57 protein-coding genes, 2 tRNA genes, 3 rRNA genes and 1 pseudogene are annotated in these 57671 nt (G+C 51.6%); 11 read left to right on the top strand and 52 right to left on the bottom strand.

Going from position 1 to position 57671, the window contains the following annotated elements:
* Positions 1-27: 27 nt before the first annotated feature.
* The 7 genes from DXB92_RS02855 to DXB92_RS02825 all read left to right on the top strand — a co-directional run bounded on the left by DXB92_RS02855 (position 28) and on the right by DXB92_RS02825 (position 5111).
* Positions 28-684: a DUF308 domain-containing protein gene (locus DXB92_RS02855; protein ID WP_040646756.1), complete on the top strand. Its 657-nt coding sequence runs from the start codon at positions 28-30 to the stop codon at positions 682-684.
* A 16-nt stretch (positions 685-700) separates the two neighbouring features.
* Positions 701-1477, top strand: coding sequence for a histidinol-phosphatase (locus DXB92_RS02850; RefSeq protein WP_242823484.1), 777 nt, complete (start codon positions 701-703; stop codon positions 1475-1477).
* Positions 1478-1642: 165 nt separating this feature from the next.
* On the top strand, positions 1643-1843 hold the full coding sequence (gene thiS / locus DXB92_RS02845; RefSeq protein ID WP_117732280.1) for a sulfur carrier protein ThiS: 201 nt from the start codon (positions 1643-1645) through the stop codon (positions 1841-1843).
* 39 nt (positions 1844-1882) lie between these two features.
* Positions 1883-2662: a thiazole synthase gene (locus tag DXB92_RS02840; protein WP_117732278.1), complete on the top strand. Its 780-nt coding sequence runs from the start codon at positions 1883-1885 to the stop codon at positions 2660-2662.
* Between the two features lie 12 nt (positions 2663-2674).
* Positions 2675-3841 (top strand): 2-iminoacetate synthase ThiH, encoded by a 1167-nt coding sequence (gene thiH, locus DXB92_RS02835; RefSeq protein ID WP_117732277.1) that lies wholly within the window; start codon positions 2675-2677, stop codon positions 3839-3841.
* The gene (locus DXB92_RS02830) at positions 3838-4428 is read left to right on the top strand and encodes a thiamine phosphate synthase (RefSeq protein WP_117732275.1); all 591 of its coding nucleotides are present in this window, start codon (positions 3838-3840) and stop codon (positions 4426-4428) included. The genes thiH and DXB92_RS02830 overlap by 4 nt, the downstream gene beginning before the upstream one ends.
* A complete protein-coding gene (locus DXB92_RS02825) occupies positions 4425-5111 on the top strand; it encodes a DUF6198 family protein (protein ID WP_117732273.1) in 687 nt (228 codons plus the stop codon). The genes DXB92_RS02830 and DXB92_RS02825 overlap by 4 nt, the downstream gene beginning before the upstream one ends.
* Positions 5112-5226: 115 nt before the next feature.
* Here the strand turns inward: DXB92_RS02825 and clpX are convergent, their stop codons facing one another.
* The 19 genes and pseudogenes from clpX to DXB92_RS02730 form a co-directional block, all read right to left on the bottom strand.
* Positions 5227-6516, bottom strand: coding sequence for an ATP-dependent Clp protease ATP-binding subunit ClpX (clpX, locus tag DXB92_RS02820; protein WP_021681056.1), 1290 nt, complete (start codon positions 6514-6516; stop codon positions 5227-5229).
* 14 nt (positions 6517-6530) lie between these two features.
* Positions 6531-7121, bottom strand: coding sequence for an ATP-dependent Clp endopeptidase proteolytic subunit ClpP (clpP, locus tag DXB92_RS02815; protein WP_040646749.1), 591 nt, complete (start codon positions 7119-7121; stop codon positions 6531-6533).
* Positions 7122-7241: 120 nt separating this feature from the next.
* Positions 7242-8579: a trigger factor gene (gene tig, locus DXB92_RS02810; RefSeq protein WP_040646748.1), complete on the bottom strand. Its 1338-nt coding sequence runs from the start codon at positions 8577-8579 to the stop codon at positions 7242-7244.
* Positions 8580-8748: 169 nt separating this feature from the next.
* The gene (locus DXB92_RS02805; RefSeq protein ID WP_117732272.1) at positions 8749-9441 is read right to left on the bottom strand and encodes a metallophosphoesterase; all 693 of its coding nucleotides are present in this window, start codon (positions 9439-9441) and stop codon (positions 8749-8751) included.
* An 11-nt stretch (positions 9442-9452) separates the two neighbouring features.
* Complete coding sequence (gene thrC / locus DXB92_RS02800; protein WP_021681052.1) at positions 9453-10952, bottom strand: threonine synthase; 1500 nt, start codon at positions 10950-10952, stop codon at positions 9453-9455.
* A gap of 32 nt (positions 10953-10984) precedes the next feature.
* Positions 10985-11368, bottom strand: a complete 384-nt coding sequence (locus DXB92_RS02795; RefSeq protein ID WP_021681051.1) for a YraN family protein — start codon at positions 11366-11368, stop codon at positions 10985-10987.
* Positions 11349-11999 (bottom strand): ribonuclease HII, encoded by a 651-nt coding sequence (gene rnhB / locus DXB92_RS02790; RefSeq protein ID WP_117732268.1) that lies wholly within the window; start codon positions 11997-11999, stop codon positions 11349-11351. The genes DXB92_RS02795 and rnhB overlap by 20 nt, the downstream gene beginning before the upstream one ends.
* Positions 11999-12886, bottom strand: a complete 888-nt coding sequence (gene ylqF, locus DXB92_RS02785) for a ribosome biogenesis GTPase YlqF (RefSeq protein WP_040646747.1) — start codon at positions 12884-12886, stop codon at positions 11999-12001. Before ylqF ends, rnhB begins: the two co-directional genes overlap by 1 nt.
* Before the next feature lie 201 nt (positions 12887-13087).
* Positions 13088-13729 (bottom strand): signal peptidase I, encoded by a 642-nt coding sequence (lepB, locus tag DXB92_RS02780; protein ID WP_117732495.1) that lies wholly within the window; start codon positions 13727-13729, stop codon positions 13088-13090.
* Between the two features lie 176 nt (positions 13730-13905).
* Complete coding sequence (gene rplS / locus DXB92_RS02775) at positions 13906-14250, bottom strand: 50S ribosomal protein L19 (RefSeq protein WP_021681046.1); 345 nt, start codon at positions 14248-14250, stop codon at positions 13906-13908.
* 285 nt (positions 14251-14535) lie between these two features.
* The gene (locus tag DXB92_RS02770) at positions 14536-15195 is read right to left on the bottom strand and encodes a TIGR03936 family radical SAM-associated protein (protein ID WP_181976871.1); all 660 of its coding nucleotides are present in this window, start codon (positions 15193-15195) and stop codon (positions 14536-14538) included.
* Complete coding sequence (locus DXB92_RS02765) at positions 15192-17042, bottom strand: TIGR03960 family B12-binding radical SAM protein (RefSeq protein ID WP_117732491.1); 1851 nt, start codon at positions 17040-17042, stop codon at positions 15192-15194. The genes DXB92_RS02770 and DXB92_RS02765 overlap by 4 nt, the downstream gene beginning before the upstream one ends.
* Before the next feature lie 66 nt (positions 17043-17108).
* Positions 17109-17857, bottom strand: a pseudogene (locus DXB92_RS02760) (DUF5131 family protein).
* A 194-nt stretch (positions 17858-18051) separates the two neighbouring features.
* Positions 18052-18972: an NAD(+) diphosphatase gene (gene nudC, locus DXB92_RS02755; protein WP_117732266.1), complete on the bottom strand. Its 921-nt coding sequence runs from the start codon at positions 18970-18972 to the stop codon at positions 18052-18054.
* A gap of 193 nt (positions 18973-19165) precedes the next feature.
* Positions 19166-19696, bottom strand: a complete 531-nt coding sequence (locus DXB92_RS02750) for a hypothetical protein (RefSeq protein ID WP_117732264.1) — start codon at positions 19694-19696, stop codon at positions 19166-19168.
* A 152-nt stretch (positions 19697-19848) separates the two neighbouring features.
* Positions 19849-20514: a sigma-70 family RNA polymerase sigma factor gene (locus DXB92_RS02745; protein WP_021682490.1), complete on the bottom strand. Its 666-nt coding sequence runs from the start codon at positions 20512-20514 to the stop codon at positions 19849-19851.
* Entirely contained in the window at positions 20499-20945 is a 447-nt protein-coding gene (spoIIAB, locus tag DXB92_RS02740; protein WP_021682491.1) for an anti-sigma F factor, read from the bottom strand. Before spoIIAB ends, DXB92_RS02745 begins: the two co-directional genes overlap by 16 nt.
* Entirely contained in the window at positions 20942-21304 is a 363-nt protein-coding gene (locus DXB92_RS02735; protein WP_117732262.1) for an anti-sigma factor antagonist, read from the bottom strand. The genes spoIIAB and DXB92_RS02735 overlap by 4 nt, the downstream gene beginning before the upstream one ends.
* Before the next feature lie 185 nt (positions 21305-21489).
* Positions 21490-22290 (bottom strand): sigma-70 family RNA polymerase sigma factor, encoded by an 801-nt coding sequence (locus tag DXB92_RS02730; RefSeq protein WP_181976870.1) that lies wholly within the window; start codon positions 22288-22290, stop codon positions 21490-21492.
* 577 nt (positions 22291-22867) lie between these two features.
* Here DXB92_RS02730 and DXB92_RS02725 point away from each other — a divergent pair.
* Positions 22868-23425 (top strand): CarD family transcriptional regulator, encoded by a 558-nt coding sequence (locus DXB92_RS02725; protein ID WP_169726004.1) that lies wholly within the window; start codon positions 22868-22870, stop codon positions 23423-23425.
* Positions 23426-23777: 352 nt separating this feature from the next.
* Here DXB92_RS02725 and DXB92_RS02720 read toward each other — a convergent pair whose 3' ends face one another.
* From DXB92_RS02720 to DXB92_RS02620, 21 genes are all read right to left on the bottom strand, one after another.
* Positions 23778-24191 (bottom strand): CBS domain-containing protein, encoded by a 414-nt coding sequence (locus tag DXB92_RS02720; protein WP_040647739.1) that lies wholly within the window; start codon positions 24189-24191, stop codon positions 23778-23780.
* 69 nt (positions 24192-24260) lie between these two features.
* Positions 24261-24376, bottom strand: a 5S ribosomal RNA gene (gene rrf, locus DXB92_RS02715).
* Between the two features lie 61 nt (positions 24377-24437).
* Positions 24438-27252: ribosomal RNA gene (locus tag DXB92_RS02710) — 23S ribosomal RNA — on the bottom strand.
* Between the two features lie 359 nt (positions 27253-27611).
* A tRNA-Ile gene (locus tag DXB92_RS02705) sits at positions 27612-27688 on the bottom strand.
* Positions 27689-27691: 3 nt separating this feature from the next.
* A tRNA-Ala gene (locus DXB92_RS02700) sits at positions 27692-27767 on the bottom strand.
* Positions 27768-27910: 143 nt separating this feature from the next.
* Positions 27911-29419: ribosomal RNA gene (locus DXB92_RS02695) — 16S ribosomal RNA — on the bottom strand.
* The 16S, 23S and 5S rRNA genes sit together here with 2 tRNA genes alongside, the layout of an rRNA operon.
* A 620-nt stretch (positions 29420-30039) precedes the next feature.
* The gene (locus DXB92_RS02690; protein ID WP_040647924.1) at positions 30040-30354 is read right to left on the bottom strand and encodes a hypothetical protein; all 315 of its coding nucleotides are present in this window, start codon (positions 30352-30354) and stop codon (positions 30040-30042) included.
* Between the two features lie 148 nt (positions 30355-30502).
* Positions 30503-31408 carry an ornithine carbamoyltransferase gene (gene argF, locus DXB92_RS02685; protein WP_021682792.1) on the bottom strand — a complete coding sequence of 302 codons (906 nt, stop codon included), beginning with the start codon at positions 31406-31408 and terminating at the stop codon, positions 30503-30505.
* 97 nt (positions 31409-31505) lie between these two features.
* The gene (locus DXB92_RS02680; protein WP_117732258.1) at positions 31506-32672 is read right to left on the bottom strand and encodes an aspartate aminotransferase family protein; all 1167 of its coding nucleotides are present in this window, start codon (positions 32670-32672) and stop codon (positions 31506-31508) included.
* Between the two features lie 14 nt (positions 32673-32686).
* Positions 32687-33082: a hypothetical protein gene (locus DXB92_RS02675; protein ID WP_021682790.1), complete on the bottom strand. Its 396-nt coding sequence runs from the start codon at positions 33080-33082 to the stop codon at positions 32687-32689.
* Complete coding sequence (locus tag DXB92_RS02670) at positions 33079-33540, bottom strand: hypothetical protein (RefSeq protein ID WP_021682789.1); 462 nt, start codon at positions 33538-33540, stop codon at positions 33079-33081. The genes DXB92_RS02675 and DXB92_RS02670 overlap by 4 nt, the downstream gene beginning before the upstream one ends.
* A 21-nt stretch (positions 33541-33561) precedes the next feature.
* Positions 33562-34428, bottom strand: a complete 867-nt coding sequence (gene argB / locus DXB92_RS02665) for an acetylglutamate kinase (RefSeq protein WP_021682788.1) — start codon at positions 34426-34428, stop codon at positions 33562-33564.
* A 15-nt stretch (positions 34429-34443) separates the two neighbouring features.
* Entirely contained in the window at positions 34444-35700 is a 1257-nt protein-coding gene (gene argJ, locus DXB92_RS02660; protein ID WP_117732256.1) for a bifunctional glutamate N-acetyltransferase/amino-acid acetyltransferase ArgJ, read from the bottom strand.
* Positions 35701-35726: 26 nt separating this feature from the next.
* Positions 35727-36674 carry an N-acetyl-gamma-glutamyl-phosphate reductase gene (gene argC / locus DXB92_RS02655; protein WP_117732254.1) on the bottom strand — a complete coding sequence of 316 codons (948 nt, stop codon included), beginning with the start codon at positions 36672-36674 and terminating at the stop codon, positions 35727-35729.
* Positions 36675-36683: 9 nt separating this feature from the next.
* Positions 36684-37187 (bottom strand): hypothetical protein, encoded by a 504-nt coding sequence (locus DXB92_RS02650; RefSeq protein ID WP_040647921.1) that lies wholly within the window; start codon positions 37185-37187, stop codon positions 36684-36686.
* Between the two features lie 8 nt (positions 37188-37195).
* Complete coding sequence (locus tag DXB92_RS02645) at positions 37196-37378, bottom strand: hypothetical protein (protein WP_021682784.1); 183 nt, start codon at positions 37376-37378, stop codon at positions 37196-37198.
* The gene (gene argH / locus DXB92_RS02640) at positions 37375-38751 is read right to left on the bottom strand and encodes an argininosuccinate lyase (protein WP_021682783.1); all 1377 of its coding nucleotides are present in this window, start codon (positions 38749-38751) and stop codon (positions 37375-37377) included. The genes DXB92_RS02645 and argH overlap by 4 nt, the downstream gene beginning before the upstream one ends.
* Positions 38752-39069: 318 nt before the next feature.
* A complete protein-coding gene (locus tag DXB92_RS02635) occupies positions 39070-40308 on the bottom strand; it encodes an argininosuccinate synthase (RefSeq protein ID WP_040647919.1) in 1239 nt (412 codons plus the stop codon).
* Positions 40309-40588: 280 nt separating this feature from the next.
* Entirely contained in the window at positions 40589-41113 is a 525-nt protein-coding gene (locus DXB92_RS02630; RefSeq protein ID WP_040647918.1) for a hypothetical protein, read from the bottom strand.
* Positions 41114-41497: 384 nt separating this feature from the next.
* Positions 41498-42268, bottom strand: a complete 771-nt coding sequence (gene spo0A, locus DXB92_RS02625) for a sporulation transcription factor Spo0A (RefSeq protein WP_021682778.1) — start codon at positions 42266-42268, stop codon at positions 41498-41500.
* Between the two features lie 212 nt (positions 42269-42480).
* Positions 42481-43041, bottom strand: a complete 561-nt coding sequence (locus tag DXB92_RS02620; RefSeq protein ID WP_117732252.1) for a hypothetical protein — start codon at positions 43039-43041, stop codon at positions 42481-42483.
* 390 nt (positions 43042-43431) lie between these two features.
* Here DXB92_RS02620 and spoIVB point away from each other — a divergent pair, with 390 nt between their 5' ends.
* Positions 43432-44640 (top strand): SpoIVB peptidase, encoded by a 1209-nt coding sequence (gene spoIVB, locus DXB92_RS02615; RefSeq protein ID WP_181976869.1) that lies wholly within the window; start codon positions 43432-43434, stop codon positions 44638-44640.
* A 90-nt stretch (positions 44641-44730) separates the two neighbouring features.
* On the opposite strand, the gene DXB92_RS02610 is transcribed toward spoIVB, so the two are convergent.
* The 7 genes from DXB92_RS02610 to DXB92_RS02580 all read right to left on the bottom strand — a co-directional run bounded on the left by DXB92_RS02610 (position 44731) and on the right by DXB92_RS02580 (position 49796).
* Positions 44731-44994, bottom strand: coding sequence for an HPr family phosphocarrier protein (locus tag DXB92_RS02610; protein WP_040647915.1), 264 nt, complete (start codon positions 44992-44994; stop codon positions 44731-44733).
* 356 nt (positions 44995-45350) lie between these two features.
* Positions 45351-46046, bottom strand: a complete 696-nt coding sequence (gene trmD / locus DXB92_RS02605; protein ID WP_117732248.1) for a tRNA (guanosine(37)-N1)-methyltransferase TrmD — start codon at positions 46044-46046, stop codon at positions 45351-45353.
* The gene (gene rimM / locus DXB92_RS02600) at positions 46036-46545 is read right to left on the bottom strand and encodes a ribosome maturation factor RimM (RefSeq protein WP_117732246.1); all 510 of its coding nucleotides are present in this window, start codon (positions 46543-46545) and stop codon (positions 46036-46038) included. Before rimM ends, trmD begins: the two co-directional genes overlap by 11 nt.
* Before the next feature lie 684 nt (positions 46546-47229).
* Positions 47230-47463, bottom strand: a complete 234-nt coding sequence (locus DXB92_RS02595; protein ID WP_021683525.1) for a KH domain-containing protein — start codon at positions 47461-47463, stop codon at positions 47230-47232.
* Between the two features lie 219 nt (positions 47464-47682).
* The gene (gene rpsP / locus DXB92_RS02590; protein WP_040648310.1) at positions 47683-47925 is read right to left on the bottom strand and encodes a 30S ribosomal protein S16; all 243 of its coding nucleotides are present in this window, start codon (positions 47923-47925) and stop codon (positions 47683-47685) included.
* A 70-nt stretch (positions 47926-47995) separates the two neighbouring features.
* Positions 47996-49411: a signal recognition particle protein gene (gene ffh, locus DXB92_RS02585; RefSeq protein WP_117732244.1), complete on the bottom strand. Its 1416-nt coding sequence runs from the start codon at positions 49409-49411 to the stop codon at positions 47996-47998.
* 25 nt (positions 49412-49436) lie between these two features.
* A complete protein-coding gene (locus DXB92_RS02580) occupies positions 49437-49796 on the bottom strand; it encodes a hypothetical protein (protein WP_051343882.1) in 360 nt (119 codons plus the stop codon).
* A gap of 294 nt (positions 49797-50090) precedes the next feature.
* Between DXB92_RS02580 and DXB92_RS13475 the strand changes: the two genes are divergently transcribed.
* Together DXB92_RS13475 and DXB92_RS02570 are read left to right on the top strand one after the other, a co-directional pair.
* Positions 50091-50729, top strand: a complete 639-nt coding sequence (locus DXB92_RS13475) for a hypothetical protein (RefSeq protein WP_181976868.1) — start codon at positions 50091-50093, stop codon at positions 50727-50729.
* A 124-nt stretch (positions 50730-50853) separates the two neighbouring features.
* Positions 50854-51270, top strand: coding sequence for a hypothetical protein (locus DXB92_RS02570; RefSeq protein WP_117732242.1), 417 nt, complete (start codon positions 50854-50856; stop codon positions 51268-51270).
* Positions 51271-51420: 150 nt separating this feature from the next.
* On the opposite strand, the gene DXB92_RS02565 is transcribed toward DXB92_RS02570, so the two are convergent.
* The 5 genes from DXB92_RS02565 to DXB92_RS02545 form a co-directional block, all read right to left on the bottom strand.
* Positions 51421-52926, bottom strand: a complete 1506-nt coding sequence (locus DXB92_RS02565) for a sodium-dependent transporter (protein ID WP_117732240.1) — start codon at positions 52924-52926, stop codon at positions 51421-51423.
* Positions 52927-53196: 270 nt separating this feature from the next.
* Positions 53197-54555: a hypothetical protein gene (locus DXB92_RS02560; protein WP_117732238.1), complete on the bottom strand. Its 1359-nt coding sequence runs from the start codon at positions 54553-54555 to the stop codon at positions 53197-53199.
* Positions 54533-55165: an RNA polymerase sigma factor gene (locus DXB92_RS02555; protein WP_117732236.1), complete on the bottom strand. Its 633-nt coding sequence runs from the start codon at positions 55163-55165 to the stop codon at positions 54533-54535. Before DXB92_RS02555 ends, DXB92_RS02560 begins: the two co-directional genes overlap by 23 nt.
* 268 nt (positions 55166-55433) lie before the next feature.
* Positions 55434-56936: a HAMP domain-containing sensor histidine kinase gene (locus DXB92_RS02550; RefSeq protein ID WP_242823523.1), complete on the bottom strand. Its 1503-nt coding sequence runs from the start codon at positions 56934-56936 to the stop codon at positions 55434-55436.
* Entirely contained in the window at positions 56896-57606 is a 711-nt protein-coding gene (locus DXB92_RS02545) for a response regulator transcription factor (protein ID WP_021683539.1), read from the bottom strand. Before DXB92_RS02545 ends, DXB92_RS02550 begins: the two co-directional genes overlap by 41 nt.
* Between the last annotated feature and the right edge of the window lie 65 nt (positions 57607-57671).

The raw sequence follows: 57671 nt of genomic DNA, 5'->3' as shown, positions 1-57671 counted from the left end.
TTCCCTGATGCGAAAGGAGTTTTACTGATGCAATCCAAAAAAACACCATTTTCCAAACGCATGTTCTATGTGATATTTCCCTTTGTGCTGCCGCTGTGCCTGATCGCACTGGGCATTCTGCTACAGGTCAACGAGAAACTGGTGAACGGTATCTTCACCACGCTGGGCATTCTCATTGCCGTGATCGGGTTGATCGAAGTGGTAGTGTATGCTTCCCGCCGCCAGTGTCAGCCCCCGCAGCCCGCTAAGACACTGACGACCGGCATCATTCTGCTGATTCTCGGTGCCCTGCTCATTATCCTGCCGTTTACCATCAACAAGCTGATCCCGATCATTCTGGGCATCTGCGTACTGTGCAACGGCATTTCCGGTATCGTCAACACAATGGAATTCCGCAAAGCGGACACCAACATTGTGGCTTCCATGCTCTTTGCAGTCACCAACTGCCTGCTGGGAATTTTCATTCTGATCTATGTGATCTTCATCAACCAGAACACCGGCTGGAACATCATTGGCATTCTGATGATTATCAGCGGCGTGCTGCGAATGATCAACGAAATCGTTGCACGGCTGGCTCCCAAGTACTCCGGCAACGTAGTGGAAACCAGCTTTACAAAAACCACTATCACTGATGCAGATACAGATGCCGCAGGAGAAGCCCCGCAGTCACCGGAAGAACAGTAAGGAGCGTATGCCATTCATGTTGAAAGCAAATTATCACACCCATACTGCCCGCTGCAAGCATGCATGGGGCGAAGACAAGGAGTATGTGGAACAGGCAATTCAGGCGGGCATGGAAGTGCTGGGATTTTCTGACCACTGTCCGTGGATCTTTCCGCCGGACTATGTTTCCCACACCCGCATGGAACCAAAAGAACTGGACGGCTACTTCACCTCGCTGGAAAACCTGAAGCGGGAATATGCCAAGGATATTACCATTTACATCGGCTTTGAGTCAGAATATATTCCGGAACTGATGGAAGAACAGGACCGGCTGCTGAAGGATTATCCCGTGGATTACATGCTGCTGGGAGAACACTTCACTGCCAGCGAAGTCACCGGTCCCTATACTGGTCATGAAACAAAATCCGAGGCGGATTTGCAGCGGTATGTAGACCTTGTCATTGAGGGCATGGAAACCGGAAAATATGCCTATGTGGCTCACCCCGACCTGATCCACTACATCGGCTCGGACGAGATCTACGAACGACACATGCTCCGGCTCTGCCAGTATCTGAAAGCACACGACATTCCGGTGGAGATCAACCTGCTGGGCGTTGTGGAACACCGGCACTACACCTCCGGCAGATTTCTCCGCATCGCACAGAAAGCGGGAAATTCTGCGATCATCGGCTGCGATGCCCACACGCCTGACCGGCTTTCCAACGTCGCATATATACAGAATTGTCTGGACTTGGCAAAAATGTATGACTTACCGGTTGTGGACTTTCTGCCGGATTTCATGGCAAAAGCGTAAAATTTCTACACAGCAGGAAAAAGCGTTGACTTTTCCTGCAAAATGTGCTATACTAAGGGTATTCGAAAAGAATATCATCACTGTAAAATGGGGCACACCACCGAAAAGGTGTGTGCCCTTTTTTTGTGCAATTTTATGGTAAAATGTAGAAAAGGAGTGTATGCCATGCAGGTAAACGGTGTTTCGATCCCTCTGGAAAAACCGCAGACATTACTGGAATTTCTGAACGAGAAGGGGTACAATCTCCACCGCATTGCCGTGGAACGCAACGAGAAAATCGAGGCAAAGGAAGACTATGCCACGATCATTCTCCAAGACAGCGACGTGATTGAAATCGTCAGCTTTATGGGCGGCGGTGCATGCTGACCGCAAATATGTGATGTTGTGATAGAAAGGAAGATTCTTATGGAAACGATCAAAAATGATACTTTTGTACTGGGTGGAAAGGAATTCCACTCCCGCTTTATTCTCGGCTCTGGCAAGTTCTCCCAGCAGCTGATCCGTGATGTCATGGAGTACGGCGGCAGCGAAATTGCCACCATTGCTCTGCGGCGTGCCAATGCCGACAGTCCGGAAAATATTCTGGATTACCTGCCGAAAAACCTGACACTGCTGCCCAACACTTCCGGTGCCAGAAACGCAGACGAAGCGGTTCGCATTGCCCATCTTTCCCGTGCACTGGGCTGCGGCGATTTTGTAAAAGTGGAAGTGATTCCCGATACGAAGTACCTGCTCCCCGACAATGCCGAAACCATTCGGGCAACAGAAATTTTGTCCAAAGAGGGCTTCCACGTATTGCCGTACATGTACCCTGACCTGATCGCGGCACGCCGTCTGGCAGATGCCGGAGCTGCTGCGATCATGCCGCTGGGTGCTCCTATTGGCAGCAACAAGGGACTGCGTACCAAGGACTTCATCCAAATCCTCATTGACGAGATCGACCTGCCGATCATTGTAGATGCCGGCATTGGTGCTCCTTCGCAGGCTTGCGAAGCTATGGAAATGGGTGCCGCTGCGGTCATGGCAAACACTGCTGTGGCAACCGCTGACAACTGCCCCATGATGGCACACGCGTTCAAGCTGGCAATTGAGGCTGGACGTGCGGCATATCTGGCAAAGCTGGGCCGAGTGCTGGAATCCGGTGCAGAGGCTTCCAGCCCGCTGACCGGCTTTTTACAGGATTAAGGAGGAATCGGAATGCGTAAGATTTATGACCCTATGGAATATCAGCCCAACATGCAGCAAATCGATTCTGACATTTTTGACCATGTGATCGCTGCCAGAACGGCATATCAGCCGGAACAGTATACAGCCAAGCAGGTGCAGGCGGCATTGCGAAAAGATGTGCTGTCTTTCGAGGATTTTGCGGCACTGCTCTCCCCTGCGGCACAGCCTTTTCTGGAACAAATGGCTCGGCGGGCAAAGGAAGAACGGGAAAAGCACTTCGGCAACAATGTGCTGCTGTTCACACCGCTGTACATCTCCAACTACTGCGAAAACCAGTGCGTTTACTGCGGCTTCAACTGCAAGAATCCCATTACCCGCTGCAAACTGAATGCAGCGGAAATTGAAGCGGAAATGGAGAACATCGCCAAGACTGGCATGCGGGAGGTACTGCTGCTCACCGGTGAAAGCCGTTCTGTTTCCGGTCCGGAATACATTGCGGAAGCTGTCCGCATTGCCAAGAAATATTTCTCCACGATCGGACTGGAAGTGTACCCCATGAATGCTGACGAATACGCGATGCTGCGGGAAGCAGGGGCAGATTTTGTCACCGTTTTTCAGGAAACCTACGACTTGCAGCGGTACGGTGAAATGCATGTTGCCGGTGCCAAGCGTTGTTTCCCCTACCGCGTCAATGCACAGGAACGTGCACTGATGGGCGGCATGCGTGGTGTCGGCTTCGGCGTACTGCTGGGGCTGGCGGATTTCCGCAAGGACATGTTCGCCGCCGGTGTGCATGCGGCACTGCTGCAAAAGAAGTATCCGCAGGGTGAAATGGCACTCTCTTTCCCGCGGCTGCGTCCCTATAAAAACCACGAGGAAACAAATCCCAACGACGTGCACGAAACACAGCTGCTGCAAATGATGCTGGCCTGCCGCATTTTCCTGCCCTTTGCCAGCTTCACCATTTCCACGCGGGAACGTGCCAACTTCCGTGACCATGTGCTGCCGCTGGCTGCCACCAAGATCTCCGCAGGGGTCAATGTGGGAATCGGCGGACACAACGATAAACATCAGCAGAAAGGCGATGCCCAGTTTGAGATCTCCGACCCCAGAAGTCTGGAGGAAATCCACAACGCCATTCTGGCACAGGGCATGCAGCCGGTCTATACCGACTACATCAACACCAATATCTTATGATGATCTGCGTTACCAATCGAAAACTCTGCCGCGGTGATTTTCTGGAACGAATCGAGCAGCTTGCCGCCGGCGGGGCTGATGCGATCTTACTGCGGGAAAAAGATTTGTCCGTTCCGGAATATGCAGCACTTGCCAAACAGTGTCTGGCGATTTGTCAGGCATATCATACGCCGCTGTGGCTGAACAGTTTCCGGGAAATCGCCGGAGCATTGCAGCTGCCGGTACAGCTGCCCATGCCGATTCTGCGTACTCTTACCAAATCCCAGAGAGCACAGCTTCCGGCGATCGGGGCTTCGGTACACAGTCCGGAAGAAGCGGTGCTTGCGGAAAAACTGGGGGCAAGCTGGCTGATTGCAGGACACATTTTTGCAACTGCCTGCAAGCCGGATCTGCCGCCGCGAGGGCTGGACTTTCTCCGGAATGTTTGCAGCAGTGTTTCTATTCCAGTTTATGCGATCGGCGGCATTACACCGGAACGGCTGCCTGCTATTACGCAAGCTGGTGCTGCCGGCTGCTGTGTGATGTCACAGATGATGCAGTGTCCGGACGTGCCAGCAGAATTTCAAAACTGGAGGAAACGGATTTGAAAGCAAAAACAATCAAAAGCCCTCTGTTGATTGACACGATACAACGCTATCTCTTATTCATTATCGGACTATTTTTCAGTGCCCTGGGAGTTGCCATTACCAAAAAAGGCGAACTGGGCGTTTCCCCGATCTCCTCGGCGGCGAATGTGATGAGCATTCGGCTGCCGCAGCTGTCGCTGGGGTACTGGCTGATTATTTGGAACTGTGTGCTGATTCTGGGGCAAATTTTACTGCTGCGGCGAAAATTCCAATGGATCCAGCTGCTGCAAGTGCCGCTGTCCTTTCTGTTTGGCTGGTTTACGGATTTCGGTGTCTGGCTGATTTCCTTTTTCACGCCGAAGCACTACGTGGTACAGATTTTGCTGGTACTGGCAGGAACTGTGGTTCTCGGATTCGGCATTACGCTGGCGGTCATTGCAAATGTGATTCTGAATTCCGGAGAGGCATTTGTCAAAGCGTTATCGGATACCATTCACAAGGAATTCGGCAATGTGAAAATCGCCTTTGACATCAGCTGTGTTGTGGTGGCAGTGATTCTCTCGTTCCTGTTTTTCCACAAGCTGGTGGGAACGCGGGAAGGTACAGTCATTGCAGCTTTCTGCACAGGGTTCGTAGTGAAATTCTTCAGCAAGTACATTACCGCACCGCTGGAGCGATTTTTGAAAAAGAATATCGGAGAATAAGCTGACATCTATATAAGCAAACGCCTGTCTGACCATTGAGATCAGACAGGCGTTTTCTGTTTATAAAAGATGTCACTCAATCTTGTTTGACAGAGCCGGCAGAAACCTCACCTTTTCAGATTCCCTGCGGAACATTGGTGATTTCCTTGCCGCTTGCATCATAAAATCTCGGCTTGGCAGTGCCCTTGACGCAGTCAGCATCTACTACGATTTTCTTGACATTCTCCACGGAAGGTGTGGTATACATGGTATCCATCAGCGTTCCCTCCATGATCGAACGCAGACCACGGGCACCAGTCTTTCTGGCAATTGCCTCTGCTGCAATCGCGTTCAGGGCATCGTCCGTCAGTTCCAGTTCAATGTCGTCGAAGTCGAACAGCTTCTGATACTGCTTGACCAGAGCGTTTTTCGGCTCAGTCAGGATTCGGATCAGGGCTTCTTCGTCCAGATCGTCCAGTGTGGTAATGACCGGCAGACGGCCAACCAGTTCCGGAACCAATCCGAACTTCATCAGATCCTGCGGTGTTACCTGACGGAAAATATTGACCAGATCTTTCTTCTGCTGCACAATGGGAGCATCAAAGCCCAGTGCTGCCGGAGCCATACGCTTCTGGATCAGCTTTTCCAGACCGTCGAACGCACCGCCGCAGATAAACAGGATATTGTGGGTATCCACGTGGATAAATTCCTGATTGGGGTGCTTTCTGCCGCCCTGCGGCGGCACGTTGGAAACGGTTCCCTCGATGATCTTCAGCAGAGCCTGCTGTACGCCCTCTCCGCTGACATCTCTGGTCAGAGAAACGTTTTCCGACTTTCTGGAGATCTTATCGATCTCGTCAATGTAGATGATACCACGTTCCGCAGCTTCCACATCGAAATCAGCAGCTTGCAGCAAACGCTGGAGCACGTTTTCCACATCGTCGCCTACGTAACCGGCTTCGGTAATGGTAGTAGCGTCTGCAATGGCAAACGGCACGTCCAGAATCTTTGCCAGCGTCTGTGCCAGATAAGTCTTCCCTACACCAGTGGGGCCCAGCAGCAGGACGTTGCTCTTTTGCAGTTCCACATCTCGTGCGGACTCGTCCTTGGACTGGTTGAGGATTCGCTTATAGTGGTTATACACCGACACTGCCAGCGTAATCTTTGCCAGATCCTGACCGACAACGTACTCGTCCAGCACCTTTTTGATCTCTGCCGGTTTCAGCAGGTGGATCTCTGCCGGCTTTTTGGAAGATTTCTTCTTATCCTTTGCGGAATCCGGCGTGCCGACGGGACCATAAAGCATTTCATAGCAATAAGTCACGCACTCACTACAGATATTTACATCTGCGGCGGAGATCATGCCTTCTACCAGATGCTCCGGCTTACCGCAAAAGTTGCATCGTTTTTCCTTTTTCTCGTCCATTTCAGCACCTCTTTTTATCTGTGTGCGATGACCTTATCGATCAGACCATATTCCTTTGCTTCCGGTGCATACATATAGTTATCGCGTTCGGTATCTCTTTCGATCACTTCCAGCGGCTTTCCGGTGTTTTCTGCCAGAATTTCGTTCATCTTCTTCCGAACCCGTACCAAATGGTCGGAAGCGATCTTAATATCGGTGCACTGACCGGACAGACCGCCGGAAATCAGCGGCTGGTGGATCATGATCTCGCTGTTCGGCAGAGCGATACGCTTTCCCTTTGCACCGGAAGACAGCAGGAATGCACCCATAGAAGCAGCCATACCGATGCAAATGGTAGAAACATCGCACTTGATATACTGCATGGTGTCGTAGATTGCCATGCCGGCAGTGATAGAACCGCCGGGGCTGTTGATGTACAGAGAAATATCCTTCTCATTGTCCTGTCCTTCCAGATACAGCAGCTGTGCAACTACCAGGCTGGCAGTTGCATCGTTGACCTGATCGGACAGCATGATGATACGATCATTCAGCAGGCGGGAAAAAATATCATAGGAACGTTCACCGCGGCTGGTCTGTTCTACAACGTAAGGTACTAAACTACTCATGTTCATCTTCCTTTCCAAATCGACACATTTCGAAAAATGTCCACATATTACAGAGGGCGAACTAAGTCGTTCGCCCGTCTGTTTTTTCACTTCTATTTCGGCAAAAATGCCAGTGTGTACTTATTCTTCCGTTGCTGCAGTTTCTTCTGCCGGAGCTTCTTCGGTTTCTTCCGGAGCGTCTGTTGCAACAGCTGCTTCCTTGACCAGTTCCATCGCCTTGGTTGCCAGCATGTCTTCCCGCAGGTCTTCCAGATAGATCCGCTTCTTGACATCTTCTGCAGTCAAGTTGTTTTCTTCTGCCAGACGATTTACTTCTGCTTCCAGATCTTCGTCAGAAACTTCCAGCTTTTCCAGTTCTGCAACCTTTTCCAGAGCCAGACGCAGCTTTACTTCGTTTTCTGCACGTTCCAGATAAGTTTCCTTCAGTGCGTCCTGTGTCATGCCAGTGTACTGGAGGTACAGATCCATAGAGATGCCCTGTGCCTTCAGCTGGTTTGCAAACTGGTTCATCAGGCTGTCTGCACGATGCTCAAACATGCAGTGCGGAATCGGATCGGTTACCTTTTCGATCAGCTTCAGGGTAACTGCATTTTCGAAAGAATTGGAAGCAGCGTTTTCTGCATTTTCTTCCAGCTTCTTGCGAACGTCAGCCTTCAGTTCGTCAACAGTATCGAAATCAGAAGTGTCCTTTACGAACTCATCGTCCAGTTCCGGAAGTTCTTCGTGAGAAATGCTGTTGATAGAGCAGTGGAATACAGCTTCCTTGCCTGCATATTCGTCCATCTGGTAATCTTCCGGGAAAGTTACGGTAACATCGAAGTTTTCGCCGATGTTGTGACCTGCAACCTGTTCCTCAAAGCCCGGAATGAACTGACCGCTGCCCAGCTTCAGCTGATAGTTTTCGCCCTTGCCGCCGTCGAATGCTTCGTCGCCGAAGAAGCCCTCAAAGTTCAGGTTTACTTCGTCGCCCATTTCCGCTGCACGGTCATCTACAGATACCACGCGTGCATTTCTCTGACGCATGGATTCGATCTGCTGATCTACGTCTTCGTCAGCGATTTCCTTGACAACCTTCGGAGCCTCGATGCCCTTATAGCCTTCCAGAGAGATCTCCGGCTTGGTAACGCAGATGACCTTCATGGTAACGCCGTCTTCCTTGCTGACAGCAGTTACTTCTACCTTCGGGGTATCTACCACATTCAGCTTGTTGTCCACGATCAGAGCCGGCAGTTCCATATTCAGCAGAGCGTTGATCGCATCTTCATAGAATACGTTTTCGCCATAAGTTCTCTCGCACATTTTCCGCGGCACCTTGCCCTTACGGAAGCCCGGCATAGAGATATTCTTCTTCTGACGCTGATAAGCAGCTTCTACTGCCTTTTCAAAGCTTTCTGCATCGATTTCAACGACCAGTTCGGTCATGTTTACATCTGTCTTGTTTGATGATTTCAGATTCATGTTTGAGTCCTCCAATAATGTATTGCAATTCCCTTGAAGCGTGCCCTCTGATGATCGGGGCTCACTCTGCATCAGGGTATCTTTTCATGCAAAATGCATACAAATTTATTATAGCATACTTGTCCTGTTTTGACCAGTATATTTTGAACACTTCTCCATTTTATACAATTCAGAGAATCTGTTCCGGCACAAATTGTAGATAATCACTAGAAATCATTCGCATTTCCGTGCCCTCATACATTCCCTGAAATGCATGGTTATGCCCGCTTTTTCCGTGCACATGACCATAATAGCACTTCCGGATCTGATACTTGTGCAGCACTTCCAGAATCTCGTAGTTCATCGACATTCCGTAGATCGGCGGATAGTGCAGGAACACAATGGGTTCCAGTCCTGCGTCCACAGCCGACTGAATGGAAACCTGAAGCCGCTGCACTTCTCTTGCCAGAATTTTGGCATCGGCAGCTTCTCCCTGCATGCTCACCCAGCCGCGGGTGCCGCAGATCCCATACTGTCCGAAAGCATAGTGGTTGTTGTGCAGGATATGCAGCGTATTGAATCCGTGTGCCGTGAAAAAGTCGTCCATTTTCTTTTTCGAAGCCCACCAGTAGTCGTGGTTGCCTTTCAGCAGGATCTTCTGCCCCGGCAGATTCTGCACAAATGCGAAGTCTGCCTCCGCCTGTGCCAGTGTCATGCCCCATGAGAAATCTCCTGCCAGCACAACAGTATCCTCCGGTGCGATCCGTTCCAGCCAGTTTTGTTCCAGCAGCTTCTGGTAATCCTTCCAGCCGCCGAAAATGTCCATGGGCTTGTCCGGTACACCAAAAGAGAGGTGCAGGTCACCTATGGTAAATAACCGCATGCAACCCCCGTTCAGGACAGGTGCAGTTCCTGCAATACGAACTGCTGCATTTCCGATTTATCAATGCTGCCCTCAAAACGGCGGGGCTTGGTCTTCAGTGCAGCCAGCGACTGCGGGATCTCCATTTTCGAAGCCTCATGTAGCAGCTCTACCATATCATATTCATCAACATCGTCTGCCGGCTTCTTGCCCAGTGCGTCCAGAACGCTTGCACTGAACTTGAACGGGCTTGCGGTAGATGCGATCAGAGTCTTGGTGGTATCGCCAGTTTCCTTGCGGTAGTCCTCGTATACCTTGACAGCAACCGCGGTGTGGGTATCGCAGGTATAGCCGTACTTCTTGTACAGTTCTGCAATCGTTGCCTTGGTTTCGGCATCGTCACAGAAGCCGCCGTAGAACTGTTCTGTCAGCTTTGCCTTTACCGCATCAGTTACCTCATAGGTACCCTGTTCTGCCAGAGCAGTGAACCATTCCCGAATCTGGGCATCATCTTCACCGGTCAGCAGGTACAGCAGACGCTCCAGATTGCTGGAAATCAGAATGTCCATAGACGGCGATGCGGTGGGATAGAACTGACGGTTCCGGTTGTATACGCCGGTGCGGATAAAGTCTGTCAGAACCTTATTGATATTGGACGCACAGATCAGCTTGCCGAGGGGCACGCCCATCATCTTGGCATAGTAAGCCGCCAGAATGTTACCGAAATTACCGGTCGGCACTACAACGTTCAGCAGGTCACCGTATGCGATCTGTCCGGATTCTGCCAGAGAAACATAAGAGGAAACATAGTACACGATCTGCGGTACCAGTCTGCCCCAGTTAATGGAGTTCGCACTGGAGAATGTCATACCGCCCTGTTCCAGTGCTTCCAGCACCTTGTGGTCGGTGAAGATCTTCTTGACACCACTCTGGCAGTCGTCGAAGTTGCCCTTTACGGCACAAACTGTAACATTCTCGCCTTCCTGTGTCACCATCTGACGCTTCTGCATGTCGCTGACACCTTCTACCGGATAGAAGACCATGATCTCGGTGCCCGGAACGTCCTTGAAGCCCTCCAGTGCAGCCTTACCGGTATCACCGGAAGTTGCTACCAGAATGACTACCTTCTTGTCCATGTGCAGCTTCTTCACAGCAGTTGTCAGGAAGTACGGCAGGATCTGCAGAGCCATATCCTTGAATGCACAAGTCGGACCATGCCACAGTTCCAGCATGTAGGTTCCCTCGAACAGGTGTGCGATCTCTGCAATGTTCTCGGTGTCAAATGCCTTGGTTGTGTAAGCACTCTCTGTGCAGTAACGCAGTTCGGCATCGGTGTAATCTGTCAGATACTTGGAAAACACAAATGCTGCCCGCTGTGCATAATTCATGCCAGCCAGCGATTTCAGTTCGTCCATAGAGATCGACGGAATGGTTTCCGGTACAAACAGACCGCCTTCTTCCGAAATTCCCTTTGCGATTGCAGCGGCACTCTCTACCCGAATGCTGCTGTTTCTGGTGCTCTTGTAAAACACTGTTACCACCCTTTTCCCGGCAGAATATCTGCCTAAAATATAAAATCACTGCCCGTCGTATCAAATGCGTTTTCCAGATAATCCACCGACAGGATCTGCTTTCCCTGCATCACCACGCAGGCAATATCAAACCGCGGCTGCAACTCTGTGGGGTGTTCTGCACACCACACGGCTGCTGTCTGGATCAAACGAGCCTGTTTTTTTGCTGTAACATCATCGAATCCGGAAGTCAGGCTGTTCGGCTTGCGGGTCTTTACCTCCACAAACGCCAGATACTCCCCGTTTTCCGCAATGATGTCGATCTCGCCGCCGCGGACGCAGAAATTCCGCCGGACAATGGAATAGCCCTGCTGTTCCAGCTGCCGGCAAACTGCGGTTTCCCCCAGACGGCCAATCTCAGTTGTTTTCATTTTCATGTTTCTGATATAACTTCCGCAAAAAACTGGGCCGATGTGCCGGACATGGTCCATACTGTAAGATTGCCTCACAGTGTGCCTTGGTGCCATAGCCCTTATGCTTCGCAAACCCATACTGCGGATATTGTTCATCTAATGCATACAGCGTCCGATCTCTGGACACCTTTGCCAGAATCGAAGCCGCCGCAATGGACGCCGACGTGGCATCTCCTTTGACTACGGTTTCCGCCGGCATTGCCAGCTGCGGCAGACGATTGCCGTCCACCAGTACCAGCTGCGGCTGTACCGAAAGTCCAGCCACTGCCCGCTGCATTGCCAGCATGGTGGCACCGAGAATGTTCAGTTTCTCGATCTCCGCCACAGTTGCAGATGCCACGCAGTACGCCAGACAAGCGGACTGCACCTCTGCAAAGAGAGATTCCCGCTTTTTTTCTGTCATCTTCTTGCTGTCATTCAGCCCTGCGATCAGTGGCTTGGAAGGATCCAGTATTACCGCCGCCGCATAGACATCTCCTGCGAGAGGACCTCTGCCAGCTTCATCGACACCGCAGAGCAGCAAGCCACTGCCCCGTTTTTCCGCGTCCCACGCGTACAGTTCCTCGGTGGACTTTTTCGGTGCAGCCTTTGCCATTACAGTGCCTCCTGTTCCGGCAGCTCCAGCGTGATTCTGCCCAGCTTGCCGCTGCGGAACTCGTCCAGCAGTGTGATCGCAGCACGCTCGGTGTTTACCTCGCCGCCGGAGATCAGCATGCCCCGTTTCCGTCCCAGCAGTTCCAGCATGGCAAAACCATCTTCCTGTATTGCCTGCAGGTCGGTCATGCGGTAGCGTTCTTCCAGTGCCTTGGGATAAGACACCGCTAACCGCTGCAGCAGCAGGCATGCCAGTGCTTCCAGATCCATGACATCGTCATTGATCGCACCGGTAAACGCCAGCTTCTGTGCCACAGTCTGGTCATCGAATTTCGGCCAGAGCACGCCCGGCATATCCAGCAGTTCCATGTTGCTGCCGATTTTCACCCACTGTTTGGTACGGGTCACGCCGGGACGGTCTTCCACCTTCGCCCGCTTGGACTGTGCCATGCGGTTGATAAAGGAGGACTTGCCCACATTCGGGATTCCCACCACCATTAAGCGAATGGGGGCACCGGTCATGCCGTGAGCCGCCCGCTTTTCCAGCAGTGCCGGCAGAAGCTGTTCCCGCACTGCCGGTGCAAAATTGGAAACGCCCTTTCCGCTGCGGCAGTCCATGCCAAGAGCCACAAAACCCTGTTTCCGGTAGGCTGCGATCCAGCGGGAAGTTGCTGACGGGTCTGCCATATCTGCCTTGTTCAGCAGCAACAGGCGTGGCTTGCTGCCCACCATGCTGTCCATTTCCGGATTGCGGCTGCTCTGCGGAACACGTGCGTCCAGAATTTCCACCACAGCATCTACCAGCGACAGATTCGCCGCGATCATACGCCGTGTTTTTGTCATATGTCCCGGAAACCATTGGATATTCCGCATCAGTTCTTCTGCCATGCCTGCCGCCTTTCCCGATGGAAACACTGCATAAAGCCCGCCTGGCGGCTTTGCACGCAATCTGCTTGCAGATTTTCCGTCATATTGCCCAGAAATCCCTTGTCATACATCAAGTATGCCTGCGGAATTTCTGTGCAATCTGCCAAAAAATCTGACTACGCATCTTACGCACAAGCTTTATTCAGTGTTTCCCTATTGCACTTACTTCATATTCTTATAAATACTGCCGAAATCGTCCGGTGAGATCCGGAAGATCGCCTTGCCAAGGATCGCATCCCGCGGCACGAAGCCAACGAACTGCGAACGGCTGTCAGTAGAATTGTTCCGGTTGTCACCCATGACGAAATAGTAGCCTTCCGGTACTGTGACCGGATAGCTGGCGAAGCCGTCTTCCTGATTGGCTGTCAGTTCCCGAATGTAGGGTTCATCCAGTACCTCACCGTCTACTGTCACTTCGCCGGTGGCAAAGTCAATGTTGATCTCCTGTCCGCCGGTGGCAATGATCCGCTTGATCAGTCGCTTTTCCTGCGGCAGACCGTTGCCCTCTACCAGATTGCCGTCTTCATCATACAAATAGGAATGTGTATTGTTGACAATGACAATATCTCCGTATTCCGGCGTATACAGCAGGTCAGACATCAGCAGACGATCCTTGTCGTGCAGGGTTTCCCGCATGGAATCTCCGTCTACTGTGACCGGACGCACTACATAGGCAAACAGCAGAATGACTACGAAAATCGAAACGAATACGGTTTCCAGTATCTCTGCCACATCGCTCAGAAAAGAACTTTTCTGCGGCTCCTGCTGCTGCTTTTCTTCCTTTTGTATTGTCTGTTGTTCCATTCCGCCGTTCTCCATTTCTAACCGCTGGTGCTTTCGCCAGCCGGTTGCAGTCTTCCGATAATAAAAAAAGGACAATACTGTCCCTTTTTTACTGCCGACAGGCAGGTGTCATGAAGCAAACGACGACACGCACACCGATTCTGCCCGTCTTTGCATTTTGTGCATGATTCTTTTGATTATCGAATCTGTTCCTTAACCTTAGCAGCCTTACCAACTCTGTCACGCAGGTAGTACAGCTTAGCTCTGCGAACCTTACCCTTACGGATAACCTCTACGCGGTCAACGACCGGAGAGTGCAGCGGGAATACACGTTCGATACCGCAGCCGTGAGCTACGCGGCGAACGGTAAAGGTTTCGCTGATGCCGCCGTGCTTCTTTGCGATAACGGTGCCTTCGAATACCTGAATACGGCTCTTGTCGCCTTCCTTGATTCTTACGTGTACCTTTACGGTATCGCCGACTGCAAATGCCGGTACTTCCTGCTTCAGGCTTGCGTCGCTGATTGTTTTCAATGCATCCATGGTTAAATCCTCCTAAAATTTGCGAACATTCATTCACGTGTTCCTTTGCCGCCGTTCAGCATTGGGCGGTGGAACGCTGCCGTATTTTCTCACAGCATCGTCAGCGGACTGTCCGATTTAATGTCGTTCTGCTGAGCCGCCGATTCCCATCGGACGCACAGCCGGCATTAACCTCACACGTTACCGTGCGGATCATCTGCACCGCGGCTTTTTCAGCCGAATTCGGCACAAATTTCAAATGCTTTTATATCATACCACATTTCCGCAGAAAAAGCAAGTGTTTTTTCAAAAAAATTTTTGTTTTTCTTCTGTGAGCAGTTCCGTCCGGCAGATTTCCGGAGAAGCCCACGTCTGTTCCGTCTGTTTTTTCCACGTTTCCAGCAGCAGCATGGGGTTCAGATTGGCAGTGCTCCCTGCCGGCAGGCAGAGCCGCAGTTCCAGTGCATCAGGCAACGACTCGGCACCGGTCACCTCCAGCATAGGCTTCAGGTCTACTTCTTTGGTGCCGCCTTTTTTGGTACGCTTTTCCGTGAGGATCTCCGGCTGTGCCGCAAACGCACAGAAAGAATCGTACAGTTCCCCGCTGCTTTCACTGGGAATCCGCACAGTGTAATTGGCGTATGCCAGCTTTTTGAATGCCAGCGTGCCTTTCCACGCTTCCAGAATCCGGATCCCCTCCGGCAGGACGGCGTTCAGCCGTTCCATGACCGCATCACAAGGCAGCTCCTCTGTCAGTTCCAAGTCCATTTGTTCCGCGGTGCTGAAAAATCCCAGCGGCAGCGTGGTGGCAAAGGAAGTCTGCATGTGCGGGTGAAAGCCCTCGGAATACGCCGCCGGCAGCTTTGCCCGACAGACGGCTCGCTGAAAGCAGCGGATCAGATCCAAGTGGGAAATATATCTGGCTCTGCCGGTTTTGGCAAAACGCATTCGAACGATGTTTTTCAAAAGCAAGCCCTCCCGATTCTCCGGTTTACGCCGCAGCCGGCACATTTGGCTCGGCAGTGGGGTGTGGTTTCTGAAGCATGTGCTGTCTGGTTTTCCCGCACAAAAAAGGATTTCTCCACCAGATAATCCAGATGATCCCACGGGAAGATCTCGTCATAGGCTCTGGTGCGGTTGGCGTAAAAGGAAGCGGATACGCCGCAGTCTGCCATTGCCTGCTCCCAGATCTCATAATGAAAGCACTCGCTCCAGCTGTCAAATTTGCTGCCCAGCTGCCATGCCCGTTCAATGACTGGTGCCAGCCGCCGGTCACCGCGGGCAAGCACCGCCTCCAGCAGGCTGATCTCGTAGGTGTGCCAGCTGACTTTGATCTTCTTCCGATGCCGCGGCTGGATACAACTTAAAAGGTGCTCCTGCCGTGCCAGCAGTTCCTCGCGGGAAACCTGCGGTTCAAACTCGAACGGTGTGAACGGCTTCGGCACAAAGGTGGCACAGCTGATGGAGATCTGTATGGTTTTGCCTTTGGAACGTTCCGGCGTATTATAATAGAGATCGATCAGCTTTTCCGCCAGATGCACAATGCCCTCTACGTCCTCCATGGTTTCTGTGGGCAGTCCCATCATGAAGTACAGCTTTACCGTAGCGAATCCGCCGGAAAAGGCAATGCCGGCAGTCCGCATCAGTTCTTCTTCGCTGACATTTTTGTTGATAACGTCCCGCAGCCGCTGGGTGCCTGCTTCCGGTGCGAAAGTCAGACTGCTTTTCCGCACGCCCTGAATCCGATCCATCAGTTCCTTGGAAAAGTTGTCCACCCGCAGAGAGGGCAGGGTGATGTTGATGCGGTTTTCGTCCAGATAGGGCAGCAGTTCGTTCAGCGTTTCTTCCAGCTGGCTGTGATCGCTGGTACTCAGAGAGGACAGGGACAGTTCCTGATAGCCGGTGGTATCGCAGAGCGAACGGCACTGCCGGACGATGGTTTCCGGCGATTTCTCCCGAAACGGACGGTACAGGAAGCCTGCCTGACAGAAACGGCAGCCCCGTATACAGCCGCGAAGCACTTCTTCCACGGCACGGTCGTGCACCGTTTCCATAAAGGGTACCACAAATGTTTCCGGATAAAACGCCTTGTCCATGTCCTGTACGATCCGTTTGGTCACCTTTTCCGGTGCACCGTCTTTCGCCGTCACTGCGGCAATGGTACCGTCCGCCTGATAGGTCACCTCGTACAGAGAGGGCACATAGATCCCCTCGATCTGTGCCGCCGCACGGAGAAATGCAGAGCGGCCTGCTCCCTGCCGCTTCATTTGCAGATAGAGGTCCATGAGTTCCAGATTGACTTCCTCGCCCTCCCCCAGAATAAACAAGTCGAAAAAGTCCGCCAGCGGTTCCGGATTACAGACACAGGGACCGCCGGCAATCACCAGCGGTGCCAGTGCTTCGCCGCGATCACAGGCATGCAGCGGAATTCCTGCCAAGTCCAGCATATTCAGGATATTGGTATATGACAACTCATATTGCAGCGTAAAGCCCACGAAGTCAAATTCCAGCACCGGATCCAGACTTTCCAGTGCATACAGCGGAATCTGGTGTTCCCGCATCAGTGCTTCAAAGTCTGCACAGGGTGCAAAGACCCGTTCACACCAGAAGTTTTCCCGTGCGTTAATTAAACTGTACAGAATTTTCATGCCCAGATGGGACATGCCGATTTCGTAAGTATCCGGAAAGCAGAACGCAAACCGAACATCGACTGATTCCCGATCTTTGCAGATACTGCCCACCTCGCCGCCGATATACTGTGCCGGCTTCTGTGCCTGTAACAGCAGCGGCTCTATTTTTGCTCGTACATTCATAATTTTGTCCTCATTCATCAAGTGTTCTTCGGTATTGCCTGACAGGTCCTCAGTGCAAGAGAGCATTCAATGACACTTTCCGCACCAGCGGCAGCCGTTGCAGCTGTGCTTTCTTTTGCAGTTCTGGCAACGTGGCTGCATGGGTACGTGGGTATCTCCTGCCGGATAGGACAAACCGGAACGCTGTGCCTGCACACGCTGATATGCTTTAGGAATGCAGTACACCTTTCCGTCCTTACAGAAATAGTTTCCGGTTCCGAGAAACCGAAACGGAACGTCTGCGTTCCGGCACTGGTCGTGCAGAGATCTGATCCACTCATAGCGGCAGGGGCGGTTGCCGTCGTAGTTTTCCCCGTCGCAGAGTACCTGTTCCACCTGTCCGGTGGCAAGGTACTTTTCGGCATGCACTTCAGAAAGAATCGGTGCGATCATGAACGCCTTGTGCTTTGCCGGAACGGCAGCAATAAGGGCAGCCGTTCCTCTGCACATTTCTGATTTTCCGTTGTCACACACAATGTCACGTTTTCCCAGCCGTCGCCCCAGTCTTCCGGCAGGTGGTCTGCCATACGTTCTGCCCGCTTCGTCTGAATCCAGAAGTGCACATCTCTGCGGCAGCGTATCATGTCCCATACTTCTTCCCGCCAGTCGTCTGCCTCTTGCAGAAAAAAGTCGCTGGTCATACAGACGTGCAGCATTGTCCCTGACGGAATCTTGTATGCACCCTGTCGGGTCTTTTTGACGGGCAGGTTGAAATTGGTCTTTGTCCGATAGATCTCGCTGCCGTCCCTGTCACGCTGTGCGTCCAGATAATACATATAGCAATGTGCACAGCCTTCGCTGTATTTCCGGCAGCCGTGCCAAGGATTCCATGTCAGAAACACTTCCTGCTCCACAGTCCAAACCCATTCCTTTCTTCAAAGGCAACACCGCACAAAGAGCGTCTGGCGACTTTGCACGCCATCTGCTTGCAAATTTCCCGTCATATTTCACAAAAATGCTCGTGAATACATCAAGTATTCACTCCGCTTTTTGTTTCATCTGACGAAAAATTTGACGACGCATCTGTCGCACAATCTTTGTGCGATATTGCCCAAAATGTATTCACATGATTGATATTCCTGATCTCGCCGTCACGAAATTTCTGCATCATCTCATTGGTCAGACTGGCATCGTCCGGCTGTAAAATGATGTTCTCCCGCTTGACCCACTGGGCATATTTCAGCTCAGAGGTGTCCATTTGAATGGTAGGGTCACCGTCCACTTCGCAGTAAAATCCCGCCAGAATATCGTTGGCAATGCCCCACGGTTGGGATTTATAGTAGCGGATATTCCGCACGTGCAGACCGGTTTCTTCCATAACTTCCCGTTCTACAGTTTCCTCCAGCGTTTCGCCGATTTCGGTGAAGCCGGCAACCAGTGCGAAATAGGGAAATCCGGTGCGGTATTTGGTCAGCAGCAGCGAATCCCCTGAGATCACGCCCACAATTACAGCCGGCATGATCTTCGGATAAATGCTTTTATGGCAGTGATCGCAGACCATGGCACGCTGTTCCGCAGAATGGTGCAGAACGCCGCCGCAGCTGCCGCAATAGCGAGTACTTTTGTACCAGTCCGCCAGATGCTTTCCGGTCATGATCGCATATCGCTGAAACTGCGGTATCGCCTGTGTTCCGCGAATCCGGCGGATCTTCTCGTACTGCATGACATCGTTCTCCGAAACCGGTGTTTCCGGCAGGAAATAGCTGCGGTTATCGATTTGGAACAAATAGCGATAATGCTCAGCAAAGACTTCCGAAACCGTAGGAAGCATCTCTCCGTCTTTCAGTAAAACTTCTGCACCACGATAGCAGAGCACATAGCTGTCCTGCTCCGGCTGTGCCTCCGGACGGTACTGATTCTCCAGCTTATGCGGAAAAATATCCTGAATCATGATAATCCCTTCTTTCCATTGTCATTATATTCTCAATTGCGGTGAATTTCAATCGATTTTCATGAACAATGAAAACAGCCGCGAGGAAAATCTCCTGCGGCTGTTAATATCAAAGTGCTGCCTAAGAGCCTGTCCGGTGAATGGAACACGCTTTTGTTTTGGTTGTTCTTTGTGAAGAGGGCGACAGATAAAGTCATACTAATTCGATGTCAATCAAATCAGCCGCATCATATGCATCAGATATTGGCAAAAATACAATCCATGTATAAATGATATTGTTCTTAATAAAAGAAGTGGGATCTCTTACAATTTTGTAATTCATTCCATAATTTTCTGCATCAGTACGAAATGTAAAGGCGTCCTCTATGAAACAATCTCTCTCAAAATCATAGTCACTATCATATCCAATAACCGCAATGCTATATTTTTTATCGTGAAATTCGCACATCACTGTGTGCTCATCAGAATCATAATATTCAAAACCATCGACATTTCCAACACGAACATCAAATTCATCATGCAATTGATATTGCATGGTGTCAATCGCAATTCTATGGATATTTGCAGAGATACCATTTTTGAAAATATGCTTTTTGGTTGTATAATGAAATTTTATTTTTTGATTATGGAGATACACAGAAACTTGTCCAAATGGAGTTACTATTTCTTTTGTTTCCACTTCCTTTTCGGTATAACCGAAGTATAACGTACTTGTAATTCCCATAATGTTATCTGCACTTCCTTAGCAAAAGATTTTTACAATGCGAACTTTGTGATATAGTATAGCACGGAAATTAAAAATAGTCAAATAAATTCAACGACTTGATTCCAACAAAAAAGAGGACCTTCACAGTCCTCTTTCCAATCACAGCAATTCTAAGACAACAACTCCTGCCGCAGCTGTGTCAGCAGTTTTTTCTCCCGCCGCGACACCTGCACCTGTGTCATTCCCAGGATCGCCGCCGTTTTGCTCTGTGTCAGTTCCCGAAAATACCGCAGTTCCAACAGCATGCGGTCTTTTTCCGGCAATGCTCCCATCAGCTGCCGCAGGGACAGCAGATCGCCAATTTGCCGGTCTGGAGCTTCCACCGGAATGTCGAACTGCCCGTCGTCATCCTCGTCGCTGTCCCGTGTCAGGGAAAGGGGTGTCTGCGTTACGCACAGTGCCTCCCCGCATTCCTCCACAGAGTCCCCGCTCAGGGCACTCAACTCTGAAACCGTAGGCGAACGCCCGTGCTGCTGCTCAAATGTTTCCTGTAACTTTTGCAGCCTTGTTGCCCGTTCCCGCAGACTGCGGCTGATGTGCACAATGCCGCCGTCCCGAAACAGCCGCTTGATCTCGCCCAGAATCACCGGCACTGCGTAAGTGGAAAACTGCACACCGCGTGTACAGTCGAACGCCTTTACAGCTTTCAGCAAGCCCACGCAGCCTGCGGAGTACAACTCGTCGTAATCGATCCCCCGATTCCGAAAGCGGTTGGCACAAAGGTGCACCAGTCCCAGATGTTCCTCTGCACGGGGCGTTGTTACTTCACCCGACATGGCAGGCTCCCCAGCTTTTTCCGCATGGTCACAGTCGTTCCCTTTTCCGGTGCACTCTTGACTTGCAGCTTGTCCATGAAGCTTTCCATAACCGCAAAGCCCAGTCCGGCACGTTCTTCTTCCGGTGCCGTGGTAAACAGAGGCTGCATCGCCTGTGTGATGTCCGCAATGCCGCAGCCGTGATCTTTGATTCGCAGATAGACCTCCCGATCTTCCAGCAGCTTCATATGTAATTCCACGTCACCCCTGCTTTTCCGGTAGCCGTGGACAATGGCATTGGTCACCGCCTCGGAAACTGCCGTGCGAATATCTGCCAGTTCCTCTACCGTAGGATCCAGCTGTACCAGAAAAGCGGAAACCACTGCCCGTGCGGTGCGTTCGTTTTCGGAGATGCCGGGGAAAATGAATTTTACTGCATTTACCACCTTCATGCATTTTCACCTCCTCCGATGCCAAAATCTCCCTCGCGGCAGGACGGTTTCTGTATCTGAATCTGTGCGATTCGCTCCATGCCGGACAGCCGAATAACCCGGCGGATATGGGGCGGCGGATCCCGCACGATCACGCTTCCGCCGATCGCCTCCATTGTCCGGTGTCTGCCCATAATCAACCCGATACCGGAGCTGTCCATAAATGTCACACCGGCAAAATCCAATACCAGCACGGACGGCTGAAGATCGTCGATTTTTGCATCGATCTCCGCACGCATCGGCTGGGCACAGTGGTGATCGATCTCGCCGCTGAGAATCACGATCAGTGTTTTTCCCTGCGTTTGCAGTTCTACTGCCATATGACCATTTCCTTTCCCGACGGCTTCGCCCCAGCGAATTCGCCGTTTTGTGAGAAATCACTCCCTCCGAAAACAGTATACCACAAACCTGTACAGGATTTTTGTCGAACGGAAAACATGGTGTAAAGCGTTTTCCCAGTTTCATCATTACAGAAATTCTTTGTTAAGGACAATGTTCCCATATCTCATGCACTGAGCCAATCCCGCATTTTTTCCATTGCCCGCTGTTCCAGCTGGCGAACCCGTTCTTTGGTGATATGCAGCTTCTGCCCCACCTCCAGCAGTGTCATACTCTCGTTGTTCTGCAAGCCGTACCGCATGAAGATCACTTCCCGTTCCCGCGGATTCAGCTGTTCCAGACACTGCTCCAGAAACAAATGGTTCTCCACTTCTTCGTCCGGCGTTCTGGCATCTGGCTCGGCGAGCATCTCCTGTCGTTCAGTTTCTCCGTCCAGCTTCAGCATTTCGTTCAGGCTCCGCAGGGACACCATGGGTTCTACCCGACACAGAAACTCCTTGACCTCCGAAGCCGTCATGCCGTGTCCGGTTCGTTCTTCTGCGGTAACACGCTCTGCCAACGCTTCATAGTTCACGCTGCCGTTTGGTTCCCGATATACGGACAGCTTGTGCATTCTGTCGTGCAGGTGCACAGGGATCCGGATAATGGTTCCGCCGGAAATGATTTCCCGCTGAATTGCCTGCCGCACGTGAGGCCACGCATAGGTGGCAAACTGGTTTCCGGTTTCCGGACGGAACAGCCTTGCCGCACGGAGCATGCCCAGCTGTCCCGCTGCCCAGAGGTCTTCCAGTTCCAGTGCAAGATACGCATACCGCCGGCGTTCCCGCCATGCAACCGCATGGATCATACCTTCATTCTGCTGCAATAGCTGGCTCTTTGCCTGTTCGTCGCCCTGCTGTATCCGAATGCACAGTGCCTCGTTACTGTCCGGGCTCATCGTCTTTATGTTTTGTTCCTGTTTCTGCATTTGCAATTCCTCCTGTCTAAGAAAATACTGCATAAAGCACGCCTGACAGCTTTGCACGCAATCTGCTTGCAGATTTTCCGTCATATTGCCCAGAAATCTGACGACGCATCTTACGCACAAGCTTTATGCAGTGTTGCCCCCTAAGGCAACACCGCACGAAGCCCGCCTGACGGCTTTGCACGCAATCTGTGTGCAGATTTTCCGTCATATTGCCCAGAAATCCCTTGCCATACGGCAGTATGCCTGCGGAATTTCTGGGCAATCTGCCAAAAAATCTGACAACGCACCTTACGCACAAGCTTTGTGCGGTGTTGCCCTAAGAACTTGTTCCGAATTTCTGGTTCTATTATAGCAGTTTAGTTTTTCAGAAGTGATATAACTGCAAAATTTTTTTAGGGCAATATTGCTGTTTCTATCAAGTTGCACAGTTTTTACAGCATCGCATTTGTCTAATTTTCCTCTGGCTTTTTGTCGCAAAATATGCTATAATATGATTATGCTATATGATAAAACGATAAACGCACCTCAACAACGCTGCGGCAGTGCGGCTTTGCTTACAAATTCCAATGGAGGGAATATGATGGAAAACCATTCGAACAACAAAAAAACAGTATATACCCTGAACGAATATGTTTCTTACGGAACATCCGGAGTATGCAAGATCGAATCTCTGGAACAGCGTTCCTTCGATGGGGAACATGAGGAATCCTATTACAAGCTCCGTCCGCTGGACAACTCCAATTCTACATTTTATGTACCCATAGACCGTGCTGCGGAACGGCTGCGTCCACTGCTCACCAAGGAGCAGATCTACCAGCTGATCGACGAAATGGCAGAAGGAAAACTGGAAGAAACAGAATGGTGCAGCAACAGTCGGGAACGACGCGGCATTTTTCAGAACATTCTGCACGGCGACGACTATCGGGAAATGATTCAAATGATGCGTTCTCTGTATCACCAGCAGGAACGCAAACGGAAAACCGGTCACCGGCTATCCTCCGCAGATGTGGCAGCCATGCATGCGGCGGAAAACCGCATGTATCAGGAATTCGGCGTTGTTCTGAACATTCGTCCGGAACAGGTACATAACTTTATCCTGAAACGCATGGAGGGCAGCACTGCTCCCGCAAAATAAGAACAACAAAAAATCCTTGCAGTATTTCACTCCGAGATACTGCAAGGATTTTTTTGTTTAGGGCAATACCGCACAAAGTCGCCAGACGCTCTTTGTGCGGTATTGTCTATAGTACTACACTATCGGCATTGTGTGAAACTCTCATAAAACATTTCGCGAAAACGGGTGCGACATTGTAAATTCAAAATCAATTTTTCGGAGAATCTGACAGTTTGGGTTAATCCTGCGTAATATGGAAAATGACAGAAAAAAGCAGCCTGCCTTTCCAAAACATCTCGCAATTGCGAAATTGTTTTGAAAAGACAGACTGCTGATAACGATTCACAAAAAATTTGAGCAGACCTACAAAAAATCATATTTTTGCAAAGTATCCGATGACATCTTTTCGGGTAATAATTCCCACGAACACGTTTCGATCATCGATCACCGGCACAAAATTCTGATCCATGACACGCTGCAAAAGATCGTCCATAGTTGCAGAAACTTTCACCGGCGGATTAAAATCCGGGCGAAGCAAATCCGAAACAGACTGATGTTCCAGACTGCGAATATCCTGCTGCAACGCTGCATTGACAGGATTTTTTCCGAGCACGTTCCAGAGAAAATCCCCTTCTGTAATCGTACCACAATAGATTCCGTCATGATCAATTACAGGAATCGCGGTATACTTATGATAGTACATTTTTTCCAGACCCTGCCGCACAGAATCATCGGTATACAAATAGGCAGTATCACATTTCGGCTTGATCAAAAAGATAATATTCATCACAGTACCCTTCCTTCCAAAAATATAACGAAAAAAGGTTCGTTCCGTAAGAACGAACCTTTTGAAAAGAGCCGGCATTGCCCAATTTTTCCAGATCGAGATGATCAAGTATCGTAGGCGTAAAAGAGCTTAACTTCCGTGTTCGGAAAGGGAACGGGTGGAACCTCTTTGCCATAAACACCGGCGAACTAAAAAACAGAGATAAATGAAGAACAAATGAAGTGCGTTAAGGGACGCAATGAACAAAAGGAAAAGCGAACGACCGATTAGTATCTGCAAGCTAAACATGTCACCATGCTTACACATCAGACCTATCAACCTCGTAGTCTACAAGGGGTCTTAAAGGAGATCTTATCTTAAGGGCGGCTTCACGCTTAGATGCTTTCAGCGTTTATCCGTTCCGCACATAGCTGCCCAGCTGTGCCACTGGCGTGACAACTGGTGCACCAGAGGTGCGTCCATCCCGGTCCTCTCGTACTAGGGACAGCTCCTTTCAAATCTCCAACGCCCACGACAGATAGGGACCGAACTGTCTCACGACGTTCTGAACCCAGCTCGCGTACCGCTTTAATTGGCGAACAGCCAAACCCTTGGGACCGAATTCAGCCCCAGGATGCGATGAGCCGACATCGAGGTGCCAAACCTCCCCGTCGATGTGGACTCTTGGGGGAGATCAGCCTGTTATCCCCAGGGTAGCTTTTATCCGTTGAGCGACGGCATTTCCACTCACATATACCGCCGGATCACTAACTCCAACTTTCGTTACTGCTCGACCCGTCAGTCTCGCAGTTAGGCTCGCTTATGCGTTTGCACTCTCTGGCATGGTTTCCGTCCATGCTGAGCGAACCTTTGAGCGCCTCCGTTACCTTTTAGGAGGCGACCGCCCCAGTCAAACTGCCCGCCTAACAATGTCCCCTGACCTGATTCAAGGCCACAGGTTAGAATTCCAGCACCTCAAGAGTGGTATCCCAACAATGACTCCATACAAGCTGACGCCTGTATTTCCCAGTCTCCCACCTATCCTGTACATGAAATACCGAAATCCAATATTAAGCTGCAGTGAAGCTCCATGGGGTCTTTCCGTCTAGTCGCGGGTAACCGGCATCTTCACCGGTACTACAATTTCGCCGGGTGGGTTGTTGAGACAGTGCCCAAATCGTTACACCATTCGTGCGGGTCAGAACTTACCTGACAAGGAATTTCGCTACCTTAGGACCGTTATAGTTACGGCCGCCGTTTACTGGGGCTTCAATTCAATGCTCTCACATCTCCTCTTAACCTTCCAGCACCGGGCAGGTGTCACCCCATATACGTCATCTTTCGATTTAGCATAGAGCTGTGTTTTTGCTAAACAGTCGCTTGGGCCTATTCTCTGCGGCTTACCTTCGTAAGCACCCCTTCTCCCGAAGTTACGGGGTCAACTTGCCGAGTTCCTTAACAACCCTTCTCCCGCTGGCCTTAGAATCTTCTTCCTGTCTACCTGTGTCGGTTTGCGGTACGGGCTCCTTCCATATACACACAGCTTTTCTCGCCTCTTTCCAAACTGACTTCCACTCACTCGTGTCCCTTTCGACCGGGGCAACCAACGCCCGGCTCAGCCCTTCAAAAGTGTCCCTGTGCTTAAATCTTCGGAGGCTACGGAATTTCTACCGTATGTGCATCGGCTACGCGTTTCCGCCTCACCTTAGCTCCCGGCTAACCCTGAGAGGACGAACCTTCCTCAGGAAACCTTAGACTTTCGGCCATTATGATTCTCACATAATTCTCGCTACTCATTCCGGCATTCTCACTCGTATACAATCCACCACCGCTTCCGCTATGACTTCACCTCGTATACGACGCTCCCCTACCCCTGACATTACTGTCAAGCCCAAGCTTCGGTATGAATTTTAGCCCCGTTGAATTTTCGGCGCAGAGTCACTCGACCAGTGAGCTATTACGCACTCTTTTAATGAGTGGCTGCTTCTAAGCCAACATCCTGGTTGTCTGTGCAATTCCACATCCTTTTCCACTTAAATCCATTTTGGGACCTTAGCTGTGGGTCTGGGCTGTTTCCCTTTTGACTATGAGACTTATCTCACATAGTCTGACTGCTGTACATCAATTATCCGGCATTCTTAGTTTGATAGGGTTCAGTAACTTCTCAGCCCCTAGCCCATTCAGTGCTTTACCTCCGGTAATCTAATACAACGCTAGCCCTAAAGCTATTTCGGGGAGAACCAGCTATATCCGGGTTCGATTGGAATTTCTCCGCTAGCCACATCTCATCCGCCGCCTTTTCAACGGAGGTCGGTTCGGCCCTCCATGGAGTTTTACCTCCACTTCAGCCTGGACATGGCTAGGTCACCCGGTTTCGGGTCTATGGCATACAACTTATCGCCCTTGTCAGACTCGCTCTCGCTTCGGCTTCAGACCTCAAGTCCTTAACCATGCTGCATACCATAACTCGCCGGACCATTCTACAAAAGGTACCATATCACACATTGACGTGCTCTATGTGCTTGTAAGCACAGAGTTTCAGGTTCTTTTCACTCCCCTCCCGGGGTTCTTTTCACCGTTCCTTCACAGTACTATACGCTATCGGTCATTGAGTAGTATTTAGGCTTGGAGGGTGGTCCCCCCATCTTCCCACGGGATTTCACGTGCCCCGCGGTACTCTGGATCCTGCTCGCTCCTTCTCCTTTTCGTCTACGTGACTCTCACACTCTCTCGTCAGCCTTCCCAGACTGTTCGACTAAAGATCAGGAATGCTAAATGCAGTCCGAACCCCGAAAGAATTTCTTCTCTCGGTTTGGCCTCTTCCGCGTTCGCTCGCCACTACTTACGGAATCTCGGTTGATTTCTCTTCCTCGCCCTACTTAGATGTTTCAGTTCAGGCGGTTCCCCTCCATATGCTATTGATTTACATATGGATGCATGAACTACTTCATGCGGATTGCTCCATTCGGAAATCAGCGGATCAATGCTTGCTTACAACTCCCCGCTGCTTATCGCAGTTAACCACGTCCTTCTTCGGCTCTCAATGCCAAGGCATTCACTCTGCGCTCTTCTTTGCTTTACCATTTGTTCGTTTGGTTCTTCTCAGAATTTTCGCGTCCAACTATTTGTAGTATTTTTTTACCCAACATTTTGGTTATTCACCTTCATGTCGTTGTTTCTACTTACTCGTAGTTTTCACTTGCATTTGCTTTCATTATTCTGTTTTCAAGCTGCACTTTTTTCTGTCCTTTTCCAAGAACAGATATCAACAGATGATCTTTTTCATCTACTGATATTTGCTCTTGCAAGCAAGACACTTCTTTCCTACACAATCATTTTCTTTCAAAAACCATCGTGTAAGCTTAAAGCCTTTTCTTTGGTAAACCCGAATTGTTTTTTTCTTTTGCTTACTTTTCTTTTTTCACGAAAAAGAAAAGTGAGTGGTGGGCACAAATGGACTCGAACCATCGACCTCACGCTTATCAGGCGTGCGCTCTAACCACCTGAGCTATGCGCCCTTTTGGTGGAGATGAGGAGGATCGAACTCCTGACCCCCTGCTTGCAAAGCAGGTGCTCTCCCAGCTGAGCTACACCCCCATGTTCGGGTTTCCCTCGGTTTTTCAAGCTTCTTTTTGCAGACACTCTTTCTCCTTGAGTATCCTCAAAATTGAACAATGCTTTCTTTCTACTTGCTCTCCCTTGCTGACCGAAGCTTTTGAACTTTCGTTCGTGCTCCTTAGAAAGGAGGTGATCCAGCCGCACCTTCCGATACGGCTACCTTGTTACGACTTCACCCCAGTCATCAATCCCACCTTAGACGGCGTCCTCCCGAAGGTTAGACGACCGGCTTTGGGTGTTACCGACTCCCATGGTGTGACGGGCGGTGTGTACAAGGCCCGGGAACGTATTCACCGCAGCATGCTGATCTGCGATTACTAGCAATTCCGACTTCATGCAGGCGAGTTGCAGCCTGCAATCTGAACTGGGACAATTTTTGGGGATTTGCTCCACATCGCTGTATTGCTTCCCTCTGTTTTATTGCCATTGTAGTACGTGTGTAGCCCAGGTCATAAGGGGCATGATGATTTGACGTCATCCCCACCTTCCTCCGTTTTGTCAACGGCAGTCCCATTAGAGTGCTCTTGCGTAGCAACTAATGGTAAGGGTTGCGCTCGTTGCGGGACTTAACCCAACATCTCACGACACGAGCTGACGACAACCATGCACCACCTGTCTTTGTGTTCCGAAGAAAATACCTATCTCTAGGTACGTCACTCGATGTCAAGACCTGGTAAGGTTCTTCGCGTTGCTTCGAATTAAACCACATACTCCACTGCTTGTGCGGGCCCCCGTCAATTCCTTTGAGTTTCAACCTTGCGGCCGTACTCCCCAGGTGGATTACTTATTGTGTTAACTGCGGCACGGAAGGGGTCAGTCCCCCCACACCTAGTAATCATCGTTTACGGCGTGGACTACCAGGGTATCTAATCCTGTTTGCTCCCCACGCTTTCGAGCCTCAGCGTCAGTAAAGGCCCAGTAAGCCGCCTTCGCCACCGATGTTCCTCCTGATCTCTACGCATTTCACCGCTACACCAGGAATTCCGCTTACCTCTACCTCACTCAAGAACAACAGTTTCAAATGCAGTCTATGGGTTGAGCCCATAGTTTTCACATCTGACTTGCCATCCCGCCTACGCTCCCTTTACACCCAGTAATTCCGGACAACGCTCGCTCCCTACGTATTACCGCGGCTGCTGGCACGTAGTTAGCCGGAGCTTTCTAAAAGAGTACCGTCATTATCGTCCTCTTCAACAGGAGTTTACAATCCGAAAACCTTCTTCCTCCACGCGGCATCGCTGCATCAGGGTTTCCCCCATTGTGCAATATTCCCCACTGCTGCCTCCCGTAGGAGTCTGGGCCGTGTCTCAGTCCCAATGTGGCCGATCAACCTCTCAGTCCGGCTACTGATCGTCGCCTTGGTAAGCCGTTACCTTACCAACTAGCTAATCAGACGCGAGTCCATCTCTAAGCGATAAATCTTTGATCATAGAAACATGCGAATCCATGATGTTATGCGGTATTACCATCCGTTTCCAGAAGCTATCCCACTCTCAGAGGCAGGTTACTCACGTGTTACTCACCCGTCCGCCACTAAGAACATTAAGCAAGCTCAATGTTCTCCGTTCGACTTGCATGTGTTAAGCGTGCCGCCAGCGTTCGTCCTGAGCCAGGATCAAACTCTTTATTTAAGTTGTATATACAGACGCTTCGCGTCTTTATATCGATCCTAGCAATTACGATTCGCTCGCAATTACCTTTGTGATTTTTCTGTCTTTTCTGACTTCTTAAAGTTCCAATCTCTTGGAATCTCAAGGGCTTTTTGCTTGTAGTGCATTGTTCAATTTTCAAGATACTTTCGAAGCAGCTTTCGTGCTGCAACTTTTATATTATATCACATTCAGAAGTTTTTGTCAAGTAAACATTTTGTGAACTGAAGTTCAACCTGTTTTCTTTCCGTTCCTTCTCGCTGTGACCAGCTTTTCTATTTTATCACATTCTGTCGATTTTGTCAAGTAAACATTTTATGAACTGAAGTTCATTCCACATTCTCTTTCCCTTTTCCTCAACAGCCTGTCCAAAACAGTCAGCCTATTCATTCTACCACACTTCAAACATTTTGTCAAGTGAACTTTTCTTGAACAACTTCAACCGCTAACTGTCGATCTCCCGATCCGTTTCACTGTTTCCGTTATTCACAAGTTTCCTCAACTTTCGCTCTCGTGCGACAGCTTTATTATTATATCACGCTGTTTTGACTTTGTCAAGTAAAATTGATGTAAAATATTCTTGTTGAATTTTGTTTATTTCGCTAATAGTCGTAATCACCCTCATCGTCGTCGTAATCATCAAACCAGTTTGTATCGTAGTCATCATAATCTTCGCCCTCGTATTCATCGTCAATTTCATCGGTATCGCTGTTATACTCCGGAAAAGAATACTCCCGCTTACGTGTGACCACGCTGTCGGAGTTGTCGTATGTACTGGTTTCTTCTTGGGATTCTTCTTGACTTTCTTCATAAATCGAATCAAAACTGCTCGGCTCTGACGGTCCCTTTTCGCAAAGCTTCACAATAAAGAAAATCAAAAAGATCACTCCAATTGCGACTAAAATTTTTTTATACATGCTCATTTCGCTCCTGTCGCAGGGATTTTCCCATATAATATTTCTTTTTATTATACATTTTTCATTTTCTGTTGTCAAGCATATCATAAAAAGGGCACTCTGTTTTTTACAGAATGCCCTTCATGATGTTTATAGAACGACAGCGTCCTTACGCCATCAGCTTTACCATAACCGCTTTCTGTGCGTGCAGGCGGTTCTCTGCTTCCTCAAAGATCTCGTTGGCATGTGCCTCGAATACCTTTGTGGTGATTTCTTCTTCGCGGTGTGCCGGCAGGCAGTGCAGTACCATTGCGTCGTCGTGAGCCTGTGCCATGACTTCATCGTTGATCTGATAGCCGTGGAATGCCTTTTTCCGCTTCTCTGCTTCGCCTTCCTGCCCCATAGAAGCCCATACGTCGGTAATTACCACGTCAGCGTCCTTGGCAGCCTCCAGCGGCTTGTCAGTCATCTGGAACTTGTCGCCGTACTGTGCCGCAAAGTCCAGTACCTCCTGATCCGGCTGGTAATCGTTCGGGCAGGCAATGGAAACGGACATGCCGACTTTCAGGCAGCCCACGATCAGAGAGTTTGCCATGTTGTTGCCGTCGCCGATAAAGCACATCTTCAGACCGTCGAAGCTGCTCTTGAACTCCCGAATGGTCATCAGGTCTGCGAGGATCTGGCACGGGTGGCAGAAGTCTGTCAGACCGTTAATGATCGGGATCGAGCCGTACTCTGCCAGATCTTCCACTTCTTTCTGCTCAAAGGTACGGATCATGATGCCGTCCAGATAGCGGGACAGAACGCGGGCAGTATCCTGCACCGGTTCGCCTCTGCCGATCTGCAGATCGTTTGCAGACAGGAACAGCGGGTGTCCGCCCAGCTGGTACATGCCGGTTTCAAAAGAAACACGGGTACGGGTAGATGCCTTCTGGAAGATCATGCCCAGCGACTTGCCTTTCAGATGCGGGTGGGGAATGCCGTGCTTCAGCTCGTACTTCAGCTGATCGGCAAGATCCAGAATCTCAATGATCTCTTCGGTGCTCAGGTCGAGCATTTTCAGTAAATGTTTCATAGTCTAACTCCTCCGTTTAGGAAACACTGCATAAAGCTGAAAATCTGCAATCAGATTGCGTGCAAAGCCGTCAGGCGGGCTTTATGCAGTGTTTCCTTTATTTCGACAGAACGTCCGCCAGAATGGCAACGCCCTTTTCGATTTCCTCGTCTGTAATGGTCAGCGGCGGCAGCAGACGCACCTTGGTCTTTGCCGTCAGCACCAGCAAGCCCTTTTCCAGAGCCGCATTTGCCACATCGATGGCTTTCTTGTCCTTGAGGGCAATGCCGATCATCAGTCCCAGACCGCTGACGCTCTCCACGCCGTCCAGCTTTTCCAGCTTCTCCCGCAGCAGCTTGGCTTTCCGCTGCACTTCTGCCAGAAAGCCGTCTGCGGTAATGGTGTTCAGCACTGCCAGACCGCCGGCACAGCATACCGGATTGCCGCCGAATGTAGAGCCGTGAGAGCCCTTGCCCAGCACGCCGGCACACTTCTCGTTTGCAAGGCATGCCCCCATCGGCAGACCGCCGGCAATGCCCTTTGCCAGTGTCGTCACGTCTGCCTTGTGTCCGAACTGTTCACCGGCAAGGAATGTACCGGTTCTGCCCACACCGGTCTGCACTTCGTCCGCAATGACCAGCACGTCCTTTGCGGCACACTTCTCGAAAACAGCGTCCACGAATGCCTGCTCCAGTGCATTCACGCCGCCCTCGCCCTGAATGTATTCCAGCATCACTGCACAAACGGTGTCGTCCAGCTTGGATTCCAGATCGGCAATGTCATTGGCTGTCACATAGTCGAAGCCCTCCACAAACGGGAAGAAATAGTTGTGGAATACGTCCTGACCGGTGGCGGACAGAGTGCAGAGGGTTCTGCCGTGGAATGAATTCACCAGCGTCAGAATCTTGTGTCTGCCCTTGCCGTACTTGTCGAAGCTGTACTTTCTCGCCAGCTTAATGGCACACTCGTTTGCCTCTGCACCGCTGTTGCAGAAGAACACCTTTTCATAGCCGGCAGTCTGGCACAGCTTCTGTGCGAAGTCTGCCTGCACCTTGGTGTAGTACAGGTTGGAGGTGTGCTGCATGGTCTTGACCTGCTTGCAGACTGCCTCCGTCCACGCCTCGTTGCAGTAGCCCAGAGAGGTGGTGCCGATGCCGCTGCCGAAGTCGATGTACTGCTTTCCGGTTTCGTCAGCACAGGACTCCCCTGCACCGTGATCGATCACCACCGGAAACCGTCCGTATGTTCCCATGACGGACTGGTTCATTTGCTCTTGTGTTGTCATAGTTATCATTTCCTTTATTCTGCCGCCTGTTCAGCGGAAAATTTCTGTTCCAAAAATTCGATCAGTTCCATTGCGTTGGGACAGCCTTGAGAAAAGCCGTACCGCCTGCCGTTCAGGTGCAGCATGATGCACTGGTCCTTTATGTACATCTGTTCAAAATCGTCCCAAGTATAGTGCACTTCCGGCTTCCAGTTCTGCCGGATATGAATGCCGTCATCGTCCCACATCACCCGAAACCGCAGCGTACAGGTGAAAAAGTACAGGCTGACCAGCAGGAATGCTACCATCAGCAGCGTATACCAGATCTCACTTGTACCATACCGCACAAAAAATGCAATTGTCCCCGCCAAAAACACCACTACCATAAAGCCGTAAATCCCATAATCTTTTCTTGCAGATGTCAACTTCATACCTGTTCCTCCTTCTGATAGTCCCGCAGATAGCAGAGAAATGCATCTGCACCAATGAAAAACTGCTGTTCCACCCGAATTTTTCCCTTGGCAGTCCACACAATATAGCCATCGCTTTTCAGTTCGATCTTCTGCACGTCCTGCAGGGTATACTGCTTGGGCTTTCCGAAAAAGTTGTACACCGTAATTCCCGTGCGGTCGTACTCGATTCTGAAATTGTGCCCATAGATCAGCAGGCAGATTCCCAGCACTGCAAACACCCCAGACAGTACATAAAACGCCGCATCACTCTGTCTGTGCTTCAGAAACGCCATTCCCAAAGCCAGCAGAATAGAGGCAATGGAAACCACCGGAAACACCTTTGATGCCTTGACAATGCCTCTGGTGTCGGTGTGGCTTTCTTCACTTTCCGCCATTTTCTTTGCTGCTTCCATCGCAGCACGTTCTAACAACCCCATTCTTTCAAATCCTTTCTGTGCTTATCGGAACTGTGTCCCGATGCCCTCATTGGATAGCGTTTCGATCAGAATGGAGTGGGGCACTCTGCCGTCAATGATCGCCGTTTTCTTGACACCGCGGCGGACTGCCTCTACGCAGCAGTCGATCTTCGGGATCATGCCGCCGGAGATGATGCCCTTCCGCTTCAGGAACGGCACTTCGCTGACGTTGACAAACGGAATCAGGGTAGACGGATCGTCCTTGTCCCGCAGCAGTCCCGCAATGTCCGTCATCAGAATCAGATTTTCCGCCCGCAGCTGTGCCGCGATTCTTGCCGCAGCTGTATCCGCGTTGACGTTATAGGACTGCCCGAACTCATCGGTTGCCACCGTGGCAATGACCGGAATATAGCCGTTGTTCAGAGCGTCCAGAATGGGCTGTTCGTTGACCTTGACAATATCGCCTACAAAGCCCAGATCTTCGCCGTTGGGGCCCAGCTTCCGTTCTGCCGTCAGCATGTGCCCGTCGATGCCGCACATTCCCAGAGCCTTGCCCCGTGTCCGTGTCAGCAGGCTGACCAGTTCCTTGTTGACCTTGCCGGACAGCACCATTTTTACCACGTCCACAGCTGCCTCATCGGTATACCGCAGACCGCCGATAAACTTGGACTCGATGTTCAGCCGCTTCAGCATGTCGCTGATCTCCGGACCGCCGCCGTGCACCAGCACGACCTTGACACCTACCAAGGACAGCAGCACGATGTCGTCCATTACTGCCTGTTTCAGTTCCTTGTTGGTCATGGCGTTGCCGCCGTACTTGACCACCAGAATTTTGTTGTTGTATTTCTGAATATAGGGCAGGGCATCTACCAGCACCTGTGCCCGCACATTGTTCAATATCTCTCCCATTTCTCGAAGCCTCTCTCAAGAACGGTAGTCACCGTTGATTTTTACATAGTCATATGTCAGGTCGCAGCCCCACGCCGTTGCCGCCGCCGGACCGTCGCCGACAGACACCAGAATCTCGATCTCGTCCTCCAGCAGCACCGTCTTGGCGATGTCCTCGGAGAAGTCGATGCCGGCACCGTTTTTGCACACGTCCACAGAACCGGCACGGGAAGCCAGTGTCACAGCCACCTGATCGATGTCGAATTCCGCCGGTGCATAGCCCACGGCACACAGCACCCGTCCCCAGTTGGCATCTGCACCAAACATGGCACATTTCAGCAGATCAGAAGCGATCACGCTCTTGGCAACTGCCAGTGCATTTTCCCGATCTTTCGCACCGGTCACAGTACACTCCAGCAGTTTTGTCGCACCCTCGCCGTCCTTTGCCAGCATCTTGGTGATGTTGGACATCGCGATATACAGAGCCTGACGGAATACGGCATAATCGTCATTCTGTTCGGTGATCTCCGCATTTTCTGCCAGACCGTTTGCCAGTACCACGCAGGTATCATTGGTGGACTGGTCGCCGTCGATATACAGGCAGTTATACGTATACTGTACCACATCACTGAGGGCTGTCTGTAACAGTTCCGCAGAGATCGCACAGTCCGTCGTTACCACATTCAGCGTCGTTGCCATATTCGGGCAGATCATACCGCTGCCCTTGCCCATTGCACCTACGTGGCAGGTCTTTCCTCCCAGCTGGAATTCCACTGCCACTTCTTTCGGCACGGTATCTGTTGTCATAATGGCAATGGCTGCCTGCTCATGATTTTCAGCAGACAAGCCGTCATACACCTTGCCCATGCCCTGTTCAAACGGCTCAATCGGCAGGACCTGACCGATGACACCAGTCTGTGCGATCAGCAGTTCTTCCGGCTGAACGCCCATTTGTTCCGCCGCCAGTTCGCAGACACGGTTCGCCTTGTCAATACCGTCTGCATTACAGCAGTTGGCATTCTTGGAGCTTAGCACCATGCCCCATGCCTTACCGCCGGTCTGTTCCAGATGTGCCTTGGAAACCAGCACCGGTGCAGCTTTCACCTTATTGGAAGTAAACACGCCGGCAGCACGGCACAGCTTGTCGGATACGACCAGACAGAGATCCGGTTTTTTCGTGGGGTTTTCCTTGATACCACAGTACACGCCATTTGCACGAAAGCCCTTTGCGGCACAAACGCCGCCGTCGATATAAGTAAACCCGTCATACAGCACTTTTTCAATTTGTTTCATTTGGTTATTCCTCCGCAGCGTTTCCCTTACAAAAGTCCCACAGTTTCGTCTAGTCCCAGCATGATATTCATGCACTGCACTGCCGCACCGGAGGCACCCTTGCCCAGATTGTCCAGACGGGAGCACAGCAAGATCTGCTTTGCATCGCCGAACACGAAAATTTCCATCTGGTTGGTGTCCCGCAGGTCGTTGCAGCTCAGCTTGGTGGCTGTCATTTCTGCCGGTGTTTTCAGGGGCTGCACGTGCACAAAGTTCGAGCCGGCGTAGTGGCGTTCCAGCATTTCCTGCACCCGTTCCGGTTCCAGCGAAAAGCCGGAGATCGCCGCCTGAATCGGCACGCAGACCACCATGCCGTTATAGTAATCATCTACAATCGGGGTGAACATGGGCTTCTTTTCCAGACCGGAGATCTTCTGCATTTCCGGCAGGTGCTTGTGATTGTTTGCCAGACCGTAAAAACGGGGGCTGTACAGTTCCGGAGCACGGTCGGGAGATTCGATCTCGGCGATCATTTTCTTGCCGCCGCCGCTGTAGCCGGACATGGCGAAGCACTGCACCGGATAGTCCTTGGGCAGCAGTCCGCTGTGCACCATGGGATACACCAGCGAAGCGAAGCCGCTGGCATAACAGCCCGGCACTGCCACACGCTTGGAGTGGCGAATCTTTTCCCGATGCTCCGGCGACAGTTCCGGAAAACCATATGCCCAGTCCGGATTGGTGCGGTGTGCCGTGGAAGCATCAATGATCCGCACGTCCGCATCGCCAGCCAGTGCCACAGCTTCTCTCGCCGCATCGTCCGGCAGGCACAAGAATGTCACGTCGCTTTCCAGAATGGCAGCCCGTCTTGCCTCCGGATCCTTTCGGGTTTCCTCGGTCAGGGTAATCATGGTCAGATCGTTCCGGTCTGCCAGCCGTTCATGAATCCGCAGACCGGTAGTGCCAGCCTGCCCGTCAATAAATATCTTTACAGCCATTTTTCCACCTCATTCCCCTGCCGCACAATTCGGGCAGGGCGTTTTTCCGCCGACGATCATTGTTTTCGGCGATTTTATTATGTGCGGCTTCGGTGCAGGCATTGTCTCTCCCTGCATATTGTACACAACGTGGACATAATCCTCTTTGGCACATTCCTCCGATAGATGCCAATAAGAGCCAGTTGCACTATAGTATACCATTTCTATGGCAGTCGTACTCTGCGTTTCCGCAGTTGTGATCTCCTGCTTTTCCACAGTATCCAGCGTTTGCTTTGGAGTCACCGCCGTCAGCTTTTTCCCGTTCGGCACATCCACAGTCTTCTTCTTGGTCGTCACTGCCGCGGCATCGTCCTCCTGCACAGCAGCAGTTGTCTGCACCGCATCTAGTTGTACCTTTGCCGTTGTCACTACGGACGATGTCTCCGTTTCCGAAGCTTCAGGCGAAGCCGTCCTGCCGCAGCCAGTGCAAAGGCAGAACCCGACCGCCATCAGGATCCCGATCCATTTTCTCATGATTTCTCCTATTCCCGCGGACATTTCCACAGACTGAACGCACAGGTCAGCACGATAATGGCGATTGCCCAGATGCGGGACACCGTCAGTCCCAGATCCAGCACCAGTCCCAGCAGGATCTCTCCGCCGACCCAGAGCACTACCGCGGCAGTGCACAACGCCAGAATAAACTTGATCTGCCGCTTTCTCATGCCAGCCCCAGCTTTGTCTTGACCAGCCGCAGCTGTTCTGCCACAGCCTTCGGGGACGGACCGCCCTGCGACACTCTGCCGCGGACACAGGTTTCCAGACTAATGGCATCGTACACGTCCTCGGTGAACAGCGGTGTCATCTTCTGGTATTCCTCCAGCGGCAGGGTTTCCAGTGTCAGTCCCCTGGAAATGCACTCTGCCACCAGCGTGCCTGAAATCTTATAGGCATCGCGGAACGGCATGCCCTTCTTCACGAGATAGTCCGCACAGTCGGTGGCGTTGATAAAGCCCTTGGCTGCGGCGGCACGCATATTGTCTTTCAGCACCCGCATGGTTTCCAGCATGGGCGTAAAGGTTTCCAGACACAGCTTTACGTTGTCCACTGCGTCGAAAATCGCTTCCTTGTCCTCCTGCATGTCCTTGTTGTACGCCAGCGGCAGACCTTTCATCATGGTCAGCAGGGTCTGGAGATCGCCGTACACTCTGGCGGTCTTGCCGCGGATCAGTTCGGTAATATCCGGATTCTTCTTCTGGGGCATGATCGACGAACCGGTTGCGAATGCATCGTCCAGTTCAATGAACTTGAATTCCCACGAGCACCAGAGAATGATCTCCTCAGAGAAGCGGGACAGATGCATCATGATGATCGAGAGGGTATTCGCCAGCTCAATGCAGTAGTCGCGGTCGGAAACGCCGTCCAGACTGTTTGCCATAGGAGCATCAAAGCCCAGCAGCTTCGCCGTTTCTTCCCGATCGATGTGGTATGTGGTGCCAGCCAGTGCACCGCTGCCCAGCGGGCATTCGTTCATACGCTTTGCTGTGTCGTCCAGTCTGCCCAGATCGCGGAGCAGCATCTGTACATATGCCAGCAGGTGGTGTGCAAAAGTCACCGGCTGGGCACGCTGCAAATGGGTATAGCCGGGGAGCACGGTTTCGGTGTGCTGTTCTGCCAGCTTCACCAGCACGGCACACAGCTTTTCCACCAGTCCGCGGATCTCCTTGATCTCGTCCCGCAGATACAGCCGCAGATCCAGTGCCACCTGATCGTTTCTGGAACGGGAGGTGTGCAGCCGCTTGCCCACATCGCCGTAACGCTTGGTCAGCTCTGCCTCCACGAACATGTGAATGTCCTCTGCATTGGGATCAAATTCCAGCTTGCCGCTGTCCAGATCTGCCAGAATGGCAGTCAGCCCCTCAATAATGGTCTTGCTGTCCTCCTTGGAGATGATGCCGCAGTCCCCCAGCATGGTGGCATGGGCGATACTGCCCTGAATGTCATGCCGGTACATACGGGCATCAAATGCGATAGAGGAGTTAAACGCATTTACGCCTGCGTCAATTTCTTTGGAAAATCTTCCTGCCCAAAGTGCCATATATGAAACGTCCTTTCGTAATATTATGGAAACACTGAATAAAGCTTGTGCGTAAGATGCGTAGCCAGATTTTTCGGCAGATTGCACAGAAATTCCGCAGGCATACTTGATTGTATGGCAAGGGATTTCTGTGCAATCTGCCGAAAAATCTGCAAGCAGATTGCGTGCAAAGCCGTCAGGCGGGCTTTATGCAGTGTTTTCTTATATATTGATAGAAGAAACGGAAAAGAGGCGACCAGTAAACAGCCGCCTCTTCCTCACCGGCAGGAGAACCGGTATACAGGGAAATCACCGCCGTGTTTCCCGATTTTTTCAAAATTACTTGTTGTTCCGCTTCTGATCCAGCACAGCCTTTACGTGGATCGGCAGACCGAACAGGTTGATGAAGCCCTCTGCGTCCTTCTGGTTGTAAACATCTTCTGCATCGAAGGTTGCAACTTCTTCATCGTACAGGGTGTACGGAGAAGTAACGCCGGCATTGATGATGTTGCCCTTGTACAGCTTCAACTTGACATCACCGGTAACGGTCTTCTGGGTTTCGTTTACGAAAGCAGTCAGTGCTTCCCGCAGCGGTGTGTACCACTGACCGTTGTATACGATGTCAGCGAACTTGATGCTCAGATACTGCTTGGTTCTTGCAGTTTCCTTGTCCAGGGTAATGGTTTCCAGCACATCGTGTGCGTGGTACAGAATGGTGCCGCCCGGAGTTTCATAAACGCCTCTGGACTTCATGCCGACCAGACGGTTTTCTACCAGATCAGCCAGACCGATGCCGTTTGCACCGCCCAGTTCGTTCAGCTTTTCTACCAGTTCTACAGCACCCATTTCCTTGCCGTCGATAGCAGTCGGGATACCCTTTTCAAAGTGAATGGTCACATAAGTGGGCTTGTCCGGAGCCTGGATCGGAGAAACGCCCAGTTCCAGGAAGCCTTCCTTTTCATACTGCGGCTCGTTTGCCGGATCTTCCAGATCCAGACCTTCGTGGGACAGATGCCACAGGTTCTTATCCTTGGAGTAGTTGGTTTCACGGTTGATCTTCAGCGGAATGTTGTGAGCCTCTGCATAGTCGATTTCTTCGTCACGGCTCTTGATGGTCCATTCTCTCCACGGAGCAATGATCGCCATATCCGGAGCGTATGCCTTGATTGCCAGTTCGAAACGAACCTGATCGTTACCCTTACCGGTTGCACCGTGGCAGATCGCATCTGCACCTTCTTCCAGTGCGATCCGAGCCAGTTCCTTACCGATGATCGGACGAGCGAAAGAGGTACCCAGCAGATAACGGTTTTCATATACCGCACCAGCCTGTACGGTGGGGAAAATGTAATCTTCTACGAAAGTCTTCTTCAGATCCAGTACGATCAGCTTGGAAGCACCGGTCTTGACTGCCTTTTCTTCCAGGCCGTCCAGTTCTGTGCCCTGTCCTACGTCTGCGGAAACTGCGATAACTTCGCAGTTGTTATAGTTTTCTTTCAGCCACGGAATGATAATCGAAGTATCCAGACCGCCGGAATATGCCAGAACGACTTTCTTAATGTCCTTTTTTGCCTTTGCCATGATGCAAACTCCTCCATCAGCATAATTTATCGCATCTGTACCGCCCTTTTTGATCCGCTGCAAATGCTCTTGTTTCTTATTATACACCTTTTTCCGGCATTGTCAAGCGTTTTTGCATAAATATACGGAATTTTTTTCTTTTTGCAACAGTTTACGTATAATATGCAGTTATTTTTGCATATTATTGTGCTTTCGTGAAAAAAATGCACTTTGGGCAGCGGTATACAGATACCAAAAAAGCCCCTGTCAGATGACAGAGGCTCTTTGCGTGCACCAACGATCAGTGCATTCTTTCGTAATACGCCAGTACTTCGCCTACAAATTCCCGGTGCATCGGGTCTTTGCCGTACCATTTTTCATAAGTTTCGGGTTCCAGAAAACCCTCCGGCTGCAACATTGCCGTATAACGTTTCCGGCAGATCAGCACGCGGCGTGCCTGTGCAAAGCTGGTAGTTCCTTCAAGGAGAACGGGCTGCAATCCGGTTCTCTGTGCCTTATCGCAGTCCTTTCCGGAATGGGTGCCGCAGAACTGAAGTGCGGGTTTATAGCCCGGATCGAAGAATGTTGCCGAGAACAGCTCATTCTGATCCAGATAGTTCAGGGTATAACGGTTGGTTCTCACGACGCAGTGGAACGAGGGTGCTCCCCACATTTCGCCCATTGCCCCCCAGGAAGCCGTCATTGTGTTGTAATCCTCCGGTGTACCGGAAGTCAGTAAGTACCATGTCTTCCCGATCATATCAAAGGGATTGCACTGCAGATCACTCAGGTCCATCTTCTTGAAAAACATTTTTCCGTCAGTCATAAAATCAGATCCTTTCGCATAAGATAATAACATGCTGTCTGCGGACAGACCGCCCGCCGGAACAAATGCATGCTCTTTTTATTTTACCATAGTATATGGCAGACTGCAAGAAGAAAATGCACAAAGAAGTTGAACTTTTTTCGATAACATACAAAAATATACAGAATCCCGCTGTATTGAGCCGTCGGGCAGGCTCTGTGCGGAGCTCTCAGGGCAATACCGCACAAAGATTGTGCGACAGATGCGTCGTCAAATTTTTCGTCAGATGAAACAAAAAGCGGAGTGAATACTTGATGTATTCACGAGCATTTTTGTGAAATATGACGGGAAATTTGCAAGCAGATGGCGTACAAAGTCGCCAGACGCTCTTTGTGCGGGATTGCCTTAGGCGTGACGGACGGTGCTTCTGCCGTATTGCAGCCGCAGCTTGTCTGTCAGCAGGGCAATGAATTCAGAATTGGTAGGCTTGCCCTTGCAGTTGTTCACGGTATAGCCGAAGAACGAGTTGATCGTATCCAGATCGCCCCGATCCCATGCGATTTCGATCGCGTGGCGAATGGCACGTTCCACGCGGGAAGACGTGGTGTCGAACTGCATTGCCACTGTGGGATAGAGCAGCTTTGTCACGCTTTCCAGCAGTGCCTGATTCTCGATCGAAGCCAGAATTGCGGCACGCAGATAGTGATAGCCCTTAATGTGTGCAGGCACGCCCAGCTGATGAATCATCTCTGTCACCACTACCTCCATATTGCGGTTGGCAGAGTTCTTCGGGTTCGGCATGCCCTTGGCAGCCAGATCGGTGATGCGGCTGCCCAGAGTGGAAATGTGGAAAGGCTTCAGCATGAAGTACGCCGCACCCTTTTCCATGACCTGACGCTCGATAAACGCATTTTCATAAGAAGATGTGATGATGAAAGCCGGTGCGGTTTCGAATGTCTGAGATTTCTCAAGGATCTCTATGGCATCCATACCCGGCAGGACAGCGTCCATCACAACCACGTCCGGTGTGTCATTCCGGATCGCGTCCAGAATGACTTTCCCGTCTTTTCGCCGCGTCACGACGTAAAGACCGAGCGACCGCAGTTCATTGGCACAGGTGATGCCATATTCTGCACTGTCATCTCCGATCAGGACTTTTATTTTTTTGTTGTCCATTTTGTTACCTCCTGTTTTTTTGTTCTACCCTATAATTTTACCACATTCTATGGGGAACTGCAAGACTGAAATCTGTCAAAATAGAAATTTTTTTAGGGAAACATGCGAAAGCACATGTCCTTCACGCGAATATGACAGTTTTTCCCACCTGCAAAAACAGAAACAGGGCATCTTCTGCACAAGCTTTGTACAGTGTTTCCTTCAGTGTTTCCTTAAAGCACCGACGGAGCCTTTGCCGAATCCTGTCGTTTTTTCTCCTGCCGCCGCCGGACAGCTTCTGCGGAGAAGAATTGCAGCAGTCCCAACGCAACCACACAGGCATAGGGCACCAGCACCGGCAGCAGCTGGAGCCGGTACAGTGTCGCGGCAGGCATTTCCATGAGCCGGCTGTAGAACGAATGCTCAGAGGCATAGGCGGTCACGCGGTACAGTGCCAGCATCGCCAGCGTTACGCCGGCAGTAGCACTGCCTGCAGCTGCCCAGTTGAGCCAGTTCTTCCGGCACAGCAGGACAAGCACTGTCCCCAGTGTCAGCAGACCGGAGCCGACGAGCAGCATCTGCCCGTAGCCGGCGAATTCTATCGGCCAGTTGCTGCCGGCACGGGCACGGCTGATCCACCCCAGCCCGCAGCCCCAGCAGGTGATCCACGTGAACAGGATCGTCGTCAGCACCAGCAGTCCCCGCAGGATCCAGCAGCAGACAGTGTGGGCACGGCGTTTCCGCAGCTGGGCGACAGTGGGAATGGGTCGGTTTTTCGTTGGTTTGGTATGCATGGGGTACACCTCAATTTTTCAAATTTTTGGAATCTTTGGAATGTCAGGATTTTTTCCTTGCATTGTCGCTGATAAGCGTTGCCGGTTTACATAGGATAAGATTGCGGGCGAACATCGTTCCCGCGGGATTGTTTTTGGTGTTGTGTCACGGGAAAATTTTACAAAAGAACCCCTCCACCAGCTTCGCTGGTCCCCCTCGTACTGAGCGGTCCCCTCTGCCCTGCGGGCATCTCCCCACCCCGTGGGGAGTCACCCCTTTCAGGGGAGGCTTATTGGGTAGGCTTATCCCGGTGGTTTTCGCTGTTACACCGCACCAAAAAACACCTCTAAAACAAAAGACTTCGAACGGCAGGCATGCCGGTTCGGAAAGAAAGGCAGGTCTTTTCCAATATGATACGATGGATCAAATGCACGGCGGCACTGGGTGCTGCGGTGCTGCTACAGCTTTACGGCACAGCCGCCTACTATGCGTGGCAGCTGCCGGACAGCTATTATGTCCAGACCGGCAGCCGGCTGGAAGTAGACACGGCTCTGCACATTGCCGCCGTGCCCACTGCACATACCGTACAGGCTGCCGTCACGGCATCGTCCGCGGCAGACACCACCTCGCTCCGGCTTTTCGGGATCATTCCCATTAAAGATGTCGAAATACAGGAGATCGACACGCCCATGCTGGTGCCCTGCGGCGAGCCCTTTGGCATCAAGTTGCGAATGGACGGTGCCATGGTGGTAGGCATGGAACGAATCGAAACTGCATCGGGACAGCGTTGTCCCGCACAGGAAGCCGGCATTCAGACCGGCGACCTGATCCAATCTGTAGACGGCACGGCGATCGACTCCAACCAGTCCCTACAGGAAGCCATTGCGGAGTCCGACGGCACACCAGTAACTGTCACCCTCACCCGCAGCGGTGAATCCTGCACCGTCACCCTCACTCCCGCCTACGCCGCCGCCGACAACCGCTATGAAGCCGGCATCTGGGTGCGGGACAGCAGTGCCGGCATTGGTACCATTACTTTTTATGAGCCGGAATCCGGCAGCTTCGGCGGACTGGGGCACCCGATCTGCGATGCAGACACCGGTGACATTCTGCCCTTTGGTTCGGGAGAAGCCGCCGCGGTGACCATTTCACAGGTGACCAAAGGCGTTTCCGGCTGTGCCGGCATGCTGCAGGGCAGCTTTTCCGATGATGCCCCACTGGGGGAACTTCTGTGCAACAACCGCTGCGGCGTTTTCGGAACGCTGTATCACAATCCTTCCGCCGAAGAAGCCATTCCCATGGCACTGAAGCAGGAGATCCAGACCGGAGCCGCACAGATCCTCTGTACCGTTTCCGGCGACACGCCGAAAGCCTATGACATCACGCTGGAGGAAATCGACTACAGCGGCACAGACAGCACCCGCAACATGACGGTCTGCATCACCGATCCGGAACTGCTGGAAGTTACCGGCGGCATTGTGCAGGGCATGAGCGGCAGCCCCATTCTCCAGAACGGAAAGCTGGTGGGAGCCGTGACACATGTCTTTGTGGACGATCCCACCCGCGGCTACGGCATCTTCTGCGAGAACATGGTACGTTACGGGCTAAGCGGCAGTTAACAAACCTTGCACGGTGCTGCCCGAAAACAAAAAACCTCACGGCGGACCTTTCCCCCGTGAGGTTCTCTTTTGTCACAGACACTGCGGTAATTAGTCGCTGAATCCGCTTTCTACCAGTTCTACCAGAGAGTTCACTGCAACCTGTTCGTCAGAACCATCTGCAATGATCTTGATGTCGGTACCGCCAACGATACCCAGAGAAAGGATACCCAGCAGGCTCTTTGCGTTTACACGGCGTTCTTCCTTTTCGATCCAGATCGAGGACTTGAACTCGTTGGCACGCTGAATGAAAAATGTAGCCGGTCTTGCGTGCAGACCAACCTGATTCTGTACAGTAACTTCTTTTACAAACATGATAAACTCTCCCATCCTTATGATCATGCATGTGCGTTCACACACCATACTTACTGAAGCACGAAACAACACATTTCGTATCTTCTCTGATTTGAAGACGCTTGGCGATCCCCACTTCTGATAGGAACCATTTGTGCACTCCTCATCTCTGCTATGCTATCATTATACCGTTTTTTCCGGAGAACGTCAACGTGCTTTTTGCAATATTTTGCGTTTTTTCCGGAATTTTCTACGTGTTGACAGAACCATTCTCCCTTTTGCTTTCAATCTTTGTGAAACATGACAACAATGCCAAATCCTGATTTTTTCAAATTGGTGAACCTGCATATTTTATTCAAATCCCACAAAGAAAACTGCTATTTTTTGTCCAAATAGCTTGCATAAAGGTCAGGGCGTTTGGTTTTGGTTTCCTCCAGACTCTGTACCTGCCGCCATTCTGCGATGTTTTTGTGGTGTCCGGTGAGCAGCACCGGCGGCACTTCCCGATCATGCCACACCGCCGGACGGGTATACTGGGGATATTCCAGCAGACCGCCGAAGTGGCTTTCGTCCTCGAAGCAGAGATTTTCCGGCAGCACCCCCGGCACCATTCGTGCAACCGTATCCACCAGCACCAGTGCCGGCAGTTCCCCGCCGGTGAGCACATAGTCCCCGATAGAAATCTCCTCGTCTACGATCTCGTCCAGAATCCGCTGGTCTACACCTTCATAATGCCCGCAAAGTACAAAAATATGCGGCATCACGGACAATTCCAATGCCCGCTGCTGATCCAGCACCCTGCCCTTGGGGGACATGTAGATCACGTGGGGCTTGGCACCGATGTCCTGCTGTACGGCATCATAGCAGCGGTAAATGGGATCTGCCTGCATGACCATGCCCCTGCCGCCGCCGTAGGGCACATCGTCCACACGGCGGTGCTTGTCCAGCGTATACTCCCGAATATTCCAGCAGCGGACGGAAATATGACCGGCGGCTCTGGCTCTGCCGATAATGCTCTCCGACAGCACCGCCTCGCACATTTCCGGAAACAAAGTGGCGATCTCAATCTGCATCGAACAAGCCCTCCAGCGGTCGGATCCGCATCACGCCTCCGTCGAGGTCAGTTTCCTGCACCACGTCCGGAATCGCAGGGATCAGCACGGTTTTTCCGGTTTCGTCTTTGATCTCGTACACATCATTGGCACCGGTCTGCATCACATCAGACAGCTTGCCGTAGCTTTTGCCGGTGTCTGCGTCCAGCACCTCCAGCCCGATCAGATCCTGAATGAAGTACACGCCTTCTTCCAGTTCCACCTCGTCGCGGTCCATATAGAGCACCTGATTCCGCAGCTGTTCCGCCGCCTCCACGGTGTCCACACCCTCCAGATGCAGCAATACGTTGCCCTTTTGCAGACGGGCAGCCGTCACGTTCACCGGCTTCTGTGCCTTGCCCAGATACAGGGTGTCGAATTCGCACAGGAATTCCGGCTCATCGCACCACGGCACCACTTTCACGTCGCCGCGGAGCCCGTGGACGTTTACGATCTTTCCGATTTCCAAGTATTGTTTCATGGGTAGTCCTTTCTGTACGCATGAGAAAATGCACTTCGCAGTGCCTTATGGAAACACTGAATAAAGCTTGTGCGTAAGATGCGTAGTCAGATTTTTCGGCAGATTACACAGAAATTCCGCAGGCAGACTGTATGGTCGCAATTCATCTTAGTGCGACACTCCTTTGTTCTCGAGCAGAATCCTGCCTCGAACGCAGTCGTCTGGCAAGGGATTTCTGGGCAATATGACGGAAAATCTGCACGCAGATTGCGTGCAAAGCCGTCAGGCGTGCTTTATTCAGTGTTTCCTTATATACAAGAACAGGCGAACATTTCTGTCCGCCTGCATATCTGCATAGTGTTAAGGCAATACCGCACAAAGATTGTGCGACAGATGCGTTGTCAAATTTTTCGTCAGATGAAACAAAAAGCGGAGTGAATACCTGCTGTATTCACGAGCATTTTTGTGAAATATGAGAGTCTGTTTCGTACCTGACGTATGCAGATTGCGTTGTCAGATTTTTTGAGAGATGAAGGGAAAAACGGAGAAAATCCTTTGTGGATTTTCGAGTATTTTCCCGAAATATCTCGGAAAATATGCACGCAAAATGCGTGCGGGAAGATACGAAACAGGCTCTGACGAGAAATTTGCAAGCAGATGGCGTGCAAAGTCGCCAGACGCTCTTTGTGCGGTATTGCCCTAAACTCAATCGATCTCGACTGCGATCTTCTGATTGTTTTTCGCAGCACCGGAACGCATGATTACACGAATTGCCTTTGCAATGCGTCCCTGCTTGCCGATGACGCGTCCGGTATCCTCCGGTGCAACGTGCAGATGATAAACGATCACGCCTTCTTCATTGGGTGCATCTTCTGTGATCTGAATGGCAGTCGGGTCTTCCACCAGACCGGCAACGATCACTTTCAACAGTTCCTGCATGTGTCATACCTCCTTGTGAACAACAGTTACGGCAATACCGCACAAAAATTTGCAAGCAGATGGCGTACAAAGTCGCCAGACGCTCTTTGTGCGGTATTGCCTTACATGCGATTGCTCCACTGGTCAGCCGTAGCACACAGGATACGGTTCACCGGCGGAGCAATCCTGTTCTGCCATTGCAGAACAACCCCGCACTGGCACTTTCCCTAAGTGTAAAACTTAGAGAACGCCTTCCTTCTTCAGGATCACCTTAACGGTATCGGTCGGCTGTGCACCATTCTTCAGCCAAGTCTTTGCCTTGTCAGCGTCCAGATTAACAACTGTCGGCTCCTTGGTCGGATCATAGTAACCGATCTCCTCGATGAAGCGGCCATCTCTCGGATAACGCTCATCAGCAACAACAATACGATAGAACGGAGCCTTCTTTGCACCCATTCTTCTCAGTCTGATCTTTACTGCCATTTGAAATTCACCTCCGTGTTTATTCTTGACAAATGTCAAATCTATCTCCAGCAGTTTCCTGCGGGATCTCTTATTTCTTCGGCGGCATCAGCCCCGGCGGAACGCCCGGGATACCGCCCTGCAGGCTTTGCAGCTGCTCCGGATTCATGTTTGCCAGACGCTTCATGGCACGGCGGTTCATCTTGCCGCCTTTGCCTGCCTTGCCGCCCAGCTGCTTCATCATCTTCTGCATCTGGTCGAACTGTTTCAGCAGACGGTTCACATCTTCCACCTTGGTGCCGCTTCCGGCAGCGATACGCCGCTTGCGGGAGGGGTTGATGATCGAGGGCTTTGCCCGTTCCGCTTTGGTCATGGACGTGATCATTGCCTCAATGCGGACAAACTGCCGGTCATCGATGTCGGCATCTTTCAGCTTGCTGCCCACGCCGGGGAGCATGCCGATAATGGATTTCAGAGAGCCCATTTTCTGGATCTGCCGCAGCTGTTCCAGCAGGTCGTCCATGTCGAAGCGGTTTTCCTCCAGCTTCTTCGCCATTTTCTCGGCATCTTTCTGGCTGATGGTGTTTTCCGCCTTTTCGATCAGCGTCAGCATATCGCCCATGCCCAGAATGCGGGAAGCCATTCGCTGGGGGTGGAACTGTTCGAATTCGTCCAGCTTTTCGCCCATGCCCACATACTTAATGGGCTTACCGGTGACTGCCAGCACGGACAGTGCCGCACCGCCGCGGGTGTCGGAGTCCAGCTTGGACATCAGCACGCTGTCAATGCCCAGTGCATCATCAAATGCCTTTGCCACGTTGACGGCATCCTGACCTGTCATAGCATCGACCACCAGCATGATCTCGTTGGGGTTGGTCAGTTCTTTCAGATCCTTCAGTTCGTCCATGAGCTCGGTGTCGATGTGCAGACGGCCGGCGGTATCCAGGATCACCACGTCATTGCCGTGATCCTTGGCAAACCGCAGTGCCTCTTTGGCAATGATCCGCGGGTCGATCTGTCCCATTTCAAAGACCTTGACACCGGCACGCTCGCCCACCACCTGCAGCTGGTTGATCGCCGCCGGACGGTAAATATCGCATGCCACCAGCAGCGGAAAATGCCCTTCCTTTTTCAGCATCTTCGCCAGCTTGGCGGAATGAGTCGTCTTACCGGAGCCCTGCAAGCCGCACATCATGATGACGCAGGGCGGCTTGGACGGGAACTGGATCCGGGCGTTTTCGTTGCCCATGAGATTACACAGTTCCTCGTTGACGATCTTGATGACCTGCTGTGCCGGTGTCAGACTGCTGAGCACTTCTTCCCCGACTGCACGTTCGGAAACCTTTTTGACAAAATCCTTGACGACCTTGTAGCTGACATCCGCTTCCAGCAGAGCCATGCGAACTTCCCGCATGGCTTCCTTGACATCACTTTCAGTCAGCTTGCCGTGGGATTTCAGCTTTTTGAACACCTGATTCAATTTTCCGGAAAGTCCCTCAAATGCCATGTGATCTCCTCCCCTGCAAGTTTTTTCAGAGCAGCTCCAGCCCGTGATGTACCGCTTCCATTGCCTCGCGGCAGGCGGTCTGCACCTGCGGCTGGTCTGCCGTTTGTGTCTGGATCGACTGTAACGTCGAGGCGATCGCACTGTAGTTTTCCCGCAGAGCGTTGAACCTCGCCGCAAACTGCAGCTTGTCTTCCATTTCCTGCAAAATCTGTTCGCCACGCTTGATGCCGTCCCGCACCCCCTGACGGGTGATGCCGACGATCTCCGCGATCTCGCTGAGGGACAGGTCTGCACAATAATACAGTTCCGTCAGCCGATACTGATGCGGTGTCAGAAATTCGCCGTAGCAATCCAGCAGCATGGCAAATCGCAAATCCTTGGACATTCCCAGCCGCCTCCTGCCTGTAAAAGTCATCTGCTTTACAAGTATACCCGATTTTCCGCCGCTTGTCAAGCCCTTTTTCTTCGTGAAACTGCACAAATTTGAAATCCCACTTTTTCCGGTTATGCAATATATTTGCTTATTTTTCATGTTTTATTTGCATTCTCCTTGACATTCTCCAAAAATACGCCTATAATAGATAGAAAAGCACAGAACAACACCGCACAAGGCTTGTGCCGTGTTGCCACAGGAATATTCCGGCAGTTCTCGCCGGAAACCGCGAAAGGAATGACAAAAATGACTTTTGATGAAATGTTTGCACAGGCAAAGGCACTGCTGGAAAACGCCAGTGCCAAGGACACCGACACCGCCGTATCGGTACAGTTTGATGTTTCCGGTGACGGCTGCGGTGCATTCTATGCAGTAGTTTCCGCAGACAGCGACAAGCTGACCATTGAGCCGTTTGACTATAAGGATCACGATGTACTGGTATCCGCAGATTCCGCTGCCCTGCTGGACGCTCTGCGTACCGCAGAAACCGCTGCACTGGAACTCGCCGGTGAATGGGAAAAGATCGTGGCATTCCGCAGCGTTCTGGATACTCTGCCCAAGCCGAAGAAGGAGGCTGCTCCCAAGGCAAAGGCTCCGGCTGCGAAGAAAGCCCCTGCAAAGCCGGCTGCAAAAAAGGCGGAAGCACCGAAGGCTGCTGCAACTGTAAAAAAGACGGAACCGGTAAAGTCTGCTGCAAAAAAGCCGGCGGCTGCAACCGCAAAGAAGGAAACCGTCAAGGCTGAAGCTCCCAAGGCTGCTGCGGCTGTCAAGACCGAACCGGTAAAGTCGGCAGTGAAAACTGCTGCTGCAACTGCAAAGGTTCCCGCTGCAAAGCCGGCTGCAACCACTGCCAAGACTGCTGCTGCGAAGAACAGCAAAAAGTAAAAGCAATACCGCACAAAGACTCCTCGGGGACGACACCCATCACAAAAAACAGCCGTGACAACGCCGTGCAAAGCCGACAGACCGGCTCTGTTCAGCGTTGCCCTCAGAGAAAGGAGTCCTTGAAATGCCGCAGATCACCGTAACAGATGAACAGGGAAATTCTTATTTTCCCACCTATCCCAGACGGGCAAGAGGACTTGTCAAAAAAGGGCGGGCAAGATTCATCAGTGCAAATACGATCTGTCTGAACTGTCCGCCGCAGAATCAGGAGGAACAGCAGATGACAGAAAATACAAATACAAACAGCCGCACAGCTCCCACTGCCGCTGAAATTTTTGCAGAATTGCAGCAGATCCGGCAGGATACCCAGCATCTTTCGCTGGCTCTGGAGAAACTGGAAAAGGTTCCCGCAGACAACAATGCCGATGAGAAGATTTGTCAGGCAAAGATCGACGCGATTGAAGAAGTTGTCGTACAGCGGGAGGAAACCAATCGTTCTCTCATTACGCTGTATGAAAAGCTGTACGATGCGATCCGTTAAGGCAATACCGCACTGACAAAGCCGGCAGGCTGGCTTTATGCGGTGTCGCCTTTACACGCGATCACTACACCAAAACAAAAACCGTTTCGCTTCCGGAACTCTCCGGCGGCGAAACGGTTTTTTTATTGCCTTTATTTTTATCGTATTGGATTATTCGATTTCTGCCTCCGCTTTTACCGCAGGCTTTTTGCCCACAGAGAAGCACACCCAGAAAATCACTGCCAACAGCAGCACGGCAAACGCCATCCAGCCGAGAAGCACGCCCGTACCCTTTCCGGCGAACATGTCATAATAGCCCTTGAGGTAGATCAGGCAAATCAAGGTCGGCACCACGTATGCCATATACCCCCGCAGCCATGCCGGCAGCTTCGTGCCTGTACCCTCGTTGACTTCTGCCAGAAACTTTTCCCAGCCCCAGCCGTTTTTCCGGACGCAGAACAGCACATAGATCAGCGAACCCAGCGGCAGGATATTATAGGAAACCAAGAAGTCCTCCAGATCCATCACGCTGGAGCCGTCCCCAAAGGGCTGGAAGCCGGACAGCAGATTGAAGCCCAGAATTGCCGGCAGGGACAGCACGAAGATCAGCACCAGATTCACCAGCAGCGATTTCTTTCGTGTCCAGCTGCCCAGTTCCACGGTCATGGTGATGATGTTTTCAAACACGGCAATGACGGTGGAGAGAGCGGCAAAGGACATGAACACGAAGAAGCAGCAGCCCCAGATGCGGCCGCCCACCATGTGTTGGAACACGTTCGGCAGGGTGATGAACAGCAGGGACGGACCGGCATCCGGCTGTACGCCATAGGCAAAGCACGCCGGAATGATGATCAGACCAGCCATAACGGCAACGAAGGTGTCCAGAATTACCACGTTGATCGCTTCGCCGGCGATACGCCGACCTTTTTTCAGATAGCTGCCGAAGATCTCCATTGCACCGATGCCCACGCTCAGGGTGAAGAACGCGTGCGTCATGGCGGCGAATGCCACAGAACCGTAGCCGTTTTCTTTCAGGCGGGAGAAGCTGGGGACGAGGAAATATTTCAGACCCTCGCCTGCTCCTTTCAGCCGGAGTGAGTTCACCACCAGTACCAGCATCAGCACAATGAGCAGCATCATCATGACTTTGGTGATCTTTTCAATGCCGTTTTGCAGTCCCAGAGCACAGATGCCGATACAGAGAACAATGACAATACCGGCGAACAGGATCATCAGTGCCGGACTGTCCAGCATGCGGGAGAAAAAGCCGGACGTTTCTTCGGCGGAAACGGCGGTGATCTTTCCCGAACCGTACAGGAACGCGTAGTAGAGCATCCAGCCGGCAACCATGGTATAGAACATCATCAGCAGATAATTTCCGGCAATGCCGGCGTATTTGGTGATGTGCCAGCGGCTGCCCGGCTGTTCCAGAATGTTCAGTGCCTGTGAAATGCTGCGGCGGCTGCCCCGTCCAATGGCAAATTCGCAGATGACAATGGGCAGTCCCAGCAGAAGCAGACACAGCAGGTAGATGAGCAGAAATGCTCCGCCGCCGTTTTCGCCGCAGATGTACGGGAATTTCCAGACGTTGCCCAGTCCCACGGCACAGCCGGCAGATACCAGAATAAAGCCCAGCCGCGAGTGGAATGTCGCTCGTTTTTTGGATGATGTACTCATATCAGTTCTCCTTTGTAATTCCGCAGTTGCAGAAAATGTGATTGTTATATTATACAACAAGATTGCGTTTTTGTCAATTGCGACGAAAGTGGTAGGTGTTTTGGCAGGTGGGGTGGTGCGGACACGGCGTTCCATGTTCCCCCATTTTACGAAAAAACGCACCCCACAAACGTGAGATGCGTTTTCCGGCAGAGAACATCTGCCGATTCCATTACCGATTCTATTGCAGGAATTACAGCAACACCGCACAAAGATTGTGCGTAAGGTGCCTTACTTCTTCCACATCAGCGTGCCGTCCTCTGCATAGACTTCCTGCACCTGACTGGGATCGACCGGTTCCAGAAAACTCATGTACAAAGTCACGCGTCCCTCGGCATACGCCTGATCGACATAGACATAGGGCACATGTCCGACATGATAGAACAAATTGCTCAGTTCTTCCTGACTCTTTTTGATCTGCCTGGTCAGGCCGTCCGGTGTGCGGACGTAGCCGGAACAGGAACCGTTCAGAATATCCTTATCGCTCACCGGCACCACATAGCCGAATACCCGCGGCATGGGATCAGACGGTTTCCAGGTAAAGGACACGCCCCACGGAGAAAGTTCCATGGTCATGGGCGTTTCTTCGCCGGTCTGGGGGTCTGTGAAAGTGAATTTGTCTGTCACAGTCTTGGTCTTGAGCGAATCCAGCGTGAACGTCATGCGGATACTGCCCTCTGTCAGAATGTCCGATTTCCGCAGATAGACCTGTTCATCTTCCTTTTCCCAGTGTCCGGTGCCGATCGAACCATGCTGCGTAGCATATATATTGTCCAGCAATTCGAAGTTCTCCGAAACCTTCTGCTGATCCTGCTGGGACAGCGGCTTTCTCGTGTTGACATCGGCAACAGAATAGCCCAGCCATTCCCGAATATCCCACATGTCATACGTATCCGTGTATGCCCATTGCAGATAATCGTTGGTTTCCTCTGGAGCCTTCAGAAACTTCTGCACTTCCATGGTGAACTGCATCTCTGCATCGGGGTCCGTCCGCTTGACCTCATAGTGATTGGTGACATACAGGTGACCGCTGCCGGAGGCATCATAGGTATAATCGGTGCTGCCTCTCCAGCCGCCGACGCCGTCTCCTAAGATCCAGGGAGATTCCCCGAAAAGCTGTACATTTTCCGGCAGAGTGAACCCATTCACTCCGGAAAATTCCAGCACCACATTGACGCTGCACGCATCGCCGAACACGCCCAGCACCTGACAGTCGATGCCGTCACAGGTGTCCGTCACTTCCACTTCGGGGACAGTGTACAGATCTTCCAGCGTGGACGGATACGAAACGTCTTTTCCAAGCACCAGCTGCATCAGCTGGGAAAAGCCGCCGGTTGCCGCTGCCGCGGTGATCGCACTGCCGCTGACCAGTACTGCCGCCGCGATCAGCACCGCCGGAATCCGTCCCATTTTCCAGTGCGGAGCGTGACTTCGTGCCGGCACGCCGGCTGCGGCTTCTTCGTCCAGAGATGCCAGCACGCGGCTGCGGACAGCCCGCCTGGAAATTCTCGCTGTCCGGCGGATTTTCGGCAGGTCTTCTCCGGTAACGTGCAGGTGAGAAAAGATCTCAAACAAGTTCCATTTGCTCATAGCCATAACCCCTTTCTGTGAACAGCTGCCGCAGTTTTTTCCGGCTGCGGTACATTCTGGTTTTCACGGTGGATTCTTTCATGTGCATTTCGCCGGCAATTTCCCGCACGGACTGGCGGTAGAAATAGAACCGCAGCAGCAGTTCCCGATCCTGTTCCGGCAGCTGTGCCAGCATTTCCCGTACAATGCCCGCCAGTTCCGCCTGCTCTGCCTGTGCCGAAACATCGGTATCGTCGGAGATCACCACGTCATCAATGGGCATGGTTTCGGGGCGGTTTTTCCGCAGCCAGTTGTACCCCTTGGAACGGGCAATGCTGGCGAGATAGCCGGTGAGGTGTTCCGTCCGCATCTCGGGAGCGTGGTGCCACAGGGCAAGGAACACGTCTGCGGTGAGTTCCTCCAAATCCTCCTGTGTTGTCTGTCCGCGGGTGACATTCCGCAGGATTGTTCCCACATAGGCGGTATAGCGTTTCATCACCCGTTCCAGCCCGCGGCGGTTCTGTTGTTTCAGCTGTTCCAGCAGCCGTGCATCTTTTCCGGTGTCCTCCGGAGCCGCCGCCGACAGAAGCAGTTCTGCCGGACAGCTTTCCCATGTTGTTGCATGCAGCATCGTGCCGCCTCCTTTCCGGAGAGCATATGCTTAGGGAAACACTCTTGCAGTGTTTCCTTAGATATGCTCTGTGTGGTTTCATATAGATAGACACCGGTCTGTCGGAATTGGTTTCACTTTCGGGGAAATTTTTTGCGGTGCCGCTTTCGTGAAAACCCATGAGAAAACGGTAAGGGCATAGAAGAAAATTACAGCAAGAAACATACATTTCAATTTTTCATACCCCAAACAAAAAGCGGACAGCACTTACACTGTCCGCTTCTTCTTTTTACAGCTGTCGAATCTCCGCATCCGGGATTTCCTCGTCCTCCGGTTTTTCCGGCGGCACGATGTCCCGTATCTCGAACCAGAACGTAGAGCCCTCGCCCAGCTTACTGTTGACACCATAATTATAGTTATGCATCTTCAGGATTTCTTTCACGATAGACAAGCCCAGTCCGGTGCCTACCACTTCCCGCTTATGGTTCTCGGAACGGTAGTACTTATCGAAGATCAGCTTGATCTTGTCCTCCTCGATGCCGTCGCCGGTGTCCCGCACTTCAATTCGCACGCACTGGGGCAGATTCCGCTGCGTGACAAACACCTGTTTGTCCTCCTTGGAGGTGTAATTGATCGCGTTATTGATCAGGTTTCCGATCACGCGGTCGATCTTGCTCTCGTCGCAGCGTACCATGCAGGGCTCGTCCAGCGTCAGATGGATCTGATAGCCCATACGCTCCGACACGCCCTCATAGCGGTGCACGATCTCCGCCATGCACTGGGCGATGTCAAACGTGCTGTAATCCAGCTTCTGTGCTCCGCTTTCCAGCTTGGACAAGTCCAGCATATCGTTGACGATCTGCGTCAGCCGGTCGGTTTCCTCGATGATGATGTTCAGGTGCTGTTCCCGCTTCACCGGATTGTTCCCCGACAGGTCACGAATCATTTCCGCATAGGCTTTCATCATGGTCAGGGGCGTTCGCAGGTCGTGGGAAACGTTGGCGATCAGATCCCGCTGCATCTGGTCTGTCTTGGAAAGCTCATGTGCCGCATAGGTCAGCGTTTCCGCCAGATCGTCCACTTCGGCATAGCCGCCGCCCTCGAACTTCACCGCATAATCCCCGTGTGCCAGCCGCTTGGCGGACTGGGTAATACGGGTAATGGGGGTGGCAATGTGGTTCGCCGCATAGAACGAGATCAGGAACCCGAAGAACACCAGCATAATGGTGATCATCATGGTCTGCCGCTTCAGAATGGACACGGTGGATTCCACCGGCACCAGCGGTGAATTCAGCAGCAGATAGCCCAGCACGCTGCCGTCGTCCTTGCTGTACATAGTACAGCCGTAGACCAGCATTTCATTTTGCAGTGTCGGATTGGACACCCGCCGGCAGATCGTGCCGGTGCTGCTGTTCTGGAGGTCGATGAGATAGAACAGCGTTCCGCTTTCCTTGCCGTGCAGCAGGCACTTGCCGTTATACACACAGTTATAGTACACTTCCCTGCCGTTGGAATTGAGCAGTTCAATGCACATTTCATTTTGCAGCGAGATCTCCTGTGCATCGTCAGAAAAGTCCTCACTGCCATAGTCCGACACCAGCTGCTGTGCCAGTTTTGCTGTGTCGCGGATCTTCATGGACTCATAGAACCATTCCAGAAAGATGATCTGAAACAGCCACATCAGCAGAAATACCACGCACACAAACAGCATAAAAAACAGCCAGATCTTTACGCCGATGCGGAGATTGCGTTCACCGAGATGATGCCGGTGATGCGTCATTTTCCGGATCAAATTTATATCCCATTCCTCTCAAGGTCACAATATCTGAACGATACGGTCCAAGATTGCCGCGAAGCATCTTGATATGCGTATCCACAGTACGGTCGTCCCCGAAGAAATCGTATCCCCAGACTTCTTCCAGCAGCTTATCTCTGGAAAGAGCCAGTCCCTTATTTTTCACCAGATAGAACAGCAGGTCGTATTCCTTTGGCGTCATGGACGCACGCACGCCGTCCACATACACCTCCCGTCCGGCAAGGTCGATCTCCAGCCCGCCGAATTTCAGCCGCTGCTGGGTATCGCCGCCGCCCTGCTTTGCCGCATGGCTCCGTGCCAGAACTGCACGCACCCGTGCCATGAGTTCTCTGGGCGAAAAGGGCTTTACCACATAGTCGTCAATACCGGTTTCAAAACCGAACAGCTTGTCGTATTCCTCGCCGCGGGCGGACAGCATGATAATGGGAACATCTTTCTGCTTCCGGATCTCCTTGCAGGCGGAATAGCCGTCCAGACGGGGCATCATCACGTCCATGATAATGATGTCATAATCATTTTCCCGACAGAGTGCCACCGCCTCCATGCCGTCCCGTGCTTCGGTCACTTCGAACTCCTCGAACTCCGCGTACTCCCGCACTACGGCACGAATTTTTTCTTCATCATCTACGATCAACATTTTGCTCATGGGTTCCACCTCCCTAGTACTTTGTAACATTTAAATATTGCATAAAATATTAATGTGTGGTATAA

This window comes from Ruminococcus sp. OM06-36AC (assembly GCF_003438725.1).
Taxonomy (GTDB): Bacteria; Bacillota; Clostridia; order Oscillospirales; family Ruminococcaceae; genus Ruminococcus_C; species Ruminococcus_C callidus.
Note: the sequence above shows the minus strand (reverse complement) of the source record. Positions and strands in the feature narration are given on the sequence as shown.

Coding starts and splice junctions, on each gene's coding strand:
- DXB92_RS02855 (WP_040646756.1), top strand. CDS start 28: ATGCAATCCAAAAAAACACCATTTTCCAAACGCATGTTCTATGTGATA.
- DXB92_RS02850 (WP_242823484.1), top strand. CDS start 701: ATGTTGAAAGCAAATTATCACACCCATACTGCCCGCTGCAAGCATGCA.
- thiS (WP_117732280.1), top strand. CDS start 1,643: ATGCAGGTAAACGGTGTTTCGATCCCTCTGGAAAAACCGCAGACATTA.
- DXB92_RS02840 (WP_117732278.1), top strand. CDS start 1,883: ATGGAAACGATCAAAAATGATACTTTTGTACTGGGTGGAAAGGAATTC.
- thiH (WP_117732277.1), top strand. CDS start 2,675: ATGCGTAAGATTTATGACCCTATGGAATATCAGCCCAACATGCAGCAA.
- DXB92_RS02830 (WP_117732275.1), top strand. CDS start 3,838: ATGATGATCTGCGTTACCAATCGAAAACTCTGCCGCGGTGATTTTCTG.
- clpX (WP_021681056.1), bottom strand. CDS start 6,516: ATGGACGAGAAAAAGGAAAAACGATGCAACTTTTGCGGTAAGCCGGAG.
- clpP (WP_040646749.1), bottom strand. CDS start 7,121: ATGAGTAGTTTAGTACCTTACGTTGTAGAACAGACCAGCCGCGGTGAA.
- tig (WP_040646748.1), bottom strand. CDS start 8,579: ATGAATCTGAAATCATCAAACAAGACAGATGTAAACATGACCGAACTG.
- DXB92_RS02805 (WP_117732272.1), bottom strand. CDS start 9,441: ATGCGGTTATTTACCATAGGTGACCTGCACCTCTCTTTTGGTGTACCG.
- DXB92_RS02795 (WP_021681051.1), bottom strand. CDS start 11,368: ATGAAAATGAAAACAACTGAGATTGGCCGTCTGGGGGAAACCGCAGTT.
- rnhB (WP_117732268.1), bottom strand. CDS start 11,999: ATGGCAAAGGCTGCACCGAAAAAGTCCACCGAGGAACTGTACGCGTGG.
- ylqF (WP_040646747.1), bottom strand. CDS start 12,886: ATGGCAGAAGAACTGATGCGGAATATCCAATGGTTTCCGGGACATATG.
- lepB (WP_117732495.1), bottom strand. CDS start 13,729: ATGGAACAACAGACAATACAAAAGGAAGAAAAGCAGCAGCAGGAGCCG.
- rplS (WP_021681046.1), bottom strand. CDS start 14,250: ATGGATGCATTGAAAACAATCAGCGACGCAAGCCTGAAGCAGGAAGTA.
- DXB92_RS02765 (WP_117732491.1), bottom strand. CDS start 17,042: ATGAATGTACGAGCAAAAATAGAGCCGCTGCTGTTACAGGCACAGAAG.
- nudC (WP_117732266.1), bottom strand. CDS start 18,972: ATGATTCAGGATATTTTTCCGCATAAGCTGGAGAATCAGTACCGTCCG.
- DXB92_RS02750 (WP_117732264.1), bottom strand. CDS start 19,696: ATGGGAATTACAAGTACGTTATACTTCGGTTATACCGAAAAGGAAGTG.
- DXB92_RS02745 (WP_021682490.1), bottom strand. CDS start 20,514: ATGTCGGGTGAAGTAACAACGCCCCGTGCAGAGGAACATCTGGGACTG.
- spoIIAB (WP_021682491.1), bottom strand. CDS start 20,945: ATGAAGGTGGTAAATGCAGTAAAATTCATTTTCCCCGGCATCTCCGAA.
- DXB92_RS02735 (WP_117732262.1), bottom strand. CDS start 21,304: ATGGCAGTAGAACTGCAAACGCAGGGAAAAACACTGATCGTGATTCTC.
- DXB92_RS02730 (WP_181976870.1), bottom strand. CDS start 22,290: ATGCAGAAACAGGAACAAAACATAAAGACGATGAGCCCGGACAGTAAC.
- DXB92_RS02725 (WP_169726004.1), top strand. CDS start 22,868: ATGATGGAAAACCATTCGAACAACAAAAAAACAGTATATACCCTGAAC.
- DXB92_RS02720 (WP_040647739.1), bottom strand. CDS start 24,191: ATGAATATTATCTTTTTGATCAAGCCGAAATGTGATACTGCCTATTTG.
- DXB92_RS02690 (WP_040647924.1), bottom strand. CDS start 30,354: ATGTATAAAAAAATTTTAGTCGCAATTGGAGTGATCTTTTTGATTTTC.
- argF (WP_021682792.1), bottom strand. CDS start 31,408: ATGAAACATTTACTGAAAATGCTCGACCTGAGCACCGAAGAGATCATT.
- DXB92_RS02680 (WP_117732258.1), bottom strand. CDS start 32,672: ATGACAACACAAGAGCAAATGAACCAGTCCGTCATGGGAACATACGGA.
- DXB92_RS02675 (WP_021682790.1), bottom strand. CDS start 33,082: ATGAAGTTGACATCTGCAAGAAAAGATTATGGGATTTACGGCTTTATG.
- DXB92_RS02670 (WP_021682789.1), bottom strand. CDS start 33,540: ATGGGGTTGTTAGAACGTGCTGCGATGGAAGCAGCAAAGAAAATGGCG.
- argB (WP_021682788.1), bottom strand. CDS start 34,428: ATGGGAGAGATATTGAACAATGTGCGGGCACAGGTGCTGGTAGATGCC.
- argJ (WP_117732256.1), bottom strand. CDS start 35,700: ATGAAACAAATTGAAAAAGTGCTGTATGACGGGTTTACTTATATCGAC.
- argC (WP_117732254.1), bottom strand. CDS start 36,674: ATGGCTGTAAAGATATTTATTGACGGGCAGGCTGGCACTACCGGTCTG.
- DXB92_RS02650 (WP_040647921.1), bottom strand. CDS start 37,187: ATGAGAAAATGGATCGGGATCCTGATGGCGGTCGGGTTCTGCCTTTGC.
- DXB92_RS02645 (WP_021682784.1), bottom strand. CDS start 37,378: ATGAGAAAGCGGCAGATCAAGTTTATTCTGGCGTTGTGCACTGCCGCG.
- argH (WP_021682783.1), bottom strand. CDS start 38,751: ATGGCACTTTGGGCAGGAAGATTTTCCAAAGAAATTGACGCAGGCGTA.
- DXB92_RS02635 (WP_040647919.1), bottom strand. CDS start 40,308: ATGGCAAAGGCAAAAAAGGACATTAAGAAAGTCGTTCTGGCATATTCC.
- DXB92_RS02630 (WP_040647918.1), bottom strand. CDS start 41,113: ATGACTGACGGAAAAATGTTTTTCAAGAAGATGGACCTGAGTGATCTG.
- spo0A (WP_021682778.1), bottom strand. CDS start 42,268: ATGGACAACAAAAAAATAAAAGTCCTGATCGGAGATGACAGTGCAGAA.
- DXB92_RS02620 (WP_117732252.1), bottom strand. CDS start 43,041: ATGCATACCAAACCAACGAAAAACCGACCCATTCCCACTGTCGCCCAG.
- spoIVB (WP_181976869.1), top strand. CDS start 43,432: ATGATACGATGGATCAAATGCACGGCGGCACTGGGTGCTGCGGTGCTG.
- DXB92_RS02610 (WP_040647915.1), bottom strand. CDS start 44,994: ATGTTTGTAAAAGAAGTTACTGTACAGAATCAGGTTGGTCTGCACGCA.
- trmD (WP_117732248.1), bottom strand. CDS start 46,046: ATGCAGATTGAGATCGCCACTTTGTTTCCGGAAATGTGCGAGGCGGTG.
- rimM (WP_117732246.1), bottom strand. CDS start 46,545: ATGAAACAATACTTGGAAATCGGAAAGATCGTAAACGTCCACGGGCTC.
- DXB92_RS02595 (WP_021683525.1), bottom strand. CDS start 47,463: ATGCAGGAACTGTTGAAAGTGATCGTTGCCGGTCTGGTGGAAGACCCG.
- rpsP (WP_040648310.1), bottom strand. CDS start 47,925: ATGGCAGTAAAGATCAGACTGAGAAGAATGGGTGCAAAGAAGGCTCCG.
- ffh (WP_117732244.1), bottom strand. CDS start 49,411: ATGGCATTTGAGGGACTTTCCGGAAAATTGAATCAGGTGTTCAAAAAG.
- DXB92_RS02580 (WP_051343882.1), bottom strand. CDS start 49,796: ATGTCCAAGGATTTGCGATTTGCCATGCTGCTGGATTGCTACGGCGAA.
- DXB92_RS13475 (WP_181976868.1), top strand. CDS start 50,091: ATGACTTTTGATGAAATGTTTGCACAGGCAAAGGCACTGCTGGAAAAC.
- DXB92_RS02570 (WP_117732242.1), top strand. CDS start 50,854: ATGCCGCAGATCACCGTAACAGATGAACAGGGAAATTCTTATTTTCCC.
- DXB92_RS02565 (WP_117732240.1), bottom strand. CDS start 52,926: ATGAGTACATCATCCAAAAAACGAGCGACATTCCACTCGCGGCTGGGC.
- DXB92_RS02560 (WP_117732238.1), bottom strand. CDS start 54,555: ATGAGCAAATGGAACTTGTTTGAGATCTTTTCTCACCTGCACGTTACC.
- DXB92_RS02555 (WP_117732236.1), bottom strand. CDS start 55,165: ATGCTGCATGCAACAACATGGGAAAGCTGTCCGGCAGAACTGCTTCTG.
- DXB92_RS02545 (WP_021683539.1), bottom strand. CDS start 57,606: ATGAGCAAAATGTTGATCGTAGATGATGAAGAAAAAATTCGTGCCGTA.